The organism is Streptomyces sp. NPDC020965 (assembly GCF_044333555.1).
Lineage (GTDB): Bacteria > Actinomycetota > Actinomycetes > Streptomycetales > Streptomycetaceae > Streptomyces.
In genome coordinates, this window is sequence record NZ_JBIRRE010000009.1 from 17,930 (window position 1) to 74,614 (window position 56,685).

Annotated in this window: 46 protein-coding genes and 1 riboswitch; of the genes, 19 read left to right on the forward strand and 27 right to left on the reverse strand. The window is 72.7% G+C overall.

What is annotated here, in order from left to right; all coding sequences use genetic code 11:
• Positions 1-443: 443 nt before the first annotated feature.
• The 4 genes from ACH4S7_RS25280 to ACH4S7_RS25295 form a co-directional block, all read right to left on the reverse strand.
• Positions 444-5,138 carry a hypothetical protein gene (locus tag ACH4S7_RS25280; protein ID WP_398523571.1) on the reverse strand — a complete coding sequence of 1,565 codons (4,695 nt, stop codon included), beginning with the start codon at positions 5,136-5,138 and terminating at the stop codon, positions 444-446.
• 45 nt (positions 5,139-5,183) lie between these two features.
• Positions 5,184-6,083: a hypothetical protein gene (locus ACH4S7_RS25285; protein ID WP_398523572.1), complete on the reverse strand. Its 900-nt coding sequence runs from the start codon at positions 6,081-6,083 to the stop codon at positions 5,184-5,186.
• Between the two features lie 235 nt (positions 6,084-6,318).
• A complete protein-coding gene (locus tag ACH4S7_RS25290) occupies positions 6,319-7,863 on the reverse strand; it encodes a hypothetical protein (protein WP_398523573.1) in 1,545 nt (514 codons plus the stop codon).
• A 303-nt stretch (positions 7,864-8,166) separates the two neighbouring features.
• A complete protein-coding gene (locus tag ACH4S7_RS25295; RefSeq protein WP_398523918.1) occupies positions 8,167-8,895 on the reverse strand; it encodes a GntR family transcriptional regulator in 729 nt (242 codons plus the stop codon).
• 186 nt (positions 8,896-9,081) lie between these two features.
• On the opposite strand from ACH4S7_RS25295, the gene ACH4S7_RS25300 reads away from it, so the two are divergent.
• The 4 genes from ACH4S7_RS25300 (at position 9,082) to ACH4S7_RS25315 (ending at position 12,683) form a co-directional block, all read left to right on the forward strand.
• Positions 9,082-10,371 (forward strand): MFS transporter, encoded by a 1,290-nt coding sequence (locus ACH4S7_RS25300; protein WP_398523574.1) that lies wholly within the window; start codon positions 9,082-9,084, stop codon positions 10,369-10,371.
• A 70-nt stretch (positions 10,372-10,441) separates the two neighbouring features.
• Positions 10,442-11,206: a LamB/YcsF family protein gene (locus tag ACH4S7_RS25305; RefSeq protein WP_398523575.1), complete on the forward strand. Its 765-nt coding sequence runs from the start codon at positions 10,442-10,444 to the stop codon at positions 11,204-11,206.
• The gene (locus ACH4S7_RS25310; RefSeq protein WP_398523576.1) at positions 11,203-11,820 is read left to right on the forward strand and encodes an allophanate hydrolase subunit 1; all 618 of its coding nucleotides are present in this window, start codon (positions 11,203-11,205) and stop codon (positions 11,818-11,820) included. The genes ACH4S7_RS25305 and ACH4S7_RS25310 overlap by 4 nt, the downstream gene beginning before the upstream one ends.
• Complete coding sequence (locus ACH4S7_RS25315; protein WP_398523577.1) at positions 11,817-12,683, forward strand: biotin-dependent carboxyltransferase family protein; 867 nt, start codon at positions 11,817-11,819, stop codon at positions 12,681-12,683. The genes ACH4S7_RS25310 and ACH4S7_RS25315 overlap by 4 nt, the downstream gene beginning before the upstream one ends.
• An 18-nt stretch (positions 12,684-12,701) precedes the next feature.
• Here ACH4S7_RS25315 and ACH4S7_RS25320 read toward each other — a convergent pair whose 3' ends face one another.
• From ACH4S7_RS25320 to ACH4S7_RS25330, 3 genes are all read right to left on the reverse strand, one after another.
• Positions 12,702-16,418 (reverse strand): hydantoinase B/oxoprolinase family protein, encoded by a 3,717-nt coding sequence (locus ACH4S7_RS25320; protein ID WP_398523578.1) that lies wholly within the window; start codon positions 16,416-16,418, stop codon positions 12,702-12,704.
• Between the two features lie 236 nt (positions 16,419-16,654).
• The gene (locus ACH4S7_RS25325) at positions 16,655-18,073 is read right to left on the reverse strand and encodes a HEAT repeat domain-containing protein (protein ID WP_398523579.1); all 1,419 of its coding nucleotides are present in this window, start codon (positions 18,071-18,073) and stop codon (positions 16,655-16,657) included.
• Positions 18,074-18,376: 303 nt separating this feature from the next.
• A complete protein-coding gene (locus ACH4S7_RS25330) occupies positions 18,377-18,769 on the reverse strand; it encodes an ankyrin repeat domain-containing protein (protein ID WP_398523580.1) in 393 nt (130 codons plus the stop codon).
• A 462-nt stretch (positions 18,770-19,231) separates the two neighbouring features.
• Between ACH4S7_RS25330 and ACH4S7_RS25335 the strand changes: the two genes are divergently transcribed.
• Both ACH4S7_RS25335 and ACH4S7_RS25340 read left to right on the forward strand, forming a co-directional pair.
• On the forward strand, positions 19,232-19,426 hold the full coding sequence (locus ACH4S7_RS25335; RefSeq protein ID WP_398523581.1) for a hypothetical protein: 195 nt from the start codon (positions 19,232-19,234) through the stop codon (positions 19,424-19,426).
• A 76-nt stretch (positions 19,427-19,502) separates the two neighbouring features.
• Positions 19,503-21,101, forward strand: a complete 1,599-nt coding sequence (locus ACH4S7_RS25340) for a hypothetical protein (RefSeq protein ID WP_398523582.1) — start codon at positions 19,503-19,505, stop codon at positions 21,099-21,101.
• 102 nt (positions 21,102-21,203) lie between these two features.
• On the opposite strand, the gene ACH4S7_RS25345 is transcribed toward ACH4S7_RS25340, so the two are convergent.
• Entirely contained in the window at positions 21,204-22,703 is a 1,500-nt protein-coding gene (locus ACH4S7_RS25345) for a PLP-dependent aminotransferase family protein (RefSeq protein ID WP_398523583.1), read from the reverse strand.
• Between the two features lie 64 nt (positions 22,704-22,767).
• Between ACH4S7_RS25345 and ACH4S7_RS25350 the strand changes: the two genes are divergently transcribed.
• Together ACH4S7_RS25350 and ACH4S7_RS25355 are read left to right on the forward strand one after the other, a co-directional pair.
• Positions 22,768-23,604 (forward strand): YitT family protein, encoded by an 837-nt coding sequence (locus ACH4S7_RS25350; protein ID WP_398523584.1) that lies wholly within the window; start codon positions 22,768-22,770, stop codon positions 23,602-23,604.
• A gap of 357 nt (positions 23,605-23,961) precedes the next feature.
• Positions 23,962-24,336 carry an RNA polymerase-binding protein RbpA gene (locus ACH4S7_RS25355; protein WP_003959706.1) on the forward strand — a complete coding sequence of 125 codons (375 nt, stop codon included), beginning with the start codon at positions 23,962-23,964 and terminating at the stop codon, positions 24,334-24,336.
• A gap of 650 nt (positions 24,337-24,986) precedes the next feature.
• Here ACH4S7_RS25355 and fxsA read toward each other — a convergent pair.
• The 4 genes from fxsA to ACH4S7_RS25375 all read right to left on the reverse strand — a co-directional run bounded on the left by fxsA (position 24,987) and on the right by ACH4S7_RS25375 (position 29,333).
• Complete coding sequence (gene fxsA / locus ACH4S7_RS25360) at positions 24,987-25,565, reverse strand: FxsA family membrane protein (RefSeq protein WP_398523585.1); 579 nt, start codon at positions 25,563-25,565, stop codon at positions 24,987-24,989.
• A 164-nt stretch (positions 25,566-25,729) separates the two neighbouring features.
• Positions 25,730-26,515, reverse strand: a complete 786-nt coding sequence (locus ACH4S7_RS25365; protein WP_398523586.1) for a polyprenol monophosphomannose synthase — start codon at positions 26,513-26,515, stop codon at positions 25,730-25,732.
• 556 nt (positions 26,516-27,071) lie between these two features.
• Positions 27,072-28,709 carry an amidohydrolase gene (locus ACH4S7_RS25370; RefSeq protein WP_398523587.1) on the reverse strand — a complete coding sequence of 546 codons (1,638 nt, stop codon included), beginning with the start codon at positions 28,707-28,709 and terminating at the stop codon, positions 27,072-27,074.
• A gap of 183 nt (positions 28,710-28,892) precedes the next feature.
• A complete protein-coding gene (locus tag ACH4S7_RS25375; protein ID WP_398523588.1) occupies positions 28,893-29,333 on the reverse strand; it encodes an Lrp/AsnC family transcriptional regulator in 441 nt (146 codons plus the stop codon).
• 202 nt (positions 29,334-29,535) lie between these two features.
• Here ACH4S7_RS25375 and ACH4S7_RS25380 point away from each other — a divergent pair, with 202 nt between their 5' ends.
• The 3 genes from ACH4S7_RS25380 (at position 29,536) to ACH4S7_RS25390 (ending at position 31,163) form a co-directional block, all read left to right on the forward strand.
• Complete coding sequence (locus ACH4S7_RS25380) at positions 29,536-29,943, forward strand: hypothetical protein (protein ID WP_398523589.1); 408 nt, start codon at positions 29,536-29,538, stop codon at positions 29,941-29,943.
• Positions 29,944-30,143: 200 nt separating this feature from the next.
• Entirely contained in the window at positions 30,144-30,359 is a 216-nt protein-coding gene (locus tag ACH4S7_RS25385) for a hypothetical protein (RefSeq protein ID WP_398523590.1), read from the forward strand.
• Between the two features lie 648 nt (positions 30,360-31,007).
• A complete protein-coding gene (locus ACH4S7_RS25390) occupies positions 31,008-31,163 on the forward strand; it encodes a DUF6131 family protein (protein ID WP_398523919.1) in 156 nt (51 codons plus the stop codon).
• 400 nt (positions 31,164-31,563) lie between these two features.
• On the opposite strand, the gene ACH4S7_RS25395 is transcribed toward ACH4S7_RS25390, so the two are convergent.
• The 5 genes from ACH4S7_RS25395 to ACH4S7_RS25415 form a co-directional block, all read right to left on the reverse strand.
• Positions 31,564-33,003 carry a WGR domain-containing protein gene (locus ACH4S7_RS25395; RefSeq protein WP_398523591.1) on the reverse strand — a complete coding sequence of 480 codons (1,440 nt, stop codon included), beginning with the start codon at positions 33,001-33,003 and terminating at the stop codon, positions 31,564-31,566.
• Between the two features lie 274 nt (positions 33,004-33,277).
• On the reverse strand, positions 33,278-34,459 hold the full coding sequence (locus ACH4S7_RS25400) for an acyl-CoA dehydrogenase family protein (protein WP_398523592.1): 1,182 nt from the start codon (positions 34,457-34,459) through the stop codon (positions 33,278-33,280).
• A gap of 584 nt (positions 34,460-35,043) precedes the next feature.
• A complete protein-coding gene (locus ACH4S7_RS25405) occupies positions 35,044-35,670 on the reverse strand; it encodes a TetR/AcrR family transcriptional regulator (RefSeq protein ID WP_398523593.1) in 627 nt (208 codons plus the stop codon).
• A 318-nt stretch (positions 35,671-35,988) separates the two neighbouring features.
• Positions 35,989-36,132, reverse strand: a complete 144-nt coding sequence (locus ACH4S7_RS25410; RefSeq protein ID WP_398523594.1) for an SCO1431 family membrane protein — start codon at positions 36,130-36,132, stop codon at positions 35,989-35,991.
• A gap of 130 nt (positions 36,133-36,262) precedes the next feature.
• Complete coding sequence (locus ACH4S7_RS25415) at positions 36,263-37,621, reverse strand: peptidase C39 family protein (RefSeq protein ID WP_398523595.1); 1,359 nt, start codon at positions 37,619-37,621, stop codon at positions 36,263-36,265.
• A gap of 148 nt (positions 37,622-37,769) precedes the next feature.
• On the opposite strand from ACH4S7_RS25415, the gene ACH4S7_RS25420 reads away from it, so the two are divergent.
• Positions 37,770-38,396 carry a uridine kinase gene (locus ACH4S7_RS25420; RefSeq protein WP_398523596.1) on the forward strand — a complete coding sequence of 209 codons (627 nt, stop codon included), beginning with the start codon at positions 37,770-37,772 and terminating at the stop codon, positions 38,394-38,396.
• Positions 38,397-38,719: 323 nt separating this feature from the next.
• Positions 38,720-40,651, forward strand: a complete 1,932-nt coding sequence (locus tag ACH4S7_RS25425) for an AAA family ATPase (protein ID WP_398523597.1) — start codon at positions 38,720-38,722, stop codon at positions 40,649-40,651.
• 31 nt (positions 40,652-40,682) lie between these two features.
• On the opposite strand, the gene ACH4S7_RS25430 is transcribed toward ACH4S7_RS25425, so the two are convergent.
• From ACH4S7_RS25430 to ACH4S7_RS25470, 9 genes are all read right to left on the reverse strand, one after another.
• Positions 40,683-41,141: a PH domain-containing protein gene (locus ACH4S7_RS25430; protein ID WP_398523598.1), complete on the reverse strand. Its 459-nt coding sequence runs from the start codon at positions 41,139-41,141 to the stop codon at positions 40,683-40,685.
• A 23-nt stretch (positions 41,142-41,164) separates the two neighbouring features.
• Positions 41,165-42,013 (reverse strand): ATP phosphoribosyltransferase, encoded by an 849-nt coding sequence (gene hisG / locus ACH4S7_RS25435; protein ID WP_398523599.1) that lies wholly within the window; start codon positions 42,011-42,013, stop codon positions 41,165-41,167.
• 87 nt (positions 42,014-42,100) lie between these two features.
• Positions 42,101-42,370, reverse strand: coding sequence for a phosphoribosyl-ATP diphosphatase (locus ACH4S7_RS25440; protein ID WP_398523600.1), 270 nt, complete (start codon positions 42,368-42,370; stop codon positions 42,101-42,103).
• A 115-nt stretch (positions 42,371-42,485) separates the two neighbouring features.
• Positions 42,486-42,971 carry a 6,7-dimethyl-8-ribityllumazine synthase gene (ribH, locus tag ACH4S7_RS25445; RefSeq protein WP_398523601.1) on the reverse strand — a complete coding sequence of 162 codons (486 nt, stop codon included), beginning with the start codon at positions 42,969-42,971 and terminating at the stop codon, positions 42,486-42,488.
• 47 nt (positions 42,972-43,018) lie between these two features.
• Positions 43,019-44,335 (reverse strand): bifunctional 3,4-dihydroxy-2-butanone-4-phosphate synthase/GTP cyclohydrolase II, encoded by a 1,317-nt coding sequence (locus ACH4S7_RS25450; RefSeq protein ID WP_398523602.1) that lies wholly within the window; start codon positions 44,333-44,335, stop codon positions 43,019-43,021.
• Positions 44,332-44,976 (reverse strand): nicotinamide riboside transporter PnuC, encoded by a 645-nt coding sequence (locus tag ACH4S7_RS25455; RefSeq protein WP_398523603.1) that lies wholly within the window; start codon positions 44,974-44,976, stop codon positions 44,332-44,334. Before ACH4S7_RS25455 ends, ACH4S7_RS25450 begins: the two co-directional genes overlap by 4 nt.
• Positions 44,973-45,581: a riboflavin synthase gene (locus ACH4S7_RS25460; RefSeq protein WP_398523604.1), complete on the reverse strand. Its 609-nt coding sequence runs from the start codon at positions 45,579-45,581 to the stop codon at positions 44,973-44,975. Before ACH4S7_RS25460 ends, ACH4S7_RS25455 begins: the two co-directional genes overlap by 4 nt.
• Positions 45,582-46,682, reverse strand: coding sequence for a bifunctional diaminohydroxyphosphoribosylaminopyrimidine deaminase/5-amino-6-(5-phosphoribosylamino)uracil reductase RibD (gene ribD, locus ACH4S7_RS25465; protein ID WP_398523605.1), 1,101 nt, complete (start codon positions 46,680-46,682; stop codon positions 45,582-45,584).
• 162 nt (positions 46,683-46,844) lie between these two features.
• Positions 46,845-46,975, reverse strand: a riboswitch (FMN riboswitch).
• A 402-nt stretch (positions 46,976-47,377) separates the two neighbouring features.
• A complete protein-coding gene (locus tag ACH4S7_RS25470; RefSeq protein WP_398523606.1) occupies positions 47,378-48,340 on the reverse strand; it encodes a D-2-hydroxyacid dehydrogenase family protein in 963 nt (320 codons plus the stop codon).
• 409 nt (positions 48,341-48,749) lie between these two features.
• Here ACH4S7_RS25470 and ACH4S7_RS25475 point away from each other — a divergent pair, with 409 nt between their 5' ends.
• The 3 genes from ACH4S7_RS25475 (at position 48,750) to ACH4S7_RS25485 (ending at position 51,388) form a co-directional block, all read left to right on the forward strand.
• Positions 48,750-49,640: a peptidase S1 gene (locus tag ACH4S7_RS25475; protein WP_398523607.1), complete on the forward strand. Its 891-nt coding sequence runs from the start codon at positions 48,750-48,752 to the stop codon at positions 49,638-49,640.
• Positions 49,641-50,049: 409 nt separating this feature from the next.
• On the forward strand, positions 50,050-50,280 hold the full coding sequence (locus tag ACH4S7_RS25480) for a hypothetical protein (protein ID WP_398523608.1): 231 nt from the start codon (positions 50,050-50,052) through the stop codon (positions 50,278-50,280).
• Positions 50,273-51,388, forward strand: a complete 1,116-nt coding sequence (locus tag ACH4S7_RS25485) for a response regulator (RefSeq protein ID WP_398523609.1) — start codon at positions 50,273-50,275, stop codon at positions 51,386-51,388. Before ACH4S7_RS25480 ends, ACH4S7_RS25485 begins: the two co-directional genes overlap by 8 nt.
• Before the next feature lie 233 nt (positions 51,389-51,621).
• Here the strand turns inward: ACH4S7_RS25485 and ACH4S7_RS25490 are convergent, their stop codons facing one another.
• The gene (locus ACH4S7_RS25490) at positions 51,622-52,791 is read right to left on the reverse strand and encodes an ROK family transcriptional regulator (protein ID WP_398523610.1); all 1,170 of its coding nucleotides are present in this window, start codon (positions 52,789-52,791) and stop codon (positions 51,622-51,624) included.
• Positions 52,792-52,893: 102 nt separating this feature from the next.
• Between ACH4S7_RS25490 and ACH4S7_RS25495 the strand changes: the two genes are divergently transcribed.
• From ACH4S7_RS25495 to ACH4S7_RS25505, 3 genes are all read left to right on the forward strand, one after another.
• Complete coding sequence (locus ACH4S7_RS25495) at positions 52,894-54,108, forward strand: MFS transporter (RefSeq protein ID WP_398523611.1); 1,215 nt, start codon at positions 52,894-52,896, stop codon at positions 54,106-54,108.
• A 247-nt stretch (positions 54,109-54,355) separates the two neighbouring features.
• Entirely contained in the window at positions 54,356-55,801 is a 1,446-nt protein-coding gene (locus ACH4S7_RS25500) for a uracil-xanthine permease family protein (protein WP_398523612.1), read from the forward strand.
• 86 nt (positions 55,802-55,887) lie between these two features.
• A complete protein-coding gene (locus ACH4S7_RS25505; RefSeq protein WP_398523613.1) occupies positions 55,888-56,595 on the forward strand; it encodes a DUF5995 family protein in 708 nt (235 codons plus the stop codon).
• Positions 56,596-56,685 lie beyond the last annotated feature (90 nt).

Consider the following 56,685-nt stretch of genomic DNA (forward strand, 5'->3'; position numbering starts at 1 on the left):
GGGGCCTCCCCAGGCCCCCAAGGGCCGAGGCACGGGGCCTCCCCAGGCCCCCAAGGGCCGAGGCACGGGGCCTCCCCAGGCCCCCAAGGGCCGAGGCACGGGGCCTCCCCAGGCCCCCAAGGGCCGAGGGGACGTATCGCAAGGCCGGAGAATGGGGCACCTCCCGGCCGGAGGCTGGGGGAAAGCCAACGCGGTGGGGGTCCCTCCCGTGCCCGCAGGGCTACGGGGGCCCGTTGACGACTGACGACAAGCGGCGTGGGCGCACCTCCCGGGCCGCCAGGCCCAGGCACGGGGTCTGCCCCAGGCCGCACAACCGAGGCCCGGGGAGACCCACGCGTCTGACGCCGCGGGCTGATCCGCGAAGATCGCCCGGGCGGAGGGCGCGTGCCGTGGCTGTCGCCATGCGCTCGCCCCCGGCCCCGTCCGGGATTATGGGGCTGACCTCAGCCGCGTTTGAACATCCGGGTCGCCGTGATCTCGCCGTGCACGGTCTCGCCCGAGGTCTCCTGCTGTGGCAGGCCCGGCCGGAGGTGTTCCTCGACGCTGATGTACTTCAGCCCCGCGCGCAGATCGGCGTCGTTGCGCAACCGGATCACCAGGGGGAACTCCGCGAGTGCCGTGGTGTCGAACAGCCCCGTCGTATAGAGGAGTTGCACGCCCAGCGCGTCGGACACCGCACGCTGGAGCTCCAGCAGATAGGTGGCGTTGGCCCGGCCGATGGGGTTGTCGAGGAAGAGGGTGCCCGCGTGGCGGTGCCGGTCGCGACCGCGGTCGTTGCTGCGCAGCGCCGCCATCGTGCAGTAGAGGGCGATGGCGGCGGTGAGGAGCTGGCCTCCGGAGAAGACGTCGCCCATCTGGCCGACCGGGACCCGCTCGGCGCGCAGCACCGCGTCCGGCTTGAGGATCTCGACGGCGACACCCTTCGGTTCCAGAGCCGCCTGGACTCCGCGCAGCAGCAGGGACATCCCGTCCCTGCGCCCCTCGCCGTACACGCCGGAAGCGTTCTTCCGTACGGCCGCGCGGGTCGCCTCGTCCACCACCTCGCCGAGGCGCTCGGCCAGGGTCGCCTGGTCGGGCTCCTCGAAGCGGATGCGGAGGAACTCCTGGCCGGACCACTCCCCCAGGCCCTCGGGCAGTTGGGAGAGGCGCTGGGCGGAGCGGAGCGTGGTGAGTGCCGACTCCACCAGGCCGCGGAGCCGGTCGACGATGGTGTCGCGGTTGCGCTCCAACTGCTGGAGTTCATCGGTGAGGACGCGCAGCCGGGGGGCGAATGCCTCCGCCCACTTCGCCGCGTGCTCCGGCAGCGCCGCGGCGGGCAGCTCCCGGATCTGCTGGCGCGCGGGGGTCCGCACCTGCTCGTACCGGGTGGAGTTGGCGTGCCGTACGAGGATGTCGCTCGCCTCCCGCACGGCGGTGTCGGCCGCGGAGAGATCGGTGGCGCAGCCGCGGAGGGAGCGGCGGGCCTCGGCGGCGGAGTGCCGGGCCTCGGCGAGGTCTCCGGGGTACGGCTCCGGGGGCTCGTCCTCGTCGTCGTGCTGCTCCCGCAGCAGATCGCGGAGGAGGGCGGCGGTCTCGTCGAAGCCGCCCGCGGCGTCCTCGGCGGACCGGTGCGCCTGGAGCAGTCCGGTGTGGGCGTCCCGGGCGGTCTCCAGGGCGTCCGTGTGGAGGGCGAGTTCGGTGGTGGCGGTCCGCAGCAGGACCTGGGCGCGCTCGGCGTCGGCGGGGACCAGCTCGGCGGGCAGTGCGGTGTGGGCCTCGCCGTCGGTGGGGGCGAGCCGCTCGGCCTCGCCCCGCAGCCGGCCCAGCTTCTCGCTGGCCTCCGTCGCCCGGGACTCCAACATCTGCACGAGTGACTCGGCACGGGCGGCCGCCGCCTGCCGGGAGGGGCCGTCGGAGCCGTCGGTGCCTTCGAGGAGCTGGGCTGCCCGGGTGCGGACCTTGTTGGTGAGCCGGTCCAGCTCGGCGAGGGCGGCGCTCTCGTCGCTCTCGGCGCGGGCCTGCTCGGCCCGGAGGTCGGCGCCGACGCCGACCTTCTCGTAGAGCTGGGAGGCGGCTCGGTACGCCTCGCGCAGGGCGGGCAGCGAGGTGCGTGGGGCCTCGGGCGCCGGCTCGGGCGGGTTCTCGGGGGCGCCCGCGATCTCGGCGCGCTCGGCCCGGAGGGCGCGGGCGGTGCGGCGGGCATCGTCGCCGGCGCGCTGGGCGGCCCGGCGGTCCTCGTCAGCGGCCTTGGCCCGCTCCAGGCAGGTCGTCGCACGGGCCTCGGACTCGGCGGCGTCATCGGCCAGTTCGCGTAGTTTCACCTGCCAGCCGGCTCGTTCGCGGAGCCGGAAGGCGAGGCCGGCGAGGGCGTCGGCGGCGCGGCGGGCCCGCTGGGCGGTCTCCTGGCGCTCGTCGCGGACCTGGGCGGCCTCGGCGGCGGCCTCGTCCGCCTCCGCTCGTACGGTACGGGCCTCGGCCAGCTCCGTGCGCGCCTCGTCGGCGGCGGCACGGGCGGCGCCGGCGGCACGCTCCAACTCGGCGAGCATCCCCGGGGGGCAGTCGGCGCGCCACGATCCGAGCCGGGCGGCGAGCGAGCGGTCACCGGTGAGGCGGGCCGCGAGGGTCCGGATCTCCTCGTCGCGCGCGGTGGCACGGGCGCGGAGGGCCTGCCGCTCCTCGTCGGCGGCGTGCTCGTCGTGCATGGCCGGGTTCGGCGGTACGAGGAAGACGCCGCCGTCGTCATCGGGGCCCCCGGGGGCGGGCACCGGCGCGAGGAGGGCGGCGGTGGTGCCGACGGCGACCGCGGACCGGGGCAGCAGGGCGGCCCCGGCGAGCACCTCCCGGGCGCGGGTGTGCGAGTCGGGGTCGGTGATCACGACGCCGTCGACCAGCTCGGGGCGGGCGGCGAGCACGGCGGTGTGGTCGGCGGGGTCGACGGCCTGGGCGAGGTAGCGCCAGCCGGGGAGCGCGGGGATGCCCTGCTCGCCGAGGAACTCGACGGTCGCGAGGACGTCGGGCCCCGGCGGCAGTAGTCCGCCGTCGCCGAGGGCGCCGAGGATGCGGGAGTCATCGGCGGCTGCGGTCCGCAGGTCGAAGAGTCGGCGCTCGGCCGATGTGATGTGGTGTTCGAGCTGTTCGCGCAGGTCGTCGGCGCAGCGGTCCAGCTCTTCGGCGGAGAGGGGGCGTCCGGTGGGGGCGTCGTCGTCCGCGCCTGAGCCGTCCCCGCCCGGGCCGGCCGGGCGCGCGGCGGTGGAGTCCGCCGGGCCGTCGGTCGGGTCGGCGCCGCGCCTCGGCTGGGGCACCGGCGCGGCGGCGGACGGCAGGCTCAGCAGCCCGGCCAGTCGGTCGCTCTCGGCGATCGAGGCCGCCGCGCGGTGTTCCGCTCCGTACGCCGCCTCGGCGGCCAGGGCGGCGTCCGACGCGCGGGCCGCGGCCAGTTCGGCGCGGGACTCCGCCGCCGCGGCCTCCTTCGCCCGGTCGGCCGTCGCCCGGCCCGCCTCACGGGCCACGTCCCAGGCGGCGACCGCGGTCTTCTCCGCGTCGCTCGCGGCGAGGGCCGCCCTCGCCGGGTCGGCGTCCGGGGCCGTGTCGTCCAGCCAGCCGGCCCGCACCGCCTCGGCGGTCTCCTGCTCGACCTCGGTCAGCCGCTGGCGCAGATGGCCGATCTCGCTGCGGGCCCGCTGGACCTCGGTCGCCGCGGCGGTCGCGTCACGGTGTGCGGCCTCGCCGGTCTCCTGGAGGGTGGCAGAACGCTCCTCCTCCTCGTTGGCGACCCGCTCGCCGGCCGCCGCCGCCGAGTGGAGCGCGCGGACGAGGTCGGCGGCGGCCGTGGCGCGGGCCGCGAGGGCGGGGGCCGCGTCCCGCTCGGCCTCGCGGATCGCGACGGCGACCCTGGCGGAACGGTCGGCCGCCGCGCGGTGCCGCAGCACGGCCTCGGCCGCCTGCCAGGCGGAGTGCAGCGTACGGGCGTCGATGAGTTCGCGGCGCTGGGCGGCGGCGCCCTTCTCCGCGACGGTCAGCGCCAGCGAGGCGTGCCGGTAGGCCAGCTCCGCCGCGATCAGGGCGCCCCGGCCGCGGGACCGCTCGGCCTCGGTGACGCTGTGCGCGGCGGCGGTGACCCGTTGGGCGAGATCGGCGGTCCGGGAGCGCTCCACGGTGGCCCGCGCGGAGAGCCGGCGGGCGAGCGTACGGGTGCGGCGCTCAGCGCCCGTATGGATCTCCCGGGCGCGGGAACGTGCCTCGGCGGCCTCGACGATCCGGCCGAGGAGATCGACCGAGCCCGCGGTGAAGTCGCGCTCGGCGGTCAGTTCGGCGCGGCGGCCGAGCTTGTTGCCGAAGCTGCCGACGAGGTCCGCGAGACCGTCCGTGTCCCGGGTGTCGGTGACGGCGCGCAGCAGCAGGTCGGTGAAGTCGGAGTCCTTCTTGACCGCGAAGAGCCCGGCCGCCTCGCCCTCGTCCGCGTTCATCTCGCGCTGGTAGCGGAAGAGTTCGGGGTCGAGGCCCAGCTCGCCCAGGTGTTCGTTCCAGCGGTCGTGGATCTCCTCCCAGGAGACGTCGAGATGCGGGTAGAACCTGCCCGCCTCGGTGAGCGCGTCCCGGAAGCCCTTCATGGTGCGGCGGCGGCCCCGCGCGCCGGACGCGCCCTCGGCCGCGGGGCGGATCGCCGTGGACTCGGCGACCGGGAGGGAGTCCAGGCTCAGCCCGGGGCCCGGCCGGAAGGAGTACCACGCCTCCGCGAACTTCCGCGGGTCGTTGGAGACCTGGCGGCCCCGCCACTCGCTGGCCTTGCCGACGACCACCAGTTCGCCGGTGAGCGTGTGCTGCCACTCCAGGGCGACATGCCCGCAGTCGTCGGCGAGCAGGAATTTGCGCAGCACGCCGGAGCTGGCGCCACCGAGGGTGTTGCGGTGGCCCGGCAGCATCACGGAGAAGATCAGCTTCAGGAGGACGGACTTGCCGCCGCCGTTCTCCAGGAAGAGCACGCCGGCGGGGGCCGGTCGGCGCGGCGGGCCGACCGGCTCGGCCGCGAAGAATTCCGCCTGGGTGGGCGCGGGGTTGGGCACGGGCCTGCCGACGCCGCGCAGATCGAGCACGGTGTCGGCGTAGCGCGCGCCGGCGGGCCCGATGGAGTAGAGGCGGACGCGGGACAGCTCGTACATGGCGGCGGACTCTCGTGGTGGGGGCGGGCGGGCGGCGGATACGGGTCAGGAGTGGAACGGCAGCCCGGCGTCGGCCACCAGCTCCGCGTCGTCTCCGTCGGGCGGCGGTACGAGGGTGGCGGTGCCGTCGCTGACCGGTACGAGGCCGAGGTCGAGCAGTTCGGCCATGGCGGCGCTGCCCGCCATGTCACGGACCTGGAGTTGGTAGCGCGCGGTGGTGCGGTACGCGCCGCCCGCGTCGTCCCCGGTGCGCTGGAGGAAGCCCGAGTCGGTGAGGAAGGCGACGGCCTTGCCGACGATGCCCGTCGTCGAACCCGCCAGCCGCCGCGCGTCCTTGGTGGCTCCGGTGGCGCTGCGCCGGGTCCAGATCCGCCAGCCGGCCTCCAGGCCGGGGGCCTCAGTGGCGGGGTCGGTGTTCTCCCCCTCGGCGTCGGCCCGCTCCTCCAGACGGCGGCATGCCTGCCGGACGAAGGCGTCCACGCCGTTGACCGTGATCCGGCCGATGTAGCCGTCGTCGGCGAGGTCCTCGGGGCGGGGGAAGGCCAGGGCGGCCACCGCGAGATGGGCCAGGCCGTGCAGGAACCGGTCGGCGGATTCCGGGGACGCGCGCCGGGCGTAATCGCCCATCCGGACCGCGAAGACGGAGTCCTCACCGGCGGCGACGGCCATTCCGGCGCGCGGGGACACTTCGAGGACGATGAGCCCGAGGCCGGTGGCCACGGCGTCGGCGAGCCGGGCGAAGGGAGTGTCCTCGCGGTAGCGGCGGAGCAGTTCGGCGTATTCGGCGTCGCGGGCGGGGAGCAGCTTGGGCTGGAGGCCGAAGGAGACGAGACGGGCGGCGTCGGCGGCGTCGGCCGGGGTGACGCGGCCCGGTCCGGCGTCCGGGGCGGCGTCGCCGGTGGCCGGCTCACGCCAGGTGTCCTGCTCGGCGTGGTGGTCGGTCACTGGGGTGTCTCCTCGGTGCGGACGGGGTGGGGCGCGGGGGCGGCCCCTGCGGCGGGGCGGTGGGGTCGGGCGCGCGGCGGGGTCGTCGTCGGGGGCCGTGGTCCGTCGCACGCTCCGGGAGGTCGTACGGAGGGGGCTCCCGGTCGGGCGGCCGGTGCTCCTTCTGGTCGGGCGGCGTCCCGGGAGTGGTGCGGAGCCGGGGGGCGCGGGCGTGGCCGGACGTGGTGGCGGGGGGTCATGACGCCTCCGTACGCCCGGCTGCCATGCCGGCCGCGTCGAGCAGCGCCGTGCCGACGATCAGGTCGGCGCCGCCGAACTCGGGGTCGTCCAGCTCGGTGCCGTCGTCGACGGCGAAGAGCAGCCGCTCCTCACCCTGGCGGTACGCGGTGCCCACCGGCGGGCTGGCGGCGTGGATCGACAGCAGCGCCACCAGGTACGGCAGCTCCGGGTCACGCCGGCGCGCCTCCGCGAGGAGGCCGGACAGCCTGCGCGGGGCGTCGTGCTCCAGGTCGAGCAGGTCCATGGCGCTCGCGAGCTGTTCCTCGCTGAAGCGGCTGTCGTCGGGGGTGGCGATCAGATCCGGCTCGGGCATCTCGGCGCCCAGGTGTTCCCGCTCGGCCGGGGGTGTCAGCAGCAGGTCCACCAGGTCGCCGAGGCGGACGGACGACGGGGTGCGCAGCCCGGTGCCCCGGGCGAAGAACGCGTCCGTGACCCGGATCGCCGACGCCAGCGGGAGCGGCAGCACGGGGGCGACCAACTGTCCGTAGAGGTCGAGGCCGGTGCGGGTGGTGGGGCGGGCGAACGCCTGGCGGTCCTGTTCGGCGCGGAAGAGGGGGCCCGCCTCCAGCAGCCGGGACTGGAGCTGGGTGTGGCGGCGGATGCAGTCCTTGACGATGTCGACCAGCTCGGCCGCCCGCCGCTTGTGTTCGCTCGTCTTCGGGTCGGAGCCGGGCTCCGCCTCGTCACGCGCCTTGCGGATGTTCGTGAGGATGGCGTTCTCGTGGCGGTAGCGGTCGGCGATGTGGTCGAGGGCCTCGGCGATCATGTCGGGGACGGCGTTCAGCCAGTCGACGGCGCGGACGTCGCGGCGGGTCGCCTCCAGGGTGCGCCGGAGCGTCTCGGCGTACTGCACGGTGCGGTACCTGGCTTGTTCGGCGGCGAGCTGGGCGTCGGCGAGCCGGCCCCGGTTGATCAGGACCTCCAGCTTGACCTCGGCCGCGATCTGCGCGCTGGTGACGTCGGTGTCGAGGGCGCCGACGAGGACGTTGACCGCTTCGTCCGTGGTGCGGAGGTAGACGCTGCCGCCGTAACCGGGGACTTCCTCGATGAGCTTGAAGTCGTAATCGCGGCGGGTGTAGACGCCGTCGGCGCCGAAGGTGCCGTAGACGGCGCGGAAGCCGCGGTCCACGCTGCCGACATTGATCAGATTCTCCAGCACCCAGCGGGCGACCCGCTCGTGCTCGGCGGCCGGGCGCCGGGGGGCCTGGGCCGCGACCCTCGGGAGCAGCCGGGCGACGATCTGGTCGTGGTCGGCGCCGGTGTCGAAGTCCATATTGAGGGTGACGAGGTCGATGGCAGCGAGGGCGACCTCCGCCATCGCGTAGACCGTGTACTCCCCCGCGAGATTCGCCTTGCGGGCGTCGAGGTCGTGGAGCGGCGCGGTGCAGGCGAGCGCGCGCAGCCGTCGCGCCAGCCCTTCGTCGGCGGCCGGGCCCTGTGCGGGCCGCGGCCCCGCGCTGAGCTGGGGCGGAGCGAAGTCCGTCGAGGCAGGCGAAGTCACGCTGCACAGATTAGGTCCTCACACTGACAACGGTCGAAACGGCACAGACGCGACCGCGGGAGGGGGCACTCGCCCTGGGTGCTTCGCCCCTGCGGCCCGCTCGTGGAGCCCCCGCAGGGGAGTCCACCCGGGGTACCCCACCGGGGGGCCGAGTGGGGGCCTGGCCGGGGGCCGCGCAGGCTTCGCCCGGACTCGCCGCCGCGGGGAGTCCACCCCGGTCGCCCGCGCCGGCCGGGCCGGCCGCACCGGCCGCGCAGGTCGGGCAGGTCGGGCAGGTCGGCCGGGAAGGCGAGCCGGGAGGGCCTACGACTCCTCGGTCACGAGACGCGCGTACGTCTCCACCACCTGCGCCCTCGAATCGTCCAGATACTCCGCCAGCAGTCGCTCCGCGCCCGTCCGGTCGCCCGCCCGCAGGGCCTCCAGGATGGCCCGGTTGCGGACCAGATAGGGCTGGTAGAGCCGGCGGGGGTCGTCGACGATGTGGAAGGCGAGCCGCAGCTCCGCCAGCACACCGCGCATCAGCTCGTCGGTGCGGGCGGACCCGGCGAGGGCGACCAGCTCGCGGTGGAAGTGGATGTTGGCGGTGGAGACGCCGGTCCAGTCGTGCTCCCGCGCGGACCGCTCGCCGTCGCTCACCGCCAGATCGAGCGGGTCGAGGGGGTACGGGGGGTCGCCGAGGCCCTGCATCACGGCGCATTCGACGAGGCGCCGGGTGCGGTAGATGTCGACGACGTCCTGGACGGCCAGCATCCGGACGAACACCCCGCGATTGAGTTCGTGGACGAGCAGCCGTTCATGGGTCAGCAGCCGGAATGATTCGCGCAGGGTGTTGCGCGAGACGCCGAGCGCCTTGCCGATGCCTTCCTCGGAGAGCCGCTCGCCCGGCTGGAAGTACCCCTCGGCGATCCGGGTGCGCAGGATGTCCGCGACCCGTTCCGCCGTGCTGGTCCGGCTCAACAGCGCGCGGTCGTCGGCCAGTCCGCCCGGATCGCCCGGACGGACACCGCCATCGGCCGCGCCGGTCCCCTGGATGTCCGGCTCCGTCGTCGCCACAACGCCCCTCTCCGTCGTCCCCCTCGCCGGGGGGCTGCCCGACGCGTGATCCCATCGTAGAAGAAGGAACGAATCAACGAACCCCTTGTGGAATCGTTCAACAATCCTCTACCGTTGGTCCACCAGATACGTCGTCAGCTTCATCTCCCGCGCAGCGAGGTGCAGATGAGTACGGCCCGGACCCGACCGGACAGCGAAGCCCCCGCCGAAGAGCCCGGGGCCACCGGTGCGTTCGACTGGTTCCGCGCGCTCGGCCCGCGCGGGCGCCGCGCCTTCGGCGGCGCGTTCGGCGGCTACGGCCTCGACTCGTACGACTACTTCACCCTGCCGCTGAGCATGGTGGCGATCTCCGCCTACTTCAGCCTGGACAACGGCCAGACCGGGCTGCTCACCACCGTCACCCTGGTGGTCTCCGCGGTGGGCGGCGCGCTCGCCGGTGTTCTCGCGGACCGGATCGGCCGGGTGCGGGCCCTGATGATCACGGTCATCACCTATGCGGTCTTCACGGTCGCGTGCGGCTTCGCTCCCAACTACGAGACGCTGCTGGTCTTCCGGGCCCTTCAGGGTCTCGGCTTCGGCGGTGAGTGGGCGGTCGGCGCGATCCTGGTCGCCGAGTACGCCACCGCGAAGCACCGGGGCCGGACCCTCGGTGCCGTCCAGAGCGCCTGGGCCGTTGGCTGGGCCCTCGCCGTCGTCGTCTACACCCTGGTCTTCGCCTTCCTCGACGCCGACACCGCCTGGCGGGTGATGTTCTGGACGGGCGCGCTCCCCGCGCTGCTGGTCGTCTATGTGCGGCGGCATGTCAGCGACGCCCCCGAGGCCGCCGCCGCCCGGCGCACGGCCGGTGCCGGTCGCGGATCGTTCACCGCCATCTTCAAGAAGGACTTGCTGCGCGTCACCCTCTTCGCCACCCTGCTCTCCACCGGTGTGCAGGGCGGCTACTACACCCTCGCCACCTGGGTGCCGACCTATCTCAAGACCGAGCGCGGGCTGACCGTGGTCGGCACCGGTGGCTATCTGGCGTTTCTCATATCCGGCGCCTTCATCGGCTATCTCACCGGCGGATATCTCACCGACCGTCTCGGTCGGAAGAAGAACATCGCGCTGTTCGCCGTGCTCTCCGCGTTCGGCGTCATCGCGTACACCCACATCCCCCCGGGGGCCAATGGACTGCTGCTGGTGCTCGGCTTCCCGCTGGGGTTCTGTATGTCCGCGATCTTCAGCGGCTTCGGTTCCTTCCTCAGCGAGCTGTATCCGACGGCCGTACGCGGTACCGGCCAGGGGTTCACCTACAACAGCGGTCGCGCGGTGGGCGCGTTCCTGCCCACCCTCGTCGGGCAGCTCTCCGACAGTTGGGGAGTGGGCGGCGCGCTCGTCCTGGGCGCCGTCGGTTACGGTCTCGCCATGGTGGCGCTGCTCGGTCTCCCCGAGACGCGCGGCAAGGAGCTGGCGTGACGGCACTGCGGGGAGGGCACGGCGGGGGCACAGCGCGGAGGGGACAGCATTCGGCACGGAGGTGGAGTACATGACCTGGGCGACCATCGATCTCAACGCGGACCTCGGCGAGGGCTTCGGCCGCTGGCGTCTCACCGACGACGAGCAGTTGCTGTCCGTCGTCACCAGCGCCAATGTCGCCTGTGGCTTCCACGCCGGGGACGCTCCCACCATGCGCAGGGTCTGTGCGCTCGCCGCCGAGCACTCGGTGCGGATCGGCGCCCAGGTGTCCTACCGCGATCTCGCCGGCTTCGGACGGCGCGCGATGGACGTGCCCGCCGACGAGCTGGCCGCCGAGATCGCCTATCAGATAGGCGCGCTGGAGGTCTTCGCCCGCGCGGCCGGCTCCCGGGTCTCGTACGTCAAACCGCACGGCGCCCTCTACAACCGCGTCGTGCGCGACGAGGAACAGGCCGCCGCCGTGGTCGAGGGAGTGCTGCTCTCGGGCGAACGACTACCACTGCTGGGGCTGCCGGGATCGATGCTGCACACCATGGCGGAGAAGGCCGGACTCCCGGTGATCACCGAGGCGTTCGCGGATCGCGCTTACACCGCCGAGGGCACACTGGTGCCGCGCGGCGAGGACGGCGCGGTGCTCACCGACGGGGCCACCGTGGTCGAGCGGTCCGTGAGCATGGCCCGCTTCGGGGTGATCACCTCGCGCTGCGGACGCTCCGTCCCGGTGCGGGCGCGCTCGCTCTGTCTGCACGGCGACACCCCGGGGGCCGTGTCGCTCGCGCGCCAGGTCCGCCGTCAGTTGGAGACGGCGGGAGTGCGGGTGGAGTCATTCGTATGAGGATCCTGCCGGTCGGCGACCGGGCCCTGCTCATCGAGCTGACGGACGGCGGGGCGGCGGAGGCGCTCCATGCGGAGCTGCTGCGGCGCCGGGCGGCCGGCACCCTCCCCCCCGTACAGGAGATCGTGCCCGCTGCCCGGACGGTCCTGCTCGACGGGCTGGACGATCCCGATCGGTTGGCCCGCGACGTCCTGGAGTGGGAGATTCCGCCCCTGCCGCCGCGCGCGGCGGATGCGATCGAGGTGCCGGTCCGCTACGACGGGCCCGATCTGGCGGCGGTCGCGGCGCTGTGGGGCGTGCCGGCTGACGAGGCGGCGGCGATCCACTCGGCCGCCGAATTCCGCGTCGCGTTCTGTGGCTTCGCGCCCGGCTTCGGTTATCTCACCGGGCTGCCGGAGCGGTACGCGGTCCCTCGCCGGGCCACCCCGCGCACCGCGGTCCCCCGGGGTTCGCTCGCCCTGGCCGGCCCGTACACCGGGATCTATCCCCGCGCGTCCCCCGGGGGCTGGCAGTTGATCGGCACCACGGAGCTGGAGCTGTGGGACCCGGTGCGGGAGCCCGCGGCGCTGCTGACCCCCGGGACCCGGGTGCGGTTCGTCCCGGAGCGGCGATGACGGATCGTGCCATCGCGGTCGTCCGGGCGGGTGCGCTGACGACCGTGCAGGATCTCGGCCGGCCGGGGTTCGCCCATCTCGGCGTCCCCCGCTCGGGGGCGCTCGACCCGCACGCCGCCCGGCTCGCCAACCGGCTGGTGGGCAATCCGGCACACGCCGCGGTCCTGGAGACCACGGTCGACGGCTGTGCCGTCCGGCCGCGCGGCCCGGTGACCGCCGTCGTCGGCGGGGCGCCCTGCCCGGTCACCGTCGACGGCCGTCCGGTGGCCTGGGGGGCGCCGGTGCGGATGGCGCCCGGATCGCTGCTCGAAGCGGGCCGGGCCACCTCCGGGGTGCGGAGCTATCTCGCCTTCGCCGGCGGGATCGCGGTCGATCCGGTGCTCGGCAGCCGGTCCACCGATCTGCTCTCCGGGCTCGGTCCGCCGCCGCTCACGGACGGGACCGTGCTGCCCCTGGGGGCGTCCGGCGGACCGCCCGCCCGGGTGGACGGCGGAGTGCCCTGGCCCGCGCCGCCCGCCGAGTTGGTGCTCCGGATGCGGTTCGGGCCACGCGCGGACTGGTTCAGTGAGACGGCCGCCCGGACACTGGCCACGGGCCGGTACCGCGTGTCGGCGGCCGGCAACCGCATCGGGCTGCGGCTGGACGGGCCGGCCCTGGAGCGGACCCTGAGCGGTGAACTGCCCAGTGAGGGGATGGTGCTGGGGGCGGTGCAGGTGCCTCCGGACGGTCTTCCGGTGCTCTTTCTCGCCGATCATCCGACGACGGGGGGTTATCCGGTGGTGGCGGTCGTCGACCCGCGCGACCTCGGTGCGGCGGCCCAGGCGGTTCCGGGCACACCGGTGCGGTTCGTGCCGGGCCGCTGACGCCCCGGCGGTTCCGTCTCAGCGCGCGTCCCCCGCCTGAGGAGTCGGCGGAGTCGGCGGAGAGGCCGGGGGGCCGTAGCCCCCGCCCCCCGGCGTCTCGACCACCAGCACGTCCCCCGGACCGACCGTCACCGAGTCCACACCGCCGAGCGGTGTCACGCTCCCGTCCGCGCGTTCCACCCGGTTCGCGCCGAGCGCGCCGGTGCCGCCGCCCGCCATCCCGTACGGCGCGACGCGGCGGTGCCCGGTCAGCAGGGTCACCGTCATCGGCTCCAGGAAGCGGATCTCACGGACCACGCCGTCGCCGCCGCGCCACCGCCCCGTACCGCCGCTGCCCTCCCGTACCGAGAACGCGTCCACGCGCACCGGGTACCGCCACTCCAGTACTTCCGGGTCGGTGAGGCGCGAGTTGGTCATATGGGTCTGGACGGCGTCGGCGCCGGCGAAGCCGTCGCCCGCGCCCGAGCCGCTCGCGATGGTCTCGTAGTACTGCACCCGGTCGTTGCCAAAGGTCAGGTTGTTCATGGTGCCCGAGCCCTCGGCCTGGACACCCAGGGCCGCGTACAGCGCTCCGGTGACCGCCTGGGAGGTCTCCACATTGCCCGCGACGGTCGCCGCGGGGTGGACGGGCGCGAGCATGGACCCCTCCGGGACCCTGATCTCCAGGGGTTCCAGACAGCCGCTGTTGAGCGGGATGTCCTCGCCGACCAGGGTCCGAAAGACATAGAGCACGGCGGCCGTCACCACGGACGTCGGCGCGTTGTCGTTGCCGGGCCGCTGCGGCGAGGTGCCGGTGAAATCGATGACGGCGGCGCGGCCGCCCCGGTCCACCCGGAGCGCGACCTCGATGACGGCGCCGCCGTCGGTCTCGTAGCGGTAGGCGCCGTCGGTGAGCCCGGCGACGATGCGGCGAACCGATTCCTCGGCGTTGTCCCGCACGTGCCGCATATAGGCGTGGACCACGTCGAGTCCGAACTGGTCGACCATCCGTCGCAGTTCCGCGATCCCCTTCTCGTTGGCGGCGATCTGGGCCCGCAGATCGGCGATGTTGACGTCGGGGGCGCGGGACGGGTGTACGGCGCCGGCCAGCAGCTCCCGGGTCTCCCGCTCGCGGAACCGGCCGTCGCGTACGAGGAGCCAGTTGTCGAAGAGCACCCCCTCGTCGTCGATCGTCCGGCTGAAGGCCGGCATGGAGCCAGGGGTGATGCCGCCGATCTCGGCATGGTGGCCACGCGAGGCCACCAGGAAGCGGAGTTCGCCGCCGTCGAAGACCGGCGTCACGACCGTCACATCGGGCAGATGGGTGCCGCCGTGGTACGGATCGTTGATCGCGTAGACATCTCCCGGCCGCAGCCCGTCCCCGTTGCGCCGCAGCACCTCCTTGATGGAGTCGCCCATCGAGCCGAGGTGGACCGGGATATGGGGCGCGTTGGCGATCAGATGGCCCTCGGGGTCGAAGAGGGCGCAGGAGAAGTCGAGCCGTTCCTTGATGTTGACGGAGTGCGCGGTGTTCTCCAGCCGTACGCCCATCTGCTCGGCGATGGCCATGAAGAGGTTGTTGAAGACCTCCAGCAGGACCGGGTCGACATCGGTGCCAACGGCGACCCGGCCGGGCCGGGCGGTGACGCGGTTCAGCAGGAGGTGGCCGTGCTCTCCGACGGCGGCGCGCCAGCCGGGGTCGACGACGGTGGTGGCGTCGTCCTCGGTGATGACGGCCGGTCCGTCCACCGTGTCGCCGGGCGCGAGGTCCGCGCGCCGGTGGAGCGGCACCCGGCGCCGGGCACCGGCCACGAACATCGACACCCGGGGCGGGGGCCGAGACCCGCCGTGCTCCCCTCCGTGCTCGCTGCCGCGCTCGCTGCCGTGCTCCCCTCCCTGCTCGCTTCCGTGCTCGCTGCCGTGCTCCGCGGAAGCCTCCCGTACCACCGTGGTGTGCGCGCCCGCCGCCCCGACCGCCTCGACGGAGACGGCTTCCACGACGACCGGTTTGTCCATCGTGAAGGCGTAGCGGGCGCGGTGGGCTGATGCGAAGGCGTCCTTCATGGCGGTGGCGGTGTCCAGCGCGACGGGCAGGCTCGCGTCGGTCCCGGCGTAGCGGAGCAGCACACGCGCGCGGGTGGTGATCGCGGCGTCGGGGACGGCGTCGGCACGGAGTTCGGCGCGGGTGCGGTCGGCGAGGGCCGCGCAGAGTTCCCGTACGCGCTGGAGCGTCTCCCCGGTGTCGTAGCCGAGTTCGGCCTCCACGGACTGCTCGCGCATGGCGGTGGCGTCGGCGAGCCCGATGCCGTAAGCGGAGAGCACCCCGGCCAGCGGCGGGACGATCACCGTGTCGATGGTGAGGGCGTCGGCGACCGCGCAGGCGTGCTGTCCGCCAGCGCCGCCGAAGGAGTTGAGGGCGTACCGGGTGATGTCGTGCCCGCGCTGTACGGAGATCTTCTTGACCGCGTTCGCCATGTTGAGCACGGCGATCTCCAGGAAGCCCGCGGCGACGTCCTCGGGGCTCCGGTCGGTGCCGGTCTCCGCGCGGACGCGCCGGGCGAGTGCGGTGAAACGCTCCCGCACGACGGCGGAGTCGAGCGGCTGATCGCCGTCGGGGCCGAAGACGGCCGGGAAGTGGGCGGGCTGGATCCGGCCGAGCATCACATTGGCGTCGGTGACGGTGAGCGGGCCGCCGCGGCGATAGGCGGCGGGGCCGGGGTCGGCACCCGCCGATTCGGGGCCGACCCGGTAGCGGCGGCCGTCGAAGTGGAGCAGGGAGCCGCCCCCGGCTGCGACGGTGTGGATGCTCATCATCGGCGCGCGCATCCGCACTCCGGCGACCTGGGTGCCGAGCGCACGCTCGAACTCGCCCGCGTAGTGGGAGACATCGGTCGATGTGCCGCCCATGTCGAAGCCGATCACGCGGTCGAAGCCGGCCTGTGCGGCGGTGCGGGCCATCCCGACGACCCCGCCGGCGGGTCCCGACAGCACGGCGTCCTTGCCGCGGAAGTGGGCGGCCTCCCGCAGCCCGCCGTTGGACTGCATGAACATCAGGCGGATGCCGTCGAGTTCGGCGGCGACACCGTCGGCGTACCGGCGCAGAATCGGGGAGAGGTAGGCGTCCACGACGGTCGTGTCACCGCGCGGTACGAGTTTGATCAGCGGGCTGACCTCGTGCGAGCAACTGATCTGGGGGAATCCCAGCTCCCGGGCGACCTCGGCGATCCGGAGCTCGTGGGCGGGGTGGCGGTAGCCGTGCATCAGGACGACGGCGACGCTGCGGAATCCGTCGGCGTGGGCGGCCGCGAGCCGTTCGGTGACGGCGGGCAGGTCGAGGGGGTGGACGACGGCGCCGTGGGCGTCGACCCGCTCGGGGACCTCCACGACGCGCTCGTACACGGCCTCCGGGAGGACGATCCGGCGGTCGAAGATCCGGGGGCGGTTCTGGTAGGCGATCCGGAGGGCGTCGCGGAAGCCCTCGGTGATGACAAGGACGGTCGGTTCGCCGCGTCGCTCCAGCAGGGCGTTGGTGGCGACGGTGGTGCCCATCCGGACGGCGGCGACCCTGGCGGCGGGGACGGGTTCGCCGGGGTGGAGGCCGAGCAGCAGCCGGATGCCGGCCACTGCGGCGTCCGGGTAGCGCCCGGGGTCGTGCGAGAGCAGTTTGCGGGTGACGAGCCGCCCGTCGGGGCGTCGGCCCACGATGTCGGTGAAGGTGCCGCCCCGGTCGATCCAGAATTCCCAGCGCCCGCTCATGTTCCCATTCTGGCGCGGGGGGCGTGCCTTGACACGGTGGCGGGCGCGGGAACGGTTACGGGCGCGGGCCGGCACCGGAGCGGTGGCGCGCCGGCAGGGGGCGGGCGCGGGAGCAGTGAGGGGAGCGGGCGCGGGCCGGCAGGGGGGCGCGGGCCGCTCCCGGCGCTGGAGCAGTTGGATGCCTCACGGCGGGGTCGGGAGTGCTCCCGACCCCGCCGTAAGGCTGCGTGCACGGCTCAGACCGCGGGCATGTCCGGACCGATTCTGCTGCGGACCGCCGTCTGCACCTCGGCCTCCTCGGCCGGATCGGCCGCCAGTCTGCGCAGCCGTTCGGCGACCCGTACATCGCCCGTCTCCGCGTGTCGCGCGGCGACCTCCCGGGTCGTCTCCTCGCAGTCCCACAGGCATTCGACGGCGAATCCGGTGGCGAAGGAGGCGTCGGTGGCGGCCAGCGCGCGGGCCGCCCGGCCCCGCAGCCCGGACGAGGTGGTCTCCCGGTAGACGTGGCGCAGTACGGGTGCCGCGCAGCCGATGCCGAGGCGTCCGGTGCCGTCGACGAGGGTCCACAGCGTGGGCGCGTCGGGGCCGTCGGCCCGGACGGTCTCCCGCAGCGCGCCGAGGACGAGCGTGGCGTCCTCAGCGGCGCCGCGGCAGGCGAGCACGCCGGCGGCGGACGCGCCGAGGGCGTCCGGGCGGTGGACCCAGCCGCGGGCCCGCCCGACGGCGTCGTCACCGCACATGCGCTCGAACGCGGAGATCGCGGCCTCGGCGACGGTGCGGGAGCCGGTGTTGACGGCCGTCTCGATCAGATCGAGGACGACGGGGTCGCGCGACTCGGCGAGATAGTGCAGGGCCGCGCCGCGCGCGCCGTCGGTTCCCGCGCGGGCGGCGGCCACGATCGCGGGCCGGTCGTCGGTCCCGGCCACGGCGGACAGACAGCGCGCGGCGGGGACGTGCAGCAGCGCGCCGCGTCCCAGGCCCTCGTCGGCCCAGTCGAACACGGCCTGGACGCTCCAGCCGGGTCGTGGCCCGCTGGGCCGCATCTGGCGCTGCCAGCGGTCGAAGGAGCCCGCCTCGCGGGCGGCGCGCACCCGGAGTCCGATCGCCGGCCGCGGGTCGTCGGCCCACAGCCGCCAGGGCCGGGGCTCGAACGCGTCCCGTACGGCGACGGCGAGTTCGGCCTCGCCCTCCGGGCCGGCCGGGAATCTGGCGAGGATCGGGGCGGCGAGCGCGCGCAGTCCCGCGTCGTCGTCGCGGAGGGCCAGCTCGTCGAGGGCCCAGGCCCAGCTTGAGCCGGTGGCGGCGTACCCACGCAGCAGGGCCAGGGCGTCCTCCCTGCCGTACGACGCGAGATGACCGAGCACCGAGAGCGCGAGGCCGGTCCTGGCCTCGTCGGTGTCGAGGTGGTCGTCGACATCGCTCAGGTGGCGCTGGATCTCCTCAAGACCGCCGTGGAGATCCAGGTACAGGCGGGCGTAGTAGAGGGAACGGTTCTCGACCTGCCAGTCGTGACGGGGATCGTTCAGCACGCAGTGGTTGAGGGCCGCGAGCGCCTCGGCGCGCGGCGCCGCGAGGGCGTGCAGCGTGCCGTCGCCGCGGCCCCTCTGCAGCAGGCCGAGGAGCGTGCCGCTCGGCGCTATGACTGGATCGAACATGGGGAAAGCCTCACATCAAGCTCTCGACGCGACCGGGGAAGGGAAATGACTAGGCCGCGCAGCAGCATGTGGAGCCGCCCGTCGTCATCCGCATCCGCGTCTTCCGCTTGGTGTAGACCATCGTCCTGCCTCTCGTCGGTGGCCCCAGGGGGGAATTCCCGGTGATGTCCGGGACAGGGCCCGACGTCATGATGACCCACCCATATCGCCACCGCGACCACATTTACGACGCCCCTGCCAGGGACGTCCCGGGAACGTCTCGAAGACTTCCGGGGGAATTCTCCGTGTGCCGTCCGGCCGGCCTCACCGGTCGCCGAACAACTCCAGAAGCTCTGTCTTCCCAAACATTCGCGCGGTATCCGCCGCGGAGGGAGTTCCGGCGGCCGGGTCGGCCCCGCCGTCCAGCAGTGCGCGGATCACGGCGTCCTCGCCCTTGAAGACGGCGCCGGCGAGCGGGGTCTGGCCGCGGTCGTTGGGGCGGTCCGGCTCGGCGCCCCGGGCGAGGAGCGCCGAGACGGCCGCGGCGTGGCCGTGGTAGGCGGCGAGCATGACGAGGGTGTCGCCGCGGTCGTTGGTGAGGTTGGCGGGGACGCCCGCGTCGATGTACGCGGCGAGGGCGTCGGTCTCGCCCTGCCGGGCCAGGTCGAAGACCTTGGTCGCGAGTTCGATCACTTCGGGGTCCGGTGCCTCACTCATCTGAAGGACCGCCTTTCACTGCGTTGACCTGGGGCGCACGGCGGGGGCAGCCGTACGAGTGAACCGACAGGTTACTGCCCTGACGGGGGCGGCACGGTCGCTCGCGCGGGCGTGCCGGGGCGGGGCGCGGCGCACGGCGCGGGGCGAGCACGGCCGCGCGGCGCGGCGGGTGCGGGGCACTGTCCAGGGCCGGGCGCGAGGTGCGGCCCAGAGCGGGCGCGCAGGCGCTGAACGGGCCGGCCGCGCAGGCGCCGTCCGGAGCGAGCACGGAGGCACTGTGCGGGGTGGGCGCGGAGGCACTGTGCGGGGTGGGCGCGGAGTGTGCCCCTCGGGCGAGGGCATGCCGTCCGCCAGTGCAGTGAAATACCGTCATTTTCACTCATTTGCACCTTTTATCGCATAGATACTTCAGGTGAGGCTGGAAGAACTCAAGGTGACTGTCCCCTCACCCAGGAGAACCTCATGATCCTGTCCATCTCAGGCGTGGTCCTGCTCGCGATCATCGTCTTCCTGTTCTTCAGGAAAGACGGCCTCAAGGCTTCGCACGCGATCGTCTCCGCACTCTTCGGCTTCTTCCTCGCGGGCACCGCCATCGCCCCCAGCATCAAGGCGGGCAGCCAGAGCCTCGCCAGCCTGCTGGGCGGGATCAAGTTCTGACCACCGCCGACCCACCCCGACCCACCCGGCCCCGCCCCGACACCAGCGACAACAGAACCTTCCAGAGGAGACCGACGTGGCCCGGCGCCCACTCCCCCGCATTCTGAGCAGCGGAACCGCGCAGATCGCCCGGAGCCGGGAGATCGCGCGCACGGCCGCCGACAGCGCCACGGACGTCCTCCATCCGCTGATCACGGTCACCCGTGGTCTGCGGCTGCTGGCCGGCGACGCCCGCCGGAAGTGGGCCGCCACCCCCAAGGAGAAGCGTGGTCCCGCGCTCCTCCTGCTGGCGGGCTGCGTCATGGCAGCCGCGCTCATCCCGTACGGGCCCGTGCTGGCCCTGATCTCGGCGATGGCCGCGGCTGCCTGGCGGGGACGGGTGCGCACGCCCGTACGGACCGGTCCCGACGAGGCGGAGGCCGCACGGCTCCAGGCGCTGTACGAAGCCCTCGTGCCGTACTTCTCGGTCCCGGACGACCCCGCTCCGCTCTTCTCCCACGGGGGCGGGTGGAACGACGCCTTCAGTGACTACGCGTTCGACACCGACGGGCGGCTGACCGATCTGCGAGTGAAGTACCCCGCGTACTTCACCGACGGCGAGGTCGAGTCCCGGGCCCGGATCGAGCAGTTGCTGCACGCCAAGTCGGGCCGCGGCCGTGAACTCCGCTTCACCTGGGACGAGGAGGGGAACCAGGTCGTGATGAGCGTGCTTCCCGCGCTGTCCACCACCATCGCCGCCCAACGCTTCGTCACCGTCCCCGGCGAGACCGTGCTGGGCTTCACCGACGCGGGCGCGGTGCAGCGCACCGTACCCGTGACCGACGGCGCGGAGACCTGGGACGCGCCCCCGGTGATCTGGCGCACCGGCCCCCGCTCCACCGAGCCGCATCTGCTCGCCGTCGGCGAGCCCGGCAGCGGCACCACCACCCTGCTGCGGTCGATCGCCCTCCAGGCGCTCCAGCACGGAGACGTGCTGATCGTGGAGGGCAGCGGGACCGGCGAGTACGCGAGCCTGACCGGGCGGTCGGGCGTGCTGGCCGTCGAATGCGCTCTGGCCGGGGCGCTGAGCAGCCTGGAGTGGGCGGCGCACGAGACCGAGCGGCGGCTGATCGCCGCGAACCGGGCCCGCCAGGCGGGGCGTCAGGCCCCCGATGACACCCGGCGACCGCTCTGGATCCTGGTGGACCGGCCGGGCGTCTTCGGTCATCTGGCCGCCGCGGACGGGCACACCGACCCACAGGAGTTGCTCCGGGTGCCGTTGCGCCACGGCCGGGCCGCACAGGTGACCGTGGTGGTGGCCGAGCAGTACGACAGCCTGGACACGCTCTCCGACGCCGTACGGGCGCACACCCGCGCCCGGGTGGTGCTCGGGCCCGCCACCTTCGACCGGGTCGAGGCCGTGCTCGGGACGGCCCCCCACACCACACCGACCCCGGACGTCCCGCCGGGGCGCGGTTACGCCCGACTCGGCGCCGGGCCGGTGCTCCGACTCCAGGTGCCGGCGACCCCCGACCCGTACGACGAAGCGACGAGCGAGGCCCAGCGGCGGGCGGTGCTGGAACTGCTGCCGGAGCCGCAGGGCGCCGGAGGGCCGGACGCCGCGGGCGCGGCCGGGGGGCAGCCGGGCGACGGCACGCCGGAGCGGCGGCCCGCCCCCGTACCGGCCGAGGGCTGACCGCGCCACCAGCCCCGGAAGGGACCGGACCGACCCCGGGCGGATGACCGGGCGGACCGGACCCGGGCAGGTGACCGGGCGGACCGGCCCCGCGGCGGACGATCAGGCGACGAAGGTCCTCGGCGCCTCGGCGCCCGTCGTCGCGCCCTTCTCCACCAGTCGCGCGGCGGCGGCCAGCCGTACCGCCGCCTCGTCGGCGACCGGACCGCCGACCGTGAACGGCAGCCGTACGAAGCCCTCGAAGGCCCCGTCGACCCCGAAGCGCGGGCCGGACGGCACCCGCACCCCCACCCGCTCGCCCACCTCGGCCAGCCGGGAACCGGAGAGGCCCCCGGTCCGCACCCAGAGCGTGAGCCCCCCGCCGGGGATCTCGAACTCCCACTCCGGCAGCTCCCGCCGCACCGCTGTCACCAGCGCGTCGCGGTTCTCCCGGGCCTGGGTGCGCCGGATCCGGACGGCCTCCTCCCAGCTCCCGGTGCGCATCAGCCAGTGGATCGCGAGCTGCTCCAGAACGGGAGTACCGAGGTCGGCGTAGGCGCGGGCGGCGACCAGCGAGCGGATCACATCGGGGGCCGCGCGCACCCAGCCGATCCGCATCCCGGCCCAGAACGCCTTGCTGGCCGACCCGACGGTGAGGACGGTGCTGCCCGCCGGATCGAAGGCGCAGACGGGCCGGGGCATCTCGATCCCGTCGTCCAACCGCAGCTCCGACATGGTCTCGTCGACGACGAGGACCGTACCGGCCGACCGGGCGGCGTCCACCAACCCACGGCGCTGCTCCTCGTCCGTGAGCGCGCCGGTGGGGTTGTGGAAGTCCGCGACGACATAGGCCAGCCGGGGCGCCGCGTCCCGGAGCACCTGCCGCCAACGCGGCAGGTCCCAGCCGCCCAGCCCCTCCGCCATGGCGACCGGCACCAGCCGGGCACCCGCCTCCCGCATCAGTTGAAGAATGTTGGCGTACGAAGGGGACTCGACGGCGATCCGCTCGCCGCGCCCGGCGAAGAGATGGCAGATGGCGTCCATGGCCCCCATCGCCCCGGTGGTGACCATGATCTGTTCCGGCATGGTGGGGATGCCGCGGTCGGTGTAGCGGTCGGCGAGCATCTGGCGCAGCGCGGGGATGCCGGCCGGGTAGTCGCCGTGGGTGTGGGCGTACGGCGGCAGTTCCTCCAGCGCCCCCTGGACGCCGCGGGTCAACCAGGGCTCGGGCGCGGGCAGCGAGGCGCAGCCGAGGTCGATCATGGATCCGACGGACTCCGGAGGCAGCGGCTCCAGCCCCCGCGCGGGGAGGGGGTTCCCGGCCGGCACGGCGGTCCAGCTCCCCGCCCCGCGACGGGATTCGAGGAACCCCTCGGAGCGCAGGGCCTCATAGGCCGCGGCGACGGTGGTCCGGCTGACGGAGAGCGCGAGGGCGAGTTCCCGCTCCGCGGGGAGCCGGGCGGCGACCGGCACCCGGCCTTCGAGGACGAGCAGCCGGACGCCGTCGGCGAGCGCGCGGTAGGCCGGGGGCCTGCGGGTGCCGGCGCCGGCCGGGCGGGACTGCTGGGAGGTGAGCTGGCGGGCGAGCTGTGACGCACCCACCGCCGAAGTCCACTGCGTCATGGAAATCAGTCCACCTTCCTTGGATTGGCCATGGTTGACATCCGTTCCATGGCCACAGAGTGTCATGGACCAGTCCACCACCACCATAGGGAGCACGCGCGTGTCCACTCACGTGTCACGAGGGTCCACCCGGCTCACCCGCAGACTGCTCCAGCTCTACGTGGGGCTCGCGCTGTACGGGGTGAGCGCGGCGCTGATCGTGCGCGCCGGCCTCGGCCTGGAACCCTGGGGGGTGTTGCACCAGGGACTGTCCGAGCTGACCGGGCTGACGATGGGGGTGGTGACGACCGTCGTCGGCGCGCTGGTGCTGCTGCTGTGGATTCCGATCCGCCAGCGACCGGGCCTCGGCACCGTCTCGAACGTCCTTGTCATCGGCGTGGCGATGGACGCCACGCTGGCGCTGGTTCCGGAGGTACGGGGGCTGCTGGTGCAGATACCCGTACTGATCGCGGGCATCGTGCTCAACGGGACCGCGACCGGGCTGTACATCGCGGCGCGCTTCGGCCCGGGGCCCCGTGACGGGCTGATGACCGGTCTGCACCGGGTCACGGGGCGCTCCATCCGGCTGGTGCGCACCGGACTGGAAGCGGCGGTGGTGGCCACCGGCTTCGCGCTGGGCGGTTCGGTGGGTGTCGGCACGGTCGCGTACGCCCTGGCGATCGGGCCACTCGCACAGATGTTCCTACGGGTCTTCGCCGTCGCGGAGCCCGGCCCCGCGGCCGCCGTCGCGGAATCCGGGCCAGGGTCCCCCGGTCGTGAATCCGGACCCACGACCGCGGAACCCGGGTTCACGGCCGTCACAAGGGAAGGTGAAGGGGAAGAAGAAGGAGCCGGCCGGGGCGGCGGTGGACCCGCCCGGGAATCCGGCGGGCGGGTCGAGGGCACGGCCATCTCCCGGTGATCTTCACCAGCCCGGTTCCCCGTCACCCAGGCGGGTACGCGTACGACGAACGGCGGCGGCCGAGGACAATCCGACCCCGGAACGGATTTAGACGTTGAAGTGAAAGGGCGGTAGTGTACGCGTTTGGCCTGCCAGGCGGACCGTTACTGCGCACCGGGGAAGTGGAATCACTGGGTGACACTTTCTGTCAGATGTGACAAACCGGGCACTGGTGGGTACCCCAACCTATGGGAAAGCAGCGGCACGACGGGCGACGCACGATCCGGACCGGGAATCATTACGACCGACCGGACGTTGACCGGATGACGACGACAGCGACACCTGTCCTGTGGGCGACAAGCCCGGGAGGCACGATTCATGAGTGAGCGAGCTCTCCGCGGCACGCGACTCGTGGTTACCAGCTACGAGACGGACCGCGGCATCGATCTGGCCCCGCGCCAGGCGGTGGAGTACGCATGCCAGAACGGACATCGTTTTGAGATGCCGTTCTCGGTAGAGGCGGAAATTCCGCCGGAGTGGGAGTGCAAGGCGTGCGGCGCCCAGGCACTCCTGGTGGACGGCGACGGCCCCGAGGAGAAGAAGGGCAAGCCTGCGAGGACGCACTGGGACATGCTCATGGAGCGGCGTACCCGCGAGGAGCTGGAGGAAGTGCTGGCCGAAAGGCTGGCGGTCCTGCGCTCCGGCGCCATGAACATCGCCGTGCATCCGCGCGACAGCCGGAAGTCCGCGTAAGCGACTTCGGGCACGACAACCGCAACACGAGCCGCGGGCCGTGTCACACCGAGTGTGTGACACGGCCCGCGGCTTTTTGTCGTCCGCCGCCAGGGGGTCCGCCAGGAAATGGGCGGCTCATTCGGCGGAGACGTCGCGTCCGCGCCGGGGTACTCACCCGCCTCCGGCACGGAGGCGGCGGACGGCGACAAGCGCCCCGGCCGGGGCAGAGTGACTCAGGCAGCAGCGGGCCCGCCAGGAAGTCAGCGGGCCCGGGAGGTAACCGCGCGGGCCCAGGGGGCAGCGCGGGCCAGGAGGCCAACGGGCCCGCCCAGGAGGTCAACGCGGCCCCAGGGGGCCAGCGGGCTCAGGGGGCCAGCGGGCTCAGGGGGCCAGCGGGCTTAGCGCGAGCAGCACGCGGCCAGCGCGGGGCCACCCAGGAGGCCAGCGCGACCCCGAGGGCCAGCGCGACCCCGGGAGGCCAGCAGGCTCAGGGGGACAGCGCGGGCTGAGGAAGTCGGCGCGTGCTGAGGAAGTCTCAGCGCGGGCCCCGGAGGTAACCGCGCGGCCCGGGAGATCTCAGCGCGGGCTCAGAGAGTCCGCGCGGGCTGAAGAAGTCTCAACGCGGGCCCCGGAGGTAACCGCGCGGCCCGGGAGGTCTCAGCGCGGGCTCAGGGGGTCAGCGGCGGTCGCGGGCCCTCGTCCTCACGGGTGCGGTCCGAAGGGCCGTCCTCTCGGATGACCTCGCCCTGGACGACCTTTCCGTCCGGACGGTGCATCCGGGCCTGCTGGAAGGCGTCGCCGAGCCCCCCGGCACCCGCCGCCCGCATCCGGCGTTCCAGCGAGCGCTCCGCGTACCGCCCGAGCGCTCGGCGGACGGGCGGCACCAGCAGGGCGAGGCCCACCGCGTCGGAGATCAGCCCGGGCAGCATGATCAACAATCCGCCGAGCATCAGGAAGCCGTTGCCGGTGCTGCCGGCCGGTGCCGCCGGCTCCCGGCCGCTCTGCTGTTGCTGGAGGGTCTCCGTCAGTGTGCGGAAGGCCCGGCGTCCCGCACGCTTGATGACGGCGCCACCGAGTACGGCACCGCCGATGAGGAGGGCGAGAACGGTCAGTGACCCGGCCGCACCGGCGACCAGGGTCAGCAGCCAGATCTCCAGGACCAACCAGGCCGCGAAGCCCAGAGGAACGAGCTTCCGAGCACGGGAGCGCTGGGGATTGACTGTGGGGGGCATGGCGCCGGTCGTCATGTTCCCAGTGTGCCTGGGCGACCGGCGAAGCGGCGTGAGGGGGTGGCCGGAAGGATCGTTACGCCCCGGGGCCGGACGGGCCGCAACGGCGGGAAGTGCACCCGGCCCCCCGGCGCGGGGCCCCCAGGGGCGTGGAGGCGCGCCAGGAGGGCCTCAGCGGGCCGTCAGGGAGTCGAGCGGCCCCGGATGCGGTTCGCCCGGTCCGAGATCCCCCAGCCCGCCACCCGCCACAGCGCCTCGACGGCGATGTCCCGGTTCATCTTGGAGTCGCCGAGTTCGCGCTCGACGAACGTGATGGGGACCTCCACGACCTGGTAACCCGCCGCGACGGCGCGCCGCGCCAGATCGACCTGGAAGCAGTAGCCCTGGGAGCTGACCTCGCCCAGACCGAGCCCCCGGAGGGTCTCCGCGCGGAAGGCGCGGAAGCCACCGGTGACGTCCCGGATCGCGAGGCCGAGGAACAGCCGGGAGTACGTACTGCCGCCGCGGGAGATGAACTCGCGGTACTTGGGCCAGTTGACCACCCGGCCACCGGGGACCCAGCGGGAGCCCAGGACGAGGTCGGCGCCCTTGAGCGCGGTCAGCAGCCGGGGCAGCTCCTCGGGCTGGTGGGAGCCGTCGGCGTCCATCTCGATGAGGACGCCGTAGTCGCGCTCCAGACCCCAGGCGAAGCCCGCGAGATAGGCGGCGCCCAGCCCCTCCTTGCCCTTGCGGTGCAGCACCCGCACCCGCTCGTCCTGGCCCGCCAGCTCGTCGGCGAGCTTGCCGGTGCCGTCAGGGCTGTTGTCGTCGGCGACGAGGACATCGGCATCGGGCACGGCGGCCCGGACCCGGGAGACGATCGACTTGATGTTCTCCGCCTCGTTATAGGTCGGAATGATCACCAAGGATCTGCCGAGTGGCCCGTACCGATTCTCCTGGGCCTCGCCGATCCTAGCGCCGTCGTTCACTGCTGCCCCTTAATCTCCGTGCACAGAACCCCACCATAGCGAGCGTGGCGCACCTGTCCGTCACGGCACGGACCTGGGGTGTCGGGGGGCACCGGGGCGCCGGGGCCTCGGAAGGGCCACTCGCGACGGACCAGAGGTGCGGATCGGAGCCCGGCGTCCTTCGGGCCGACCTGGGACCCGCTGGCTGCGGATCGACCGAGAGCCGTTGTCTACTGAACGCCGGACCCCATCCGGGTCGCACCTTCCGGCCGGCTGAAACCTTCCCTCGCCCCCGAGGCGCGGGCACTGGACCTGGCTCCCAGCGGCCGTGCCCCGGTGCGGTGCACTGCCCCATGGCCCAGCGGCGTTCGATGACTGCGTGAAGGTCTGCCGGTCGGACGTCCGTGGTGGACTCGGCCGAACCTACCCGCTGGCGGGCGCTCCGTGTCAACAGTCGTGCGATCTGCGCGGTTTGCCCAATTCGGCCGGTCCACCGAGAAAGATCCGCAGGTCGCGGCCGAGCACCCCGAGTGACGATCGGCGGTACGAAATGTCCGTACGTCACTCATTCAGCCGCTCACAGGTGGTTTGTCCAGGTGGTTTGTCCCTGGACGACCGTCTGCAGGCAGACGGGCAGTTCGCTTCCCGGCGAGAGATCGGGCAGCCCGGGGGTGCCGGAACGCGGATCGGTGGACCAGCGGGCGACCCGGTCGTCGGGGGCCTGGACGACGAGATGCCCGGTCTGCCAGAGCGCGTAGTCGGCGGGGGCGCCGGGCACCAGGACACCCGCGTCGTCCCGGCCGACCGCCCGCCAGCCGCCGCGCGTGTGCGCGGTGAAGGCGGCGCGCACGGACACCCGGTGTTCGGGGGTGCGGTGGAAGGCCGCGGCCCGGACCGTGCCCCAGGGATCGAGCGGGGTCACCGGGCTGTCGGAGCCGAACGCCAGCGGCACCCCGGCGCGCAGCAGCGCGGCGTACGGATTGAGGGTGCGGGCCCGCTCGACGCCCAGCCGACGCGCGTACATGCCCTCGTCGCCGCCCCAGGCCGCGTCGAAGGCGGGCTGGACGGAAGCGGTGAGGCCGAGTTCGGCGAAGGCGGCCACGGTCTCGGGGGTGAGCATCTCGGCGTGCTCGATCCGGTGGCGGGCGGCGCGCACCCGGGCGAGGCCGAGGGTTTCGGCGGCGGCCCTGATCCCGGCGACGACGGTACTGAGGGCGGCGTCCCCGATGGCGTGGAACCCTGCCTGGAGGCCGGCCTCGGTGCAGGCGGCGACATGGACGGCGACGGCCGCCGCGTCGAGGTGCGCGCTCCCGGTGTGCGCGGCGTCGGCGTACGGCTCGTGCAGGCAGGCGGTGTGGGAGCCGAGGGAGCCGTCCACGAAGAGATCGCCCGCGGCGCCCACCGCGCCGAGTTCACGGATCCGCCGCGCACCCTTCGCGTCCGCGATCCGCTCGGCCCAGTAGCCGACCACCCGCGGCCCCGGGCGGGAGGCGGCGAGCGCCAGCAGGGCGGTGAAATCGTCCTCGTCGGAGATGTCGGGACCCGCGCACTCGTGGACGGTGCCGATCCCGACGGACGCGGCCCGGTCGAGGGCCGCACGCTGGGCCGCATCGCGCTGGGCCGGGGTGACGGCGGCGTGGGCCGCGGCCCGTACGGCGTGGTGGGCGGCGGCGGTGAGCGGCGCTTCGGGGTGGTATCCGGCCAGTTCGGTGACGCCGGGAACGAGGTCGAGCAGCGCGGTGGTGACCACGGCCGAGTGGACATCGATCCGGGTCAGATAGAGCGGGCGGCCACCGCTCGCCTCGTCGAGTTCGACGCGCGTGGGGTGCCGGCCCTCGGGCCAGCGGATGGCGTCCCAGCCATGGCCGATGAGGATCTGGCCCCCGGGGTGCGCGGCGCTGTGTTCCCGTACGAGACGGAGGGCGTCGGCGAGGGTGGGCGCGGCGGACAGGTCGAGGCCGGTGAGGGCGAGGCCGGTCGCGGTGGTGTGCACATGTGCGTCGGTGAACGCGGGGGTGACGAGGGCACCGTCGAGATCGACGATCTCGTCGACTCCGTCGGCGAAGGCGTCGGCCGCTCCTTCGGAGCCCACCCAGGCGATATGCCCTCGTTCGACGACCATCGCCGTGGCGAAGGGGTCGGCCGGGCTGTGGACTTCGCCACGGCGGAGCAGCGTGGTGCGGTGTTCGCCGTGGGGGGCGGTGCTCTCGGTCATGGCACCAGCCTAGGGACCGCCCCGGACGGTCGGCGGGCGGCCCCGACCACAGAGGACCCGGGAGGGACCGGAACCACGAGGGCACGGGAGCACGGGAGCACGGAGAGGCGCGGCCCCGCTGGCCCGTGGCGGCGTTACGGAGCGCGCGGGGGCCGGGAGCGGGTCAAGTGGCCGGAGGGCGGCTCAGATGCGCGGCGGGCGGGCCTCGTAGGGGGTGGAGAGGACGACCGTGGTGCGGGTGGAGACACCGGCCAGCGAACGGATGCGGGTGAGCAGGTGTTCCAGCTCCAGCGGGGTGGCCACCCGCACCTTGAGGATGTAGTTCTCGTCACCGGCGACGCTGTGGCACGCCTCGATCTCGGGCACCTCGGCCAGCCGGTCCGAGATGTCGTCGGGGGCGCTGGGGTCGAAGGGCTTGACCGAGATGAACGCGGTGATCGGCAGCCCGACCGCCTCGGGGTCGACGACAGCGGCGTAGCCACGAATGACTCCGCGCTGTTCCAGTCGACGGACGCGCTGATGCACCGCCGAGGTGGACAGGCCGGTGGCCTTGCCCAGGTCGGTGTAGCTCATACGGCCGTCCTTGACGAGCGATTCAACAATCTGACGATCCAGCTCCTCCATGCGGATCAACTTAATTGCCCAGGTCGCCTCCGGCACAGCCATCCGCCCGTCATGGGGGCATCTGCGGCCGGCATGTGACGAACGCCACACCACGGAGTCGCGCTCCCCCGTGACCGGATGGTTACCCACCAATCGCGAGGGGAAGTGCTTGCTGTGGTCGGGGCCACATGTGCCTGGTTGGCCCACCAGAGGGGGAGATCCCATGCAGAGTGTCAGAAACATCGGTCGCGCCGAATCGGAGCCTCTCGATCCGGCCGACCCGGCCGAGTTGGACGAGCTCGACGAGTACGACACCTTCGAGATGTACCGAGTCATCTGCCCGGACTGTGCACAGCCCATCGCGCTACTGGCCGACGAGGACGCCCTGCCGGAGCACGCGCTGTGCCCCACCCCGTGGAATCCGTTCGGCCTCACCGTGTGCGCGGGGACCGGCCGGGCCGCCGCGCAGGCCCCGCCCGCCGACGAGACGCTGGAGGTCCAGGAGCAGGAAGTGGGACTACTGCTGACGCTGCCTCAGGGGCTCGACTGGCGGATGCAGCCGTTCTCCCACGTGGGCGGTCCGGGCTCGCGCCCACTGCGCGTCCCCCCGATGCGTGACCGCGCCGCCTGACACCACCCTCCGCGCTTCTGGTACGCGTCCGGACCCGTTCCCTTCGCCGACGGTCCGGCGTGTGCCCACCTGATCCCTCCAGAGCCCCTCCGCGCCCCGTCGGAGCCCGGGAAAGCTCCCTCCTCCCGCTCGGGCGGGTCCGGTTCGCCGGTGACCATCCCACTCGCCCTGGCGATGTCCTCGACCTCCTGTCGATCACCGTGGTACCGACGGTGCCGCGCGTCGAGCCTGTCGAGCATGGCGCGCAGTTCGGCCGGATCGCCGGCGACCTCGGGCGGGACCAGGGCCAGCGCACCCTTCGCGTACTCGCCATCACCGAGCGCCACGACATGCTCGGCCCGGTCCTCGTGGCCCGGGCTCATCGCGCCGAGCAGTCCCAGCGGGGTGAGCAGTTCCCTGCCGCACGTCCGTGGTGAACAGCGCCTGCCCCTTCGGGTCCATCCGCAACCTCACCCGGCCACCACCGGCCTTCAGATACAGATCGATCGCCTGCATCAGAACGTCGAACTTCGGGGCATCCATCGTCGTACGGAGCGTCGCCACGTACTGGGCGTGGCGCAGGCGTGCGAGCTCGGCCGGGGTCGACGGCGCCCTCACCGGTGTACGGGTAGGCCGTGGCGGTCCTCTCCGATCGCCGGGGGGGCACAGCCGGTGCGCCCACCCCACCTCACCCCGAGGATCCCCACCGCGGCACGGCCCGTCCAGACGCACCCCCCGGCGGGCGGGGGACTCCGGACCCGGATGCCTCCGCGGACCCCAGAACGGCCACGCTCACGCCGGACGGTCCGGCGACCGGTCCCCACGGGCAGCCCACAGGGACAGCGGCACGGGCAGCCCCCGGAGACAGCGGCGACCGGATCCGGCTGGATTCCCGGCAGGGGCGGGTCCGCGGCCGGTCCGCGGGCCGGTGGCGGAGGGCACCGAAGCACCCGCCTGCACCGGAGAGGCCCGCACCGCCGACGCCGATCGCAAGCGATCTGAGCGCTATCAATCGCTTTGGGGGTTTTGTCGAGCTTGTGTTCGGGGACCCTCAAAGAGGGGGCCGCTCCGTGATCGGAGGCACCATGATCATCCTCGGAGTCATCCTGCTGGTCATCGGCCTGGTGGCCGGCATCGGCATTCTGTGGACCATCGGGATCATTCTCGTCGCGATCGGCATCGTGCTCTGGGCCCTCGGCGCCCTGGGTCACGCGGTCGGCGGACGACGCCACTACTGGTGACCCACTACTCGTGCAAGGCGGCGACGCCGGACATACTCGTCCCGATGGCCTCGGCGCGGCCCGCGCGGCGTCAAAGGCCCGCGCAGTGTCGCTCCGGTGACCAGGCAGGCGCGACGGTGACCAGGCGGGCGCGACGGCGCCGGTCTCGGGCCGGACGCACCCGCCCGTACGAAGCCGGCCCCGGCCCGGGGGCGCCACGCCCCGGGCCGGCTGACACAACGCGTGCACGAACCGCCAGCGGGAACACCGCGCGCGAGAAGCATCCGGGCGTCCGGCCCGGAGCACCCCCAGCCGGCACCGGGCCGGGCGGTCCAGCGCGACGGCCGAGCCGGGGGCGGCACGGAGACCCCGCGCTCCGGAGCGGTGACCCGCCACCTCGGGCCCGGCCGGGGCCGTCGCCTCAGACGAGTCGACGTATCTCGCCGCGCACCCGGTAGAACCCGCCCGACGACGGGTGCAGGGTGTCGACCACGTACCGCGCGCCCACCTCCCGTATGCCGCGCGGGAACTGGACGTTCCACGAGGAGTCATAGCCCTCCGACACCACGTGCACCCGCACCCGGCCGCCGTCCTGGACGCACTCCACCACCACACCGCCAGCGGGCGCCGTCACCACCGACACCACCTGGTTCGGCGCGGCCGCCGGGGTGTACGTGGGCAGCGCGGCAGCCGACTTGATGTCACGGGCCACCGGTACCGAGCCGCGCTGGGCCGCAGCTATCGCCTCATCGCTCGCGTTCACACAGACCAGCGAGCCGTCGGTGGTCACCAGGTAGAGCCGCTCGTCCAGATACTGCATGGACAGGGCCGAACCACCGCCCGTGCTCAGCTTCCAGAGCCGATTGCCCGCCGCGTCGAAGCAGTACACCGAGGACGACGAGTCACCCGCGAAGACATAGGAGCCGCCCGGCGCGGTCGCGCACGAGTAGACCGCGGTGTCACAGCGGTAGGTGGCCTCGACCACACCCGTCGACTTCGACATCCGCTGCACCACATGGCGGGCGGTGCCCGCGTAGACGGAGTCGTCCTCCTGCCAGCCGAACAGCACCGCCCCCGTCGTCGGGGTGTGCCACAGCTCCCCGCCGCCGTCGGGAGCGTAGGCCGTCACCCCCTTCTGGTGGCCGTGGTACACCCCCCGCTCGTCAGCCCGCACCATCCACGCCTGGCGGCCGGCCGACTTCCGCGCCCACTGGTACTCGTCCTCGTGGTCGATGACCGTCAGCCCGCCCTGGGCATCGGCCACATGGAGCACGCCCTCCCGGATGTCCAGCCAGAAGATGTCCACGTCAGCGGCGATGTCGTACGCCCCGAAGGGGAGCTTCGACGACAGGTCGTACACCGTGCCGTCGTCACATCCCGCATAGATCCAGAAGTCATCCGCGACGAGGCATTTCACGCCGTCGGGGAGTGCGTAGCGGGCGAGCACCTCGCCGCCGTGGCTCAGGGTGTACACATCGCCCGCCTGGTTTCCCACCCAGCAGCGGTCGTCGTCCACATGGATGCCGAACGCCGCCGAGCCCGTCCGGAACCGCCACAGCACCGGGGCAACCGACCCGGCCGTCGACGGCGCCGACGTCACCTGACGGCGGGTCACCGCGCGGGCCGCCCGCTGCCCCCGCACGGCGGGCGCATATCCCTTGCGGACCTTCTCGCCTATCTTCTTCGCCGCCGCGCTCTGCGCCTTCTCCGCGGTCGGGAAGGACGAGACCTGCGACTGCCCGTCGGCGCCGATCCGCCCGTAACGCACCGAGACGACCGTGTCGTCGACGGTCACCTCGTAGAACTTGTGCGCTCCCTCGCCGTCCTGTGACAGCTCCAGATACGTCGTCGCATGTGCCATGGCAGATCCCTCCCGGACAGAACCGGCAGCTCGTCCCTCCGGTTCCCACTGCCGAGAACATTAGAAGCACCCACTGACAGTCCCCCCGTCCTGTGGACAACCGCCCCCCGGCCCACTGCCTGGGCCACGGCGGTCCGGTGGCCGCGCGCGGTCGGCACGGCGGCGCGGGGCGCTCCTCCCGGCCGCCGCGCCGCGTACCCGAATCACCGGAACAGTGTGGTCAACACCGTCCGGCAGCCATCTTCCTTGATGGACCGTCACAGGGCCCGCCGCGTCAGCGGGTGACGCCGCCCTCCGGGCCGGCGAGATGGCGGGCGATGACCATCCGCTGGATCTGGTTGGTCCCCTCGACGATCTGTAGCGCCTTGGCCTCGCGCATGTACCGCTCCACGGGGAAGTCCGCCGTGTAGCCGTACCCGCCGAGCACCTGGACGGCGTCCGTCGTGACGGCCATCGCCGCGTCCGTGCAGAACAGTTTGGCCATCGCGGCCTGTCGGGAGAAGGGCCGTCCGGCGTCACGCAGCCGGGCGGCGGCGAGATAGAGCGCCCGGCCCGCCTCGATCCTGGTGGCCATGTCGGCGAGCATGAAGCGCAGGCCCTGGAAGTCACTGACGGGCCGGCCGAACTGCCGCCGCCCGGTGGCGTACGAGAGCGCCTCGTCAAGGGCCGCCTGGGCGATACCAATGGCGCAGGCCGCTATGCCGAGGCGGCCGGAGTCCAGGGCGGAGAGCGCGATGGCGAAGCCCTGACCCTGCTCCCCGAGGCGGCGGCCGTCGGGGACGCGTACGCCGTCGAAGTGGAGCTGGGCGGTGGGCGAGCCCTTCATCCCCATCTTCTTCTCCGGTGCAGCGGCGTTCAGTCCCTCGGCGTCACCGGGCACGAGGAACGCCGTGATCCCCCGGGATCCCTCACTGCCGGTACGGGCGAGCACGGTGTAGAAGTCGGCGATCCCGCCATGCGTGATCCACGCCTTGGTACCGGTGATCACCCAGTCGTCGCCGTCGCGGACCGCCCTGGTCCGCAGGGAGGCAGCGTCCGAGCCGGAAGAGGGTTCGGAGAGGCAGTACGCGCCCAGAAGTCCGCCGCCGAGCATGGCGGGCAGCCACTCGGCGAGCTGCTCCTCGGTCCCGTATCCAGCCAGTGCATGGCAGGCGAGGGTGTGGACGCTGACGCCGAGACCCACGGTGAGCCGGGCGGCGGCGAGTTCCTCAAGGACCTGGAGATAGACCTCGTAGGGCTGGTCGGCGCCACCGTGGCTCGCGGCATAGGGCAGGCCGAGCAGTCCGGACTTGGACAGGAGGGTGAAGAGCTGACGGGGGAAGTGCCCCGACTCCTCCTCCTCGCCCGCATGGGGAGCGATCTCCCGCTGGGCGATATCGCGGACCAGAGCGATCAGTTGCCGGGACTCATCGGTGGGTAGGTCACGGTCCACCGTCTGCGGGGCGCTGTCGGGCATGGCGGCGCTCTCCTCCTTGTCGGGCGCTGCGGCGTCGCGCGCACAGGGTGTGGGCGCGCTTCGCCAGTGTCTCCGCCGGGACCGGCGCTGCCCTTCCGGGTCACGGAAGGACCTCGATACCGGCTGTGGCGCGTTGAGTATGCCCGATCAGTGGATCTACGTCACGGGTACGCCGCGCCGCGTCGAATTGGTCCGAACCATTGACCGGTGGTCCGCTCCGGCGCTGCCCTCACACGTCCAGCCGCCTCCAGTCGTCTCCAGCCTCGTTCACGCCGGATCGCAGGGCGAGAACCAGTCGGGCGAGAGTCGGCAGTACGCGAATCGGCGGCACGAGAAGCAGCGGGAGGGGAGCGGGAAGGTGATCGGCGGGGTGCGGGCGGGACCTGCTCCGGGCGACCCACCGGTGCGGGCCCGGACCGCGCCGCGCACTGTCCGCCGGGCAGGAACACCCGGGGACGGCGCGCGGCGCGGCGGACGGTCGGCGGCGCGGCGGGCGGTCGGCGGTGGCGCGTTTGGTGATGACGTGGTCGGCGGCGGCAGCTCTCGGCCGTGACGGGCGGCTGTCTGTCCCCCGGCTGCGCCACCTACTCGAAGGGCGGCTGCGGACAGTCCGGCTCGAACTCCTCGATGGTCCCGAGCGTCATCCGCAGCAGCCGCATCAACAGCGCGCGGACCAGGTCCCGTTCCAGTTCCTGGTGGCTGAGCCAGTCCAGGGTGATCTGTTCGACGCCACTGAGCCAGCCGAGCAGCGCGAGCCGGGCGAGGACGGGTATGTCCCGTCGGCCGTAGGCGCCTTCGGCGATGGTGGCGACCAGTTCCTCCCGTACCGCGTCCCGGATGGACTGGACCTGGGCGTCGAATCCGACGCCCCCCGTGACAATGGTGCGGAACGACTCCTCATGGCTCTGGGCGTAGCGGAGATAGCCGTCGATGGTGTGCCGGACGCGCTCGGCGCGGGGCAGTTCGGTATGGCCGGCCGCGCGGGTCACGAGGTCGGCCACGGAGTCCTCGATGATGGCCAGGTAGTAGCCGCGTTTACTCTTGAAGTAGTAGTAGATCAGGCCCTTGGCGACCCCCGCGTGCCGCGCAATGTCGTCCATCGACAGGGCGTCGTAGGAGGTGTCGGCGAATAACCTCCGGCCGACAGCGATGAGTTCCCCACGGCGCGCCTGGGATCGTTCGGTCGTGGCGCGCCGTTCACCATTATTCAATTCAAGCCCTTGTCTCAAACCGACACAGGATCCGGGAAGTATGGCAGACCTGCGCAGGTGGGCCCCGGTCCGATTCCGCTCTGGCTGAGAGTGCTCCGAGCCGTGTCCCCTACTACACCGGCATATGGCGATATCTCGCCCGTTGACATCACTCCACTGACGGATCCGGAACGTTCCGCTTCCAGCCATCGACGGGTCCGATCGACCCCGAGGCCGAGGCCGAGGACCGCCGGCGCCGTGGCGTGTCACAGGCGCCACCGACCACCGGGTGCACGGGCACCGGTGCGCTCCCTGAGGCCGCCGCGCGGCGGGGGAGCCTCAGAGCAGGCCGAGGCGGGTGACGAGCATCGCGACGACGACCACCAGGGTCCAGCCGAGGATGTGTTCGAGCAACTGCGGACCGTCGTCGGGTCCGCCGGTACGGAGACGGGCGCGGGCGGCGGTCGTGGCGCTGGAGGTCATGGCGTTCCCACTCGGTCGGACTGGCGGGCGCGCACCATCGGGGGCGGATACCCGTGACCCGACCACAGTGCCAGCGGAAGGCCCCCGGGGGTAGAGACGCACATCACCGCCCCCGCCCCCGTCAGCGCGGTCAGTCGATACCGAGGGCGGCCAGGACCCGGCGCTGTGCGGCCGTGGCCCGCTCGGGCCAGTAGAGGTAACAGACTCCGCCGGTGCCGGAAACCTCTTTGCCACTGGCGTTGTACCGCCTGGTGCGCAGCCAGATGTTCTCCCATTCACGCCGCCGGTAGACCCGCCGTACGGCCTCGTTGTCGGAGGACGCGGGATCGTTGGCGATCACATCGCCGTCCGGTGTGAAACCGATCACGGTCATCAGATGTCCGGAGGTGCCGTAGCCCGCTCCGGTCAGCTCGTGCGCCAGGAACGACTGCGAGGTGATGACCGGGATGCCGGCCCGGATCAGCCGTTCCAGATCGGTCAGCGAGCCGAGTCGGGTGACGACCGCGTTCAGATCGCGGTAGGTCGCCGCGTACGCCGCGTTGAAGGGCCAGTTCCCGCAGCCCTCGTACTGGTGGTCGAAGGTGAAGCGGGCCGCGTGACAGATCTGCGGATCGTCGAAGGCGGGATTCACCCAGGCCAGCTCCTCGGCGGTCGGCCCGCGACCCCAGTACTCGATGATCATCTGCGAGGAGGTGGGGCTGCACCACGCCTCACCGCCGCTGTCGTACTCCGGGTAACGGCCGATGTGCGTGTTCTGCGAGTAGCGCGGCACCGGCAGCTCGCCCGCGTACCGCGGCCCGGCCGGGGGGACGGTGAACCGGTCCGGCACGGCCGACGCCATCGCGCCGAGCCGCCAGACGATCGGCGTGAGCCGGGTGCCCGGAGTGCGGTGGAGGGTGAGCCGCAGCCGGTACGAGGCCAGCGACGGGCCGCCGCTCGTGTCGTCCATCGAGAGGGTGTCGGTCCAGACGCTCGCCCGCCCGTCGCCCTGGCCGTCCACGGAGGTCCGCTTGATGTCGCCGTCACCCGCCGCCCAGCGGCCCAGGACGAACCACGGGCTCGTGACGCCGTCCTCGTAGACGCCCTCGGCCGCCACCTGGATCCAGGTCCCCGGCGGGGTGTGCGCGTTCCAGGAGGCGATCAACTCGGTCGCGGGCACCCGGGGGCGGTGGCTGGGCGAGGTCCAGGTGGCGTACTCCCAGGCCGTGGTGGTGCCCGTGTGGGGATCGGGATAGTCGGTGCGGCCCTCGGGGCGGGCGAGGACCACACCGGGACGGCGGCCCGCCCGGGCCCTGGTGCCCTCGTGCGTGCCCCGGCGCCAGTCGCCGAACGAGCTCCAGAAGCGGTTGTCCACCGGCCGGGTCAGCGCGACCGTGGTCCGGCCGCCCTCGCTCGGCGGCACCGCGGTGGCCGCCGCCGAGGAGAGCGCCCCCGACCCGGAAGCCGCCCCGACGGCCGCGGCGAGCACGGTTCTGCGCGAAGTGGCCATGGGACCCCCAAGGTGGGACGGGCTCGACGGGGCCACTATCGCCGCTCGGGACCGGCTTCTGCCAGAGCCCGCGCCGCGCGGGGCGTACGGTCACGAGTCCGGAGCACCGGCGCCGCCGCCGTGCCGCCCTCCCCCGTACGCTGGCCGGATGGACGCTCTCGACCGGCTGGCCCTCCGGCTGCGCGCGCTGCCGCCCTCCTGCGGGCCGGTGCGGCTGATCGCGGTCGACGGCCACGCGGGCTCGGGGAAGAGCACCTTCACCACCGGGCTGGCCGCGGCGCTCGGCGGCCCCGACGGCGGCGGCGTTGCGGTGCTGCACCTCGACGACCTGGCCAGCCACGCGGAGCTGTTCGACTGGACGGACCGCATGTTCGCGCAGGTGATCACTCCCCTCTCGGCCGGCGAGACCGCGCGGTACGCGCCGTACGACTGGGTCGGACGGCGCTTCACCGCGCCCCGCGCCCTCCCCCCGGCGCCCGTCGTCCTGGTCGAGGGCGTGGGCGCGGGGCGGCGGGCGCTCCGCCCGCATCTGGCCGCGCTGTTCTGGATGGAGAGGTCAGCCGATGCGTCCTGGCAGCGCGGCCGACGGCGCGACGGCGATGGACTCGCCGACTTCTGGAACCGGTGGACAGTGGCGGAAGTACGCCATTTCGCCGCCGATCCGACCCGCCCCTTCGCCGATGCGCTGGTACGGGAGTGTCCTGAGGGGTACGAGGTGCTGCCGGGACTCTCTGCGACAGCAGGGCCGAACCAAATCGTGACGCTGGGTGACTGAAACGCCCCGGCATACTGAGCAGTCGGAAATCTCTCTGAAGAGGGCCTGAACTCCGCTTGACCAAGGGGGCGTACAGGTCTTACGTTCTCAATGTGCGGCTTTCGCAGCCGCCGCAGACGCGAAGCCCCCGGTTGTTCCCCCGTGATCGGGGGCTTCGTTCTGCCCTCATCCGCCGGCCCCGAGCCTGATCTCTTCACCCTCGGTCACCGCGAGCTGGATCATCACCGGCACCCTTCGGTAGAACCCCCTTGCGCAGGTACGATGCACCTCGGTGGGGTCAAATCCCGTCCACGGCGCGTCGGTTGCACTTTGTGGGGGACCTGATGGACATCGGCACGCAGGGCGCACCGGCCCCCGCCGACCTCGCCTGGGTGCGAGGGGTGGACGCCTACACGATGGGCGCCTACCCACAGGCGGAGGAAGAGTTCCGGACAGCCGTACGGCTCGATCCGGGAATGGCCGACGGCTGGCTCGGACTGCACGCGCTCCGCGTGGACACCACGACCGCCCTGCTGCGGATGTACCGCGCCCGCGACCGCTTCGGCGAACAGCGCTCCCGGCACCGCCGCACCCTCAACTCCTGGTACTGGCTCGGCTGGTGGGTCCAACCGGTGCTGGAGAGCCACCGCGATCTACTCCTCGCCCATGCCTCCCACTGGCTCGACGGCCGCCATGTGCCCGAACTGGACCGCGCCCTCGCCGGGCTGCCGCCCGTCGACGCCGACCCCCAGGTGCGTTTCCTGCACGCCTGCCGCGCCTATCTCGTCAAGGACTGGGAACAGCTCGTCCGCCACACCGAACCCCTCGTCAACGACCAACTGCTGGGCATCGAGGCCGGACTCTTCGGCGGTATGGCCCGGGTGCGGTTGGAGATGTACGGACAGGCCGAGCCGCTGCTCTCCGCCTCCCTGATGCGCTGCCGCAGCGAGCAGCCGCAGCGCAAGGAGCTGCGCTACTGGCTGGCGCGGGCGCACGAGGGCACCGGCCGGAGCGCCGCGGCCCTGCCGCTCTACCGGGCGGTGCACCGGATCGACCCGGCGTTCATGGACACCTCGGCCCGTCTCACGGCCATCGCGGACTACGACGGGATCGACGGCTACGACACATCGGCCGGCCTCGCCGTCTCGCTCGCGGGCTTCAGCCAGGAGACCGTCGAGGAGCGCACCGACGACGGCCCACCGACCACCGAACCACGGGCCGGATTCGACCCCCCGGCCCAGTCCCAGCCCCCGTCCCAGGTGCCCGGCTCGGGACCCCAACCACCCGCGTCGGGGCCGGTGGCACCGCCTCCCGAAACGATCCGCCAGCGCGCGGTGCTCCCCGTGGAGCCGACGCCCCCGGTGCTCCCCGAGCGCCCCACCGACACCGTCCTGCTCGCCGGAGCCCTCGCAGAACTGGACCGTATGGTGGGTCTGGAGCCGGTGAAGCGCCAGGTGAAGGCGTTGTCCGCACAGTTGGAGATGGCCCGGTTGCGAGCCGGACAGGGGCTGCCGGTCCAGCCGCCGAAGCGGCATTTCGTCTTCTCCGGTCCCTCCGGCACCGGCAAGACCGCCGTCGCCCGAATACTCGGCCGGGTCTTCCACGCGCTCGGCCTGCTCGGCGGCGACCATCTGGTGGAGGCGCAGCGTTCGGATCTGATGGGCGAATTCCTCGGCCAGACGGCCGTGAAGGCCACCGAGCTGATCGACTCGGCGCTCGGCGGCGTCCTCTTCGTGAACGAGGCGTACAGCCTCGCCAACTCCGGCTACGCCAAGGGCGACGTCTACGGCGACGAAGCCCTCCAGGTCCTGTTGAAACGCGCCGAGGACAACCGCGACCATCTCGTGGTGATTCTGGCCGGCCACCCGGAGGGGATGGACCGGCTGCTCGCCGCCAACCCCGGGCTCACCTCCCGTTTCACCACCCGGGTCGATTTCCCCTCCTACCGCCCCCTGGAGCTGACCGCGATCGGCCAGGTCGTGGCCGCCGAGCACGGGGACGTCTGGGACGAGGAGGCGTTGGACGAACTGCGCTCCATCAGCGGCCATGTCGTCGACCAGAGCTGGATCGACGAGCTGGGCAACGGCCGCTTCCTGCGCACGCTGTACGAGAAGAGCTGCGCCTACCGCGATCTGCGGCTGTCCGGATACCCGGGCACGCCGACCCGGGAGGATCTCGCCACTCTCCGGCTGCCCGATCTGATGCAGGCGTACGGGGAGGTCCTGTCGGGCCGTGGCCCGCTGGACCGCGGCCCCCAGGACCCACCGGGGCCCTGAGCCGGCTGGGGGGGCTCCCCCCGGCGGGGGGTTACGCCCCGGTCGCGCGCGGCCCGATGCCGCCGTGCTCCTCGGTGAGCGCCCGCAGCGCGCGGGCGTCGTCGATCGCGTGCTGACGGGCGATCCCGGGCTGAATGCCGAGGACGGGCAGGCTGGTGCCGTCGCTCAGATCGAGGAAGACCCAGGGGTCCCCCGGCCGGAGGTTGACGCGGAGGATCTCCGCCCACTCCAGCCGCCGGACCCGGGTGATGTTGACGATGGTGACACCGTCGTCATCCGCGACCACCTTGGGCCTGCTGAGCAGGGACAGCACACCGAGGAAGAGCAGCGCGGTGAAGACGAAGCTGATCCGCTCCCCCGGGTTCAGCCGCTCCAGGCTCAGGGCGATGGCGGTGATCACGGTGAACATCACCGCCCCCACGGTCAGCAGCACGATCCGGGTGCGGGTCGGCCGGAAGGTGACCGGGAGCGCGGGGCGGGATGTGGTCATGGTGTCGGTCATTCCTCGGACCTTCAGAGCCGGCAGGCGTGGATGGCGGTGGTGAGGATGGCGCGGGCGCCCAGCTCGTACAGATCGTCCATGATCCGCTGCGCCTCCTTGGCGGCGACCATGGAGCGGACCGCCACCCAGCCCTCGTGGTGCAGCGGGGAGATGGTGGGGGATTCGAGGCCGGGGGTGAGACCGACGGCCTGTTCGAGGTGCTCCACTCGGCAGTCGTAATCCATCATCACGTAGCTGCGGGCGACCAGTACCCCCTGGAGGCGGCGGAGGAACTGCTGCACCTTGGGGTCGTCGGCGTCGGCGCCGGTGCGTCGGATGACGACCGCCTCGGAGGTCATGATGGGCTCGCCGATGACCTCAAGGCCCGCGTTCCGCAGGGAGGTCCCGGTCTCCACGACGTCGGCGATGATCTGGGCGACACCCAGTTCGATCGCGGTCTCCACGGCGCCGTCGAGGTGGACGACGGAGGCGTCGATGCCGTTGTCGGCGAGGTGCTGGGCGACGATGCCCTCGTAGGAGGTGGCGACCGTCATACCGCCGAAGTCCCCGACGCCGGTGGCCGTGCCCGGCCGGGTGGCGTAGCGGAAGGTGGAGCGGGCGAAGCCGAGCTGGAGGATCTCCTCGGCGTCGGCCTCGGAATCGAGCAGCAGGTCCCGGCCGGTGATCCCGATGTCGAGACGGCCGGAGCTGACGTAGATCGCGATATCGCGCGGGCGGAGATAGAAGAACTCGACCTCGTTCTCGGGGTCGACGAGTACCAGCTCCTTGGACTCCTTGCGCTGCTGGTACCCGGCCTCATGGAGCATCGCCGACGCAGGTCCGGACAGTGAACCCTTGTTGGGAATGGCGATGCGCAGCATGAGGTCGGCTTCCTTACGTCGATCGGGCTGGGAACCAAGGAGGTACGGAGGCGTCCGGGCGGTCGGCGCCCGGGCGGGTGAGGTGTCTCAGAGGTGGGCGTAGACGTCGTCGAGCGAGATCCCGCGCGCGACCATCATCACCTGGACGTGGTAGAGCAACTGCGAGATCTCCTCAGCGGTCGCTTCCTTGCCCTCGTGCTCGGCGGCCATCCAGACCTCGGCGGCCTCCTCGACGACCTTCTTGCCGATGGCATGGACGCCCTTGTCGACCAGCTCGGCGGTGCGGGAGGTGGCCGGGTCGCCATTCGCCTTGAGCCGCAGCTCGGCGAAGAGCTCTTCAAAGGTTTTATTCGCCATGATGCTCTCAGGGTACGGGGTGCGGGGGGTCGGGCCGGCCCCAGGGTTGGCGTACGGGCGTGCCCCAGGACCGGGCGGCCCGCGCAGGTGGCGGCGCCCGGTCCCGGGGCACGTCTCAGCGCCAGGGCTCGCTGACCGAGCGCAGGGTGGCGGCGGTGGCGACGGCCGCGGTGACCGCCTCGTGACCCTTGTCCTCGCGCGATCCCCCGATGCCCGCCCGGTCCAGCGCCTGCTCCTCGGTGTCGCAGGTCAGCACGCCGAAGCCGATGGGAACGCCGGTGTCCACGGAGACCTGGACGAGGCCCTGGGTGACGCCCTGGCACACGTACTCGAAGTGCGGGGTGCCGCCGCGGATGACGACGCCGAGCGCGACGATGGCGTCGTAGCCGCGGCCCGCGAGCACCTTGGCGACCACGGGCAGTTCGAAGCTGCCGGGGACCCGCAGCAGGGTCGGTTCGTCGATGCCCAGCTCCCGCAGGGCGCGCAGGGCGCCCTCGACGAGTCCGTCCATGACCTTCTCGTGCCACTGGGCGGCGATGACCGCGACACGGAGGTCGCCACAGTTACGTACGGACAGTTCGGGTGCGCCCTTGCCGCTCACGCTTCTCCTCAGGCTTCTGTCGGGTTGTCCTACAGAGTCGGGTTGTCCTACTGGTTGCCGCAGGTGGACACGGTGGCCGTGTCCAGCCAGGGCAGATCGTGACCCATCCGGTCGCGCTTGGTGCGCAGATACCGGAGGTTGTGCTCGCCCGCCTGGACCGGCATCGGCTCCCGGCCGTGGACGGTGAGGCCGTGCGCGGCGAGCGCGGTGATCTTGTCGGGGTTGTTGGTCATCAGCCGCAGACCGCGGACCCCGAGGTCGGCCAGGATCTGGGCGCCCGCCGCGTAGTCGCGGGCGTCAGCGGGCAGTCCGAGTTCGATGTTGGCGTCGAGGGTGTCCCGGCCGCGCTCCTGGAGCTCGTACGCGCGAAGCTTGGACATCAGCCCGATGCCGCGGCCCTCGTGGCCGCGGAGGTAGACCACCACACCGCGGCCCGCCCGGGTGATGCGCTCCATGGACGCCTGGAGCTGGGGGCCGCAGTCGCAGCGGAGCGAGTGGAAGATATCGCCGGTCAGGCACTCGGAGTGGACCCGGACCAGCAGGTCGTCGCCGTCGCCGATGTCACCGTGGACGAGGGCGACATGCTCGACGCCGTCGATGGTGGAGCGGTAGCCGTAGGCGGTGAAGCGGCCGAAGGAGGTGGGGAGATCCACCTCGGCCTCCCGCTTGACGGTCGGCTCGCTGGAGCGCCGGTAGGCGATCAGATCCTCGATGGAGATGATCGTCAGACCGTGCTTACGGGCGAACGGGATCAGATCGGGCAGCCGCAGCATCACCCCGTCCTCCCCCGCGATCTCCACGATCGCTCCGGCCGGGCGGAGTCCGGCGAGCCGGGCCAGGTCGACGGCCGCCTCGGTGTGGCCGTTGCGGGCCAGCACCCCGCCCGGTTTGGCGCGGAGCGGGAAGATATGGCCGGGCCGTACGAAGTCGGCGGGGCCCACCGTGCCGTTCGCCAGCAGGCGCAGGGTGGTGGCGCGGTCGGCGGCAGAGATGCCGGTGGTGACGCCGTGGGCGGGGGCGGCGTCCACGGAGACGGTGAACGCCGTCCGCATGGATTCGGTGTTCCGCTCGACCATCTGGGGCAGTTCGAGCCGGTCCAGCTCGTCGCTCTCCATGGGTGCGCAGATCAGCCCGCGGCACTCGCTCATCATGAAGGCGATCAACTCGGGGGTCGCCTTCTCGGCGGCGATGACGAGGTCACCCTCGTTCTCCCGGTCCTCGTCGTCGACGACGACGACGGGACGGCCCGCGGCGATGTCCCGGACGGCCTGCTCGACGGGGTCGAGCGCGAAGTCCTCCCGGTTGTCGGTGGAGTACCAGGGCATCCGGGGATGATCGAGCGCGTGCGACGGCTGGGCTGTCATGCCGGGGCTCCTTCCAGAACCGGAGTACGGGAGCGCAGCCACCAGTCGCGCATCCCCCAGAGGACGAGCACGAGGTAGACCACGTAGACCAGACCGGAGAAGGCCAGGCCACTGCTGAACGCGAGGGGGACGCCGACGACGTCGACGAGCAGCCAGGCGAACCAGAACTCGACCAGGCCACGGGCCTGGGCGACCATCGCGACCAGCGTGCCGACGAAAATGTACGCGTCGGCCCACGGGCTCCAGGAGAGCGACGGGTAGAGGGTGAACAGCCCGCCGACGGCGAGGGTGCCGACGACCGCGGCCCCGGCGAGGAGTCCGCGCTCCTTCCAGGTGGCGAAGCGGACGGCGACGGAGCCGTCCTGTGCCCGCTGCCGGCCGAGCGTCCACTGCCGCCAGCCCCACAGCGCGACGCCGATGACGAGGAGTTGCTTGCCGACACCGCCGCCCAGTTCGGCGGAGGCGTAGGCGGCGACCAGGACGACACCGGAGGCGAACTGCGCGGGCCAGGTCCAGATCGAGCGCCGCCAGCCGAGCGCCAGCGCGAGGAGTCCGATGAGGTTGCCGATCAGGTCGGACCATGTGATGTGCTGGCCGACGACCGCGAAGGCTTCCGAGTCGAGCCAGTTCAGGGAGGTCATGGGGCCGTCTCCCCGGTACGCGCGCCGAGCAGCCGCTCGACGTACTTGGCGATGATGTCGACTTCGAGGTTGACCGGGTCGCCGGGCTGCTTCCGACCGAGGGTGGTCAGGGCGAGGGTGGTGGGGATGAGGCTCACGGTGAAGTGGTCCGAGCCCGCGTCGACCACGGTGAGGCTGACGCCGTCGACGGTGATCGAGCCCTTCTCGACCACATAGCGGGCGACCCCGGCCGGGAGGGAGATCCGGACGAGCTCCCAGTGCTCGGACGGGGTGCGTTCGGCGATGGTGCCGACGGCGTCGACGTGGCCCTGGACGATATGGCCGCCGAGCCGGTCGCCGACGGCCGTGGGTCGCTCCAGATTGACGCGGGAGCCGGCCGCCAGGACGCCGAGGCTGGAGCGGTTCAGGGTCTCGGCCATCACATCGGCCGTGAACTCTCCGTCACCGGTCTCCACCACGGTGAGGCAGACGCCGTTGACGGCGATGGAGTCACCGTGCTTCGCCCCGTCGGTGACGAGCGGGCCGCGCAGCCGGATGCGGGAGGAGTCGCCGAGGTTCTCGACGGCGGTGACCTCACCCAGTTCTTCGACGATTCCGGTGAACACTCAGCGCTCCTTGGGGGCGGTGGCGGGGATGGCGGTGATACGCAGATCGGGCCCGATGCGCACGGCCTCGGTCATGTCGAGCCGCAACGCTTCGGCGATCGTGGAGATTCCGGCGTCGGCGAGGGCGGCCGGTCCGGCGCCGAGGAGTACGGGGGCGAGATAGCCGACGACCTTGTCGACGGCGCCCGCCGCGATGAAGGCACCGGCGAGGGTCGGGCCGCCTTCGAGCAGGACGGAGCGGACACCGCGGGCGTGCAGTTCGGCCAGCAGGGCGGGTACGGACAGACCACGACCGGCCCTGGGCAGCCGTACGACATCGATCGGCCCGCCGGGCGGCACGGCTCCCGGCACGTCCTCGGCGACGGCGACCACGGTGGGCGCGGCGTCGTCCAGGACCCGGGCGCCGGGCCGGACGGCCGTGCCCTCGGTGTCGAGCACGACCCGCAGGGGCTGTACGGCGTGGTCGATGCCGCGCACCGCGAGATGCGGGTCGTCGGCGCGCACCGTCCCCGCGCCGACCACCACGGCGTCCGCCTCGGCGCGCAGTCGGTGGACGTCGGCGCGGGCCTCGGGCGAGGTGATCCACCGGCTGGTGCGGTCCTCGGCGGCGATCCGGCCGTCGAGGGTGGCGGCGTACTTCCACAGGACATGGGGACGGCCGGTGCGTACGGAGGTGAGCCAGGCGGTGTTGCCCGCCGCTGCCTCCTCGGCGAGCAGGCCGGACTCGACCCGGACGCCGGCCGCGCGCAGGGTGTCGGCGCCCCCGGTGGCCGACGGGTTCGGATCGCCCACCGCGTAGACGACCCGGCCGATACCGGCGTCGATGAGCGCCTGGGCGCAGGGACCGGTGCGGCCGGTGTGGTTGCAGGGTTCGAGGGTGACGTACGCGGTGGCGCCCCGGGCGTGGTCGCCCGCGGCGCGCAGGGCGTGGATCTCGGCGTGCGGTCCGCCCGCGCGCTGGTGGTGGCCCTCGCCGACGGTCTGCCCGGAGGCGTCCGTGATGACGCATCCGACGATCGGATTGGGGCTGGTGGAGCCGAGACCGAGATGGGCGAGCGCGACGGCGCGGCGCATTGCGGTGATGTCGGCCGTGGTGGCCACCGGGTCCTCCTGCCTCTTCGGGCACGGACTCCGGGGCCTGTCGATGACGACAGAGAGCGGGACGCCGGCATCCCCGGCGACGCCCGAGCCGTCGGACCCACCGATCGCCGAAAAGGGCGATCAGCTCGCCGTACGGTCGGCATGCCGGAAAAGGGCTGCCCGCCGCGCACTGCCTCCCATCCGGACTTTAACCGTCGGTCCAGGAATTTCACCTGGTCAACCGGCCGCTGGCGGCGGACGGGTCGCGGACTGTAACCGCCGGTTCGGAATTGCACCGACCCCGGAGTGCGCTGCTGCTGATACAGGGCCAGTGTGCCACGCGCCGCCGTGAGCCATGCGGGTGGCCGATGTGCACTGGCTCACAACAGGCCGGGAACAGTCCTTGACCACGGCGGGATCACCGCCTGTCGACACAGCTATTGACCCCTATGGTCTAGTCCTTTTACGCTCTGCGCACCTCCGCTCGCGCGCGGGGTTACGGACGCCCGGCGGCGGAGTCCCGGCCCTTGCCGCCGTCGGGCTTCCCCTCGCGCTCCCTGGGGTGAGCGGCCGGTTCTCCGAGCGGGCGCGGCGGGGTCATATCGCTCGGGCCGCGGGGTCATGCCGCTCGGATCGCGGCAGCACGGCGCTCGGATACGGGGCCGGGGCGCCCGGGTCGATCGCGCTCAGCCCGGTGGCTCTCAGCTCGGTGGCGCTCAGGTCAGTGGCCGGAGCGGGGTTCCGGCCAGATACGCCTCAATGTCCTCGACGGCCTGCCGGAAGTAGCCCTCGTAGTTGCGTCGGGTCACATACCCCAGGTGGGGCAGGGCGAGCAGCCTCGGGGCCGAGCGGAACGGATCGTCCTCCGGCAGCGGTTCGGTGTCGAAGACATCCACGCCCGCCCCGGCGATCCAGCCCTCGCGCAACGCCGTCAGCAGTGCGGACCGGTCCACGATCGCCGCGCGGGAGGTGTTCACCAGATACGCGGTGGGACGCATCCGCCGCAGCTCGGGCGCGCCGATCAGCCCCCGGGTCCGGTCGCTGAGCACCAGGTGGACGGAGACGATGTCGCTGCTCTCCAGCAGCTCCTCCTTGGACGAGGCGGCGGTCACCCCCTCGTCGGCCGCGCGCGCGGGGTCGAGGTGCTGGCTCCATGCCGTCACCTCCATCCCGAAGGCGGCGCCGACCCGGGCCACTTTTCGGCCGATCTTCCCCAGGCCCAGCAATCCGAGCCGGCGCCCGTGCAGATCGGCGCCGAGGCTCTGCTGCCAGGGGCCACCCGCGCGCAGGGCGTTGTTCTCGGGGACCACCTGGCGGGCGAGGCCCAGGATCAGCGCCCAGGTCAGCTCGGCGGGCGGTTCGGAGTTGCTGGCGGTGCCGCAGACGGTGACTCCCTGGCGGGCCGCCGCCGCCAGATCGATGGAGGCGTTGCGCATTCCGGAGGTGATCAGCAGCCGCAGCTTGGGCAGCCGGGCGAACAGCTCCGCCTGGAAGGGGGTGCGCTCCCGCATCACCACGACGATCTCGCAGTCGCCGATGGAGTCGACGAGGGCGTCCTGGGACGCGCTGTGGGTGGCGAGGAAACGGGTCTCGACCCGGGAGCCGATCCTCGACCAGTCGGCCAGGGATTCCGCGACCCCCTGGTAGTCGTCCAGCACGGCGCAGCGCAGCTTCGTCAACGCGTCCCCCACTTCACCACTCGCCCGGTACCACGCGTCCGGCCGTTCCTGTGCCGGGGAGCCTATCGGCAGGGGGTGGGCCGCCTCCCGGGGGACCGGGCGAAGAGCGCCGGGGGACGGCACCGACCGGGAGTACGGGGCGTCCGCGGCCGTCGTACGAGGGAGGGCCCCGGCCCCCGTACCGCTGGCTTCCGCCGCGACGGCCGGAATGAAGTCATCTGATCGGGTGATCCCACGACGCCGGACGACGGCCCCAGGCCCACTGATTGCGTGCTCAGGGCGTGGTCAACATGCGACTTCACCCGTTCGGGTGACCACGACAGCGGCGGTTCCGGCTGGTCAACTCACGCCTGGGCTGTTCCACGCCAGCGGGGCGGCCGGTCGAGGTCTCATCAACGGAGGTTGGTCTATGAGCGTCAACGGGAAACTGCTGTCCGTCGCCGTCACGGCGGTGACCGCCCTGGGGCTCGTCTGCGTCGGCCCCGCCGTCGCCGCGCCCACGACCGTCTCGGGTGACGGCGGCAACCGCGTCGGCGTCGTCCAGGGCGACGGCGTGGCGTCCGTCCGGCAGGGCGCGCTCGACGCCCCCTTGTTCCGGCAGCACGAGAACGTCAAGCAGATCGCGCTCACCGGCAACCGCGTCGGGATCCTCACGGACGCCGGGGTGGTCTGGGTCAAGGAGGGCGGCCTCAGCGCCGGCTGGGTGCGGGAGTCCACCAATGTCAAGCAGCTCGCTCTCGCCGGTGATCGCATCGGTGTGGTCAAGGCCGGCGGCGAGGCGTATGTGAAGGACGGCGGACTGGGGGCGGCCTGGGTCCTGGAGGCTCGTAACGTCAACGAACTGGAGCTGTCCGGCGATCGGATCGGCGTCGTCACCGGCGTCGGTGTGGCCTCCGTCAAGCAGGGCGGGCTCGGGGCGGCCTGGGTCAGGCAGAGCGTCAACGTCGTCGACATCGATCTGTCGGGCACCCGGATCGGGCTCTTCCAGGCGAACGGGGCCGCCTGGGTCAAGGAGGGTGCGCTCACCGCGGCCTGGGTGAAGGAGGCCGACCATGTGATCCAACTCGAACTCTCCGGCAACCGCATCGGCGTCCTCCAGGACACCGGGGTGGCACAGGTGAAGCAGGGCGCGCTCAACGCTCCCTGGGCACAGCAGAGCGACAACACGATCCAGATCGCGCTCTCGGGCCACCGGATCGGCATCCTCAAGGGCAGCGGAGCGGCCCATGTGAAGGAGGGCGCGCTCGACGCCCCCTGGGTCCTCCAGGCCGAGCGGGTCACCGAACTCGCCCTTTCGTGAGGTACCGGCCGGCCGTGCGCGACACGGCGGGCCCCCGCCCTCATCCGTAACGCCATGAACGGCCGCCCACCGCCGGGGGGAACACCGGGCCGCGGGCGGCCGTTCCCGTCTCTCCCCTCTCCCGGTGCGCGCCGGCCCTCCGGCCAGGGGCCGCCGAACGGTGCCGGTCCGGACCCGGCGCGCCCGGCAACACCGGGCGGCCCGGCCCGCCGCGGCCGGCCGCGCACGCCGCCGACCAGCGGTCATCGCCGTTGCGGCAGACCGCCACCCGCTGCCAACGGACCGCCAACGTTGCCGGTCTCACGGTTGCCGGGCGCAACGCCCGCGCCACGCTCCATGCTGTGACTCACCTCGCGGCGACCGTCGGGAGGTGTGGGCCCCCGCCGTCGCGTGCGGGGGGACGAAAGGGATGCGGGTGGAACGTCCACTGCTGTCATTGCGGTCAACGCTGGTGCTGTTACTCGCCGTCCAGGCGGGCCTGGGGGCGGGTGGGCTGACTCTTCTGGCCGGGGACGGACCCGCCAGAGGGGTGCTGTGCGGGCTGGCGGCGGCCGGCCTCGCGGTGCCGTTCTTCGACCGGCTGGTGGCGCCGGAGGCCCCCGCGGCCGGCCGGCACGGGGCGGAGGACGCACATGGGTGAGTTGCGACCGCTGGCCGGGGACCTGCATCAGGAGTCGCGTGCCCTGGCGCAGGCGCTGCGGGAGCTGTTCGACGGGCTGGGGGTGTCGGTACGGCGGTACGCGGCGCGGCGGATGCGGGACGCGGGGACGTTCTCGCGGTATCTGAGCGGGTCGCGGGTGCCGCCGTGGGAGGTGGTGACGGATCTGTTCACGGATCTGGCGGAGTTCCGGGGGACGGCGGCCACGCCGGAGGCGATCGAGCTGGTACGGGGGCTGCACCGGGCGGCGGTGGCCGCGAGCGGCTCGCCCCGGCACGCCGTGGAGGTGCTGGAGCTGCAACTGGCGGAGGCGGACCGGGTGTCGCGGCGGTCGAGCGTACGAGGGGACGTACTGGGTGACGCGCTGCTGGAGCGGCAGCACCGGATCGCGGACCTGGAGGTGCGGCTGAGTCAGCTGGAGGCGGAGTGGAGTGCCGAGCGGGAGCGGGCGGACCGGCTGGCGGCGGCCTCCCCGGACGTCTCCGAGTTGCTGCGGGAGCGGGACACCCTGCGCGGCGAGGTCGGACGGATCTCGGAGGAGCTGGTGGCGGCCCGGTGGCAGCGCGATCAGGCGGAGGAGCGGTGCGGGCTGCTGGAACGCCAGTTGGAGACCATAGAGCAGGCCCCCCGGTCCGCCGTGCTGCCGACGGCGGCCGAACCGTCCGCGCCGGCCGCGCCGTCGCCGCAGACCCTGCCGAAGGTGCTGATCGTGGACGATCAGCCGGACAATCTGCTGGCCATGACCGCCGTGCTGGCCACGCTGAACCAGGAGCTGGTGGCGGTGGCCTCCGGGCGCGAGGCGCTCAAGGCGCTGCTCGACCACGACGATTTCGCGGTGATCATCATGGATGTCCAGATGCCGGTCATGGACGGCTACGAGACCGCCGCGCACATCAAGCGGCGCCGCCGCGACCGCGATGTGCCCATCATCTTCCTCACCGCGATGGGCTCGGACCCCGAACACTCGGCCCGGGGCTACGCGGCCGGAGCCGTCGACTACATCGCGAAGCCCTTCGACGCCTGGGTGCTGCGCGCCAAGGTCGCCGTATTCACCGGCATCTATCTGGAACGCCGTCCCGATACCCGGTGAACCCGGGGTGGTCGCACGGCGGGAAGCGGGACGCGGCGACGAGGCGGGAGCCACCGGGAGCGGGGGCCGGAACGCGGGGCGGCGGACGGCAGGAACCACCCCGAGCGGGGCCCGGAACGCGGGGCGGCGGACGACAGGAACCACCCCGAGCGGGGCCCGGAACGCGGGGCGGCGGACGACAGGAACCACCCCGAGCGGGGCCCGGAACGCGGGCCCCGGACCGAGCAGGAGGGTCAGGCCCCCGGCGCGAAGAGTTCGTCCTGTGCCCGGTCCCGGGCCGTCAGCAGCGCACCCCGCAGCACCGCCGTGCCGCCCAGCTCCCCCGCCCGCACCAGGGTGGGCAGTGGGGTCAGGGCCGCCAGTCTCCTCCCGACCCGGCCGGCCAGTTCGGTACCTCCCGCCAGACCCACCTCGCCGCCGAGGACCACACAGCCGGGGTCGAGGACGGACACCACCGCCGCGGCGCCCAGGGAGACCCGGTGGGCGAGCACGTCGAGGAAGTCGTCCTCGTCGGCGGCGACCGCCCGGGCCACCAGCGCCGCCGCGGCCGGACCGCGGGACGCGGGCACCTCGATGCCGTACTTCTCGGCCAGTTCGCAGATCGCCACCGAACCGGCCAGGGAGTGGAATCCGCCGTTGCAGTCGGCCGCCGATGGCAGCCCCCCGGTGTCGGGCACCGGCAGGAACCCGATCTCACCGGCTCCGCCGGACGCACCCCGGCGGAGCCGGCCGTCGAGGAAGAGGGCCGCGCCGACACCGTGACCGAGCCAGAGCAGCACGAAGGTGTCCCGGTCCCGGGCGGCGCCCGCGCGCTGTTCCGCCACGGCCGCGAGATTGGTCTCGTTCTCCAGGACGACCGTGGCCGGCAGCCGTTCCTGGAGCGCGGTGACCAGCCGTCGGTGCCAGGCGGGGAGGCCGGTGGCGTCGCGCAGCTCCCCGGAGACGGGGTCGATCAGTCCCGGCACGCCGACTCCGACGCTGTGCAGCCGGGTCACCCCCGCGTCGCGCGCGGTCCGCTCCAACAGCGCCGCCGCCCGTTCCACCGCCGGTTCGGTATCGGTGTCGCGGCTGATCGGCAGCGACGCCTCGGCCAGGGTGACACCGAGCAGATCGGCGACGACCAGCGAGACCCCCTGGGTGCGTACGTCGAGGGCGGCGAGATGCGCGCGGTCGGCCACGATCCCGTACACCCGCGCGTTGGGGCCACGCCGCTGGGCACCCGATTCGCCGACCACCCCGATCAGGCCGGAGCCCTGGAGCCGTTCCACCAGATCGGCGACGGTGGGCCGGGACAGTCCGGTCATGGTCTTCAACTGTCCTGCCGTCAACGGCCCCTCGTGCTGCAGCAGCCGGAGTGCGAGCCGGTCGTTGATGGCCCTGGCGGTACTCGGGGATGCGGGCATACCCGGAATCCTTCCAGATCGGGTCCGGTCCGATGATCACTAACTATCAGGCAGGGTTCCTGATAGTTTACCGCCAACCAGCGGCGAGGGAGGGGCACCGGCATGGCCCATCAGACGGCTTTCGGTCAGGAACGCTTGAAACGGGCACGGTTCGCCGTGGCGGCGGTCTTCTGTGTGCACGGCACGGTGACCGGCAGCTTCGCCACCCGTATCCCCTGGATCCAGGACCACGCGGGGGTGAGCGCCGGACAACTCGGACTGGCCCTCGCCTTTCCCGCGATCGGCGCCTCGCTCGCCATGCCGCTGGCCGGAGCCGTCAGCCACCGTTTCGGCGCGCGCACCGCCCTGCGCGGCCTGCTCGCCCTGTGGACCCTGTCGCTGATCCTGCCCTCGCTCGCCCCCAACCTCCTGGCCCTCTGCGCCGCGCTGTTCGTCTACGGGGCGACGTCGGGCGTGTCGGACGTCGCGATGAACGCCCTCGGCGTGGAGACCGAGAACCGGCTGAACCGGTCGATCATGTCCAGCCTGCACGGCATGTGGAGCCTGGGCGCGCTGATCGGTTCGATGGGCGGCACCCTCGCCGCCCATCTCGACACCGACGCCCGGCTGCACCACCTCATAGCCGCGATCGCCCTCACCTCCCTCGGGCTGATCGCCTGCCGGCACGTACTCGACCTGCGCAGCGCACCCGACGACGAGCCGCCGCCGAGGTTCGCGCTGCCGCCGAAGTCCGCCGTCGTGATCGGAGCGATAGGTTTCTGCGCGGTCTTCGCGGAGGGCGCGAGCCTGGACTGGTCCGCGGTCTATCTACGGGACGCGCTGAACACGTCGCCGGGTCTCGCGGCGGCCTCCACCACCGCGTTCGCGCTGACGATGACGGTGGCGCGGCTCGCCGGCGACCGGATCGTCGACCGCTTCGGGCCGGTGCGCACGGTCCGCTGGGGCGGTGTACTGGCGACGGCGGGCGGTCTGATGGTGGTCCTCGCACCCCATCCGTCCCTGGCGATGACCGGCTTCGGATTCATCGGGCTCGGGGTCGCCGTCGTCGTACCGCTGGCGTTCGCCGCGGCCGGACGCAGCGGCCCGCGCCCGGCGCAGGCCATCGCGGGTGTCGCCACGATCACCTACACCTCGGGGCTGATCGCGCCGTCAGCGATCGGCGCCGTCGCGGACGTCACCAGCCTGATGGTCTCCTTCAGCCTGGTGACGGCGCTCGCCTTCGGCCTGGTGCTGGGAGCGGGTGTGCTGCGCTCGGCCAGGGGCGACCGGCCGGCGGCGGACCTCCAGGACCGGGCCGTGCGGGATTCGCAGCCCTGACCCCCCGGTCGGGGGCGGCGGGCACAACTCCCCAGCCGTGGCGGGACCTTCGCCCTGTCGGCCACTCCGGTCGGACATTGCCGATCAGATGCGTGAATGGAATTCATGAATCCGACCACGCCCCGGGAGGCCGCCAGGCAGGGATGGTGATGCCGCGCGCGGGATTCACGAATGGGACTCCTGCTCGAAAGTCGCATTACCATTGCGCCGATCGTTTGCACACCCCTGGAAGCAAGAGGAGCGGCCCGTGAACCTCGGCGTGCGCTGGACCCTGCACGGCGACGGGCGGACACCCGCTCCCGGTGCCGTTGTACGCCCCGACGAGCGGCTCTCCTGGCCACGTACGGCGGGGCTCGGCGCCCAGCACGTGGTGGCCATGTTCGGCGCGTCCTTCGTCGCGCCGGTCCTCATGGGGCTCGACCCCAACCTCGCGATCATGATGTCCGGCGTCGCGACGGTGATCTTCCTGCTGGCCACGCGCGGCCGGGTCCCCAGCTACCTCGGCTGCTCCCTCTCCTTCGTCGGCGTCGCCGCGACGATCCGGGCGGGCGGTGGCGACAGCGCCACCATCACGGGCGCCGTCTTCGTCGTCGCTGTCGCGCTCTTCCTCTCGGGCCTGGCGGTGCGGCGGTTCGGGGCACGCATCATCCACACCGCGATGCCGCCGATCGTGACGGGCGCGGTCGTGATGCTGATCGGGTTCAACCTCGCACCGGTGACCGCGAGCACCTACTGGCCGCAGGACCAGTGGACGGCCCTGCTGGTGATGCTCTTCACCGGTCTCGCCGTGGTCTGTCTGCGCGGATTCCTCTCCCGTATCGCGATCTTCCTCGGACTGATCTTCGGCTATCTGCTCTCCTGGGCACTGGACCGGATCTTCGGCAGAATCAACTCCCCCATGGGCGGTGGCGAGGCCGTCGACCACTGGCGGCTCGACCTCTCCGGCGTGGGCAAGGCGGACTGGATCGGACTGCCGTCGTTCCACGCCCCCAGCTTCGAGATGTCGGCGATCCTGGTCGCCCTCCCCGTCGTCATCGCGCTGATCGCGGAGAACGCCGGCCATGTCAAGGCGGTCGGCGAGATGACTGGGGAACCGCTGGACGACAAGCTGGGTACCGCCATCGCCGCGGACGGCGCCGCTTCGATGCTCTCCACCGCCGTGGGCGGCCCGCCGAACACCACCTACTCGGAGAACATCGGCGTCATGGCCGCCACCCGGGTCTACTCCACCGCCGCCTACTGGGCCGCCGCCGGGTTCGCCCTGCTCTTCGGGCTCTGCCCGAAGTTCGGCGCGGTCGTGGCCGCGATCCCCGGTGGAGTGCTTGGCGGTATCACCGTGATCCTGTACGGAATGATCGGCCTGCTCGGCGCCCAGATCTGGATCAACGCCAAGGTCGATCTGCGCAATCCGCTGAATCTGGTGCCGGCCGCCGCGGGCATCATCATCGGGGTCGGCGGGGTCAGCCTGAAGATCACCGATACCTTCGAACTGGGCGGGATCGCGCTCGGCACGATCGTGGTCATCACCGGCTACCACGTGCTCCGGGCCTTCGCTCCGGCCCATATGAAGGACCAGGGGCCACTGCTGGACGCGGGCACCTCGGCGTACGACTCCGACTCCGACTCCGACTCCGCCAGCGGCACCGACGCCCGTACCCCCAAGGACACCGGCCCGGACGGCAGCCACCGGTAGGGGCAACGGAGCCGCCGCGTACCCCGTTCTGGGGAAGTCCCCGCCGCGCACGGCGCAACCGGCCCCGCGGCTGGGACCCTGCCCCCATGCCCCAGAAGGAACAGCTCACGGTCCGCCGCCCCGCCCCCGTCGACTCCGACGCGGCACAGGTGGTGGCGCGGATGCGCGCACTCGACTCCCACTGGCCCGCGACGGACGGTGTGGCGGTCTTCAACCGTGTCTACCTCACGGTCATGGAGGAGATCGGCCGGCGTATCGCCGCCGGCGAGTTCCCCGACCGGCGGGCCGCGCTCACCCTCGACGTGCTCTTCGCCCGGCGCTATCTGGCCGCCGTGGAGGCGTCGGAGACGGGAGCCCGACCGCCCGCCTGCTGGCGACCGCTGTTCCAGTACCGCCGCCATCCCGGCGTACGGACCACTCAGTTCGCGCTGGCCGGCATCAATGCGCACATCGGACACGATCTGGCGCTCGCCGTGGTGGACAGTTGCCGGGCGCTGGAGTGCGCGCCGGCCGATCTGGAGAACGAGTTCGACCGGGTGGGCGACATCCTGACGCTGATGGAGGAGCGCATTCGCGAGGATCTGATGCCGGGCCCGGATCTGCTGGAGATCGCCGACCCGCTGACCCATCTGGTGGGGGCCTGGAGCCTGGACCGGGCCCGGGACGGGGCGTGGTCGGCGGCCCGGCTGCTCTGGGGCGTACGGGAGCTGCCGGGGCTGGCCGAGGAGTTCACCGAACGGCTGGACGCCGGCGTGGGGCTCGTCGGGCGGTGTCTGCTGACCCCCTGGCGCTGACCCCGCTCCGCCCCGCCGTGCCGCCCGACCGGCCCGGTCCACCCCCGGTCCACCCCCGGGCGGCCGTCCGATCGCGACGCGCGCCCCGCG

Excerpts from the sequence above, each read along its gene's own strand:
- ACH4S7_RS25395 (WP_398523591.1), bottom strand. The coding sequence starts at position 33,003 with ATGGCACATGCGACGACGTATCTGGAGCTGTCACAGGACGGCGAGGGA.
- ACH4S7_RS25355 (WP_003959706.1), top strand. The coding sequence starts at position 23,962 with ATGAGTGAGCGAGCTCTCCGCGGCACGCGACTCGTGGTTACCAGCTAC.
- ACH4S7_RS25440 (WP_398523600.1), bottom strand. The coding sequence starts at position 42,370 with ATGGCGAATAAAACCTTTGAAGAGCTCTTCGCCGAGCTGCGGCTCAAG.
- ACH4S7_RS25300 (WP_398523574.1), top strand. The coding sequence starts at position 9,082 with ATGAGTACGGCCCGGACCCGACCGGACAGCGAAGCCCCCGCCGAAGAG.
- ACH4S7_RS25350 (WP_398523584.1), top strand. The coding sequence starts at position 22,768 with ATGGACCAGTCCACCACCACCATAGGGAGCACGCGCGTGTCCACTCAC.
- ACH4S7_RS25420 (WP_398523596.1), top strand. The coding sequence starts at position 37,770 with ATGGACGCTCTCGACCGGCTGGCCCTCCGGCTGCGCGCGCTGCCGCCC.
- ACH4S7_RS25305 (WP_398523575.1), top strand. The coding sequence starts at position 10,442 with ATGACCTGGGCGACCATCGATCTCAACGCGGACCTCGGCGAGGGCTTC.
- ACH4S7_RS25425 (WP_398523597.1), top strand. The coding sequence starts at position 38,720 with ATGGACATCGGCACGCAGGGCGCACCGGCCCCCGCCGACCTCGCCTGG.
- ACH4S7_RS25455 (WP_398523603.1), bottom strand. The coding sequence starts at position 44,976 with ATGACCTCCCTGAACTGGCTCGACTCGGAAGCCTTCGCGGTCGTCGGC.
- ACH4S7_RS25280 (WP_398523571.1), bottom strand. The coding sequence starts at position 5,138 with ATGTACGAGCTGTCCCGCGTCCGCCTCTACTCCATCGGGCCCGCCGGC.
- ACH4S7_RS25505 (WP_398523613.1), top strand. The coding sequence starts at position 55,888 with ATGCCCCAGAAGGAACAGCTCACGGTCCGCCGCCCCGCCCCCGTCGAC.
- ACH4S7_RS25325 (WP_398523579.1), bottom strand. The coding sequence starts at position 18,073 with ATGTTCGATCCAGTCATAGCGCCGAGCGGCACGCTCCTCGGCCTGCTG.
- fxsA (WP_398523585.1), bottom strand. The coding sequence starts at position 25,565 with ATGACGACCGGCGCCATGCCCCCCACAGTCAATCCCCAGCGCTCCCGT.
- ACH4S7_RS25380 (WP_398523589.1), top strand. The coding sequence starts at position 29,536 with ATGCAGAGTGTCAGAAACATCGGTCGCGCCGAATCGGAGCCTCTCGAT.
- ACH4S7_RS25485 (WP_398523609.1), top strand. The coding sequence starts at position 50,273 with ATGGGTGAGTTGCGACCGCTGGCCGGGGACCTGCATCAGGAGTCGCGT.
- ACH4S7_RS25375 (WP_398523588.1), bottom strand. The coding sequence starts at position 29,333 with ATGGAGGAGCTGGATCGTCAGATTGTTGAATCGCTCGTCAAGGACGGC.
- ACH4S7_RS25310 (WP_398523576.1), top strand. The coding sequence starts at position 11,203 with ATGAGGATCCTGCCGGTCGGCGACCGGGCCCTGCTCATCGAGCTGACG.
- hisG (WP_398523599.1), bottom strand. The coding sequence starts at position 42,013 with ATGCTGCGCATCGCCATTCCCAACAAGGGTTCACTGTCCGGACCTGCG.
- ACH4S7_RS25345 (WP_398523583.1), bottom strand. The coding sequence starts at position 22,703 with ATGACGCAGTGGACTTCGGCGGTGGGTGCGTCACAGCTCGCCCGCCAG.
- ACH4S7_RS25410 (WP_398523594.1), bottom strand. The coding sequence starts at position 36,132 with ATGACCTCCAGCGCCACGACCGCCGCCCGCGCCCGTCTCCGTACCGGC.
- ACH4S7_RS25400 (WP_398523592.1), bottom strand. The coding sequence starts at position 34,459 with ATGCCCGACAGCGCCCCGCAGACGGTGGACCGTGACCTACCCACCGAT.
- ACH4S7_RS25450 (WP_398523602.1), bottom strand. The coding sequence starts at position 44,335 with ATGACAGCCCAGCCGTCGCACGCGCTCGATCATCCCCGGATGCCCTGG.
- ACH4S7_RS25320 (WP_398523578.1), bottom strand. The coding sequence starts at position 16,418 with ATGAGCGGGCGCTGGGAATTCTGGATCGACCGGGGCGGCACCTTCACC.
- ACH4S7_RS25480 (WP_398523608.1), top strand. The coding sequence starts at position 50,050 with ATGCGGGTGGAACGTCCACTGCTGTCATTGCGGTCAACGCTGGTGCTG.
- ACH4S7_RS25490 (WP_398523610.1), bottom strand. The coding sequence starts at position 52,791 with ATGCCCGCATCCCCGAGTACCGCCAGGGCCATCAACGACCGGCTCGCA.
- ACH4S7_RS25390 (WP_398523919.1), top strand. The coding sequence starts at position 31,008 with ATGATCATCCTCGGAGTCATCCTGCTGGTCATCGGCCTGGTGGCCGGC.
- ACH4S7_RS25315 (WP_398523577.1), top strand. The coding sequence starts at position 11,817 with ATGACGGATCGTGCCATCGCGGTCGTCCGGGCGGGTGCGCTGACGACC.
- ACH4S7_RS25495 (WP_398523611.1), top strand. The coding sequence starts at position 52,894 with ATGGCCCATCAGACGGCTTTCGGTCAGGAACGCTTGAAACGGGCACGG.
- ACH4S7_RS25370 (WP_398523587.1), bottom strand. The coding sequence starts at position 28,709 with ATGACCGAGAGCACCGCCCCCCACGGCGAACACCGCACCACGCTGCTC.
- ACH4S7_RS25430 (WP_398523598.1), bottom strand. The coding sequence starts at position 41,141 with ATGACCACATCCCGCCCCGCGCTCCCGGTCACCTTCCGGCCGACCCGC.
- ACH4S7_RS25330 (WP_398523580.1), bottom strand. The coding sequence starts at position 18,769 with ATGAGTGAGGCACCGGACCCCGAAGTGATCGAACTCGCGACCAAGGTC.
- ACH4S7_RS25475 (WP_398523607.1), top strand. The coding sequence starts at position 48,750 with ATGAGCGTCAACGGGAAACTGCTGTCCGTCGCCGTCACGGCGGTGACC.
- ACH4S7_RS25335 (WP_398523581.1), top strand. The coding sequence starts at position 19,232 with ATGATCCTGTCCATCTCAGGCGTGGTCCTGCTCGCGATCATCGTCTTC.
- ACH4S7_RS25415 (WP_398523595.1), bottom strand. The coding sequence starts at position 37,621 with ATGGCCACTTCGCGCAGAACCGTGCTCGCCGCGGCCGTCGGGGCGGCT.